Here is a 56641-nt window from a genome sequence, read left to right on the forward strand (position 1 = left end):
GCTCTCCCCGACGATGCCGAGCGTCTCGCCGCGCCTGAGCGAGAAGCTGACGCCGTTGACCGCCTGGATCGCAAGGTCGGTCCTCGACAGGAAGCCGCCGCGGATCGGATAGTGCTTTTCCAGGTCCTCGACGCGCAGAACCTCCTGCGCGGCCTCCTGGGAGTGTGTCCGGGGGATCATGTTCATTGGCCGTGACCTGCCTTTGAGGTGGCGCCGGGGAGGGCCGCAACGGTTTCGGCGAAATGGCAGGCGACCTGGTGCTCGGCCTTGCCGAAGGCACGCAAGGCCGGTGCCTCGGTGCGGCACTGGTCGCGGGCGAAACCGCATCGCGGATGAAACGGGCAGCCGGCGGGGAGATTGGCGAGATCGGGTGGCTGGCCGGGGATCGGCGTCAGCCGCTGGCCGGACATCTGGTGCGGGATCGAGTTGAGCAGGCCCTGGGTGTAGGGATGCGCCGCATTGCCGAAGATCGACCTGACATCGGCTGTTTCGACGACCTTCCCGGCATACATGACGCAGACTCGGTCCGCGACCTCGGCGGCGACCCCCATGGAATGGGTGATGATCACCAGGCCGACCCCGGTCTGCTCCCGGAGATCGCGCAGCAAGGCGAGGATCTGGGCCTCGACGGTAACGTCCAGCGCCGTCGTGGGCTCGTCGGCGATGATCAGCTCCGGGTTCACGGCAATGGCCATCGCGATCAGCAGCCGCTGGCGCATCCCCCCCGAAAACTCGTGCGGGTAGCTGTTGAACCGGCTTTCCGCATCCGGGATGCCGACCTTGCGCAGCATCTCGAGCGCGCGGGCATTGGCCGAGGCCTTGGACATGCCCATGTGAACCCGCGACATCTCGGCCAGCTGGAAGCCGACGGTGTAGACCGGGTTCAGCGCCGAGAGCGGATCCTGCATCACGATGCCGATATGGCGCCCGCAGATCTTTCGTCTTGCGCGGTCGGAGAGCTCGAAGAGGTTCTGATTGTCGAAGCGGGCCGACCCGCCGGTCACGTGGCCCGGCGGCGTATCGAGGATACCCGTCACCGCTTCGAAGGTGATGCTCTTGCCGGATCCGCTTTCGCCCAGAACCACCAGGGTCTCGCCGCGCTTCACCGTCAGGCTGACGCCATTGACGGCGTGGACGACGCGCGTGCCGAGCCGGAACTCCACACGCAGGTCGCGGATGTCGAGCAGGTCGCCGGCGGGCGCGCGGCGCTCGGGGGTGTTGCCCGGTTCGGTCACTGGTTGGCCCCTTTCGGCGCGAGGCCCGTGCGCCCTTGTCCGGTCTTCTTCCGCGAGCGGCGCTCAAGGCGCCAGCTGAGTTTCGGGTCCATCGCGATGCGCATCCAGCTCGACAGGAGGTTCGCCGAGAGGGCTGTCAGGAGGATGGCGAGCCCGGGCCAGAAGGCCAGCCACCAGGCCGAGGTCAGGTAGTTACGCCCGCTGGCGACCATCACCCCCCAGGTGTAGTCGGGCGGCTGAACGCCGATGCCGAGGAAGCTCAGGGACGATTCCGCGAGCATGACGTTGGCGAGGTCGAGCGACGCCACGGTAAAGAGCGTGGGCAGGATGATCGGCGTGACATGCTTGAACAGCAGCCTGAAGTCGCTCGCCCCGATCGAGCGCGCGGCCTCGACGAAGAGCCGCTCCTTGACCTCCAGCACCTCCGCCCGCGCGACACGGATGTAGACGGGTGTTCGGGTGATCGCGAGAACGATGACGACGTTGAGCACGTAGGGTTCGAGCACGTAGAGGACGATCATGGCGAGCAGCAGCGAGGGAAAGCTCATCACCAGATCGGCGCCCCGCATGATCACGCTGCCCACGCGCCCGCTGTAGTAGCCCGCGATGACCCCGAAGAGCGTGCCCACCACCAGCGAGAGCGCGACGACACACAGCGAGATTGTCAGCGTCGTCCGAGCCGCGATGAGGATGCGCGGAAGGATCGGCCGACCGAGGAGGTCACCGCCCAGGATGTACTCGATCCCGGCGCCGGTGGTGAAGGGTGGCGCGTTGCGCATCGACAGGTTCATGCCCGAGGACTGCGTGTCCATGAAGATCGGGCCGATGATGGCGGCCCCGATGAGGGTGACCAGGAAGGCGAAGGCGATCGACGCGAAGAGATCGCCGGAGAGCAGCCGGAAGAAGCCCGACACCGACCGCATCACGCCGAGGACGCGCGAGCGCTCGGCCTCCGCTGTCGGTTCCGCATTGGTGGATTGGTCGCTGCCGCTCATGGTGTGCCGATCTCTTGAGGGATTAAACTTTGATGCGCGGATCGAGGAGGGTGTAGATGATGTCGATCACGATATTCAGCAGGAAGATGCTTGCCGCGGTGACGATGACCGCGGCCTGGAGCACGGCGAAATCCCGCTGCACGATGGCGTCGATCATCAGCTTTCCGACGCCGGGCCAGCCGAAGATCGTTTCGACGATGACGGCCCCGTTGATGAGGCCCCTTGTCTGGTCTCCGGCAACCGTGACGGCCGAGATCACGGAGTTCCGGAGGGCATGGACGAAGATCACGCGCCCTTCCGGCATGCCCTTGGCGCGGGCGGCCTTCACATAGGGCGAGGCAAGGCTGGTGATCATCGCCCCCCGCACGACCTGGGTGGTCGTGCCGGTGATCTTGAACATCAGCACCCCGATGGGCAGGATCCAGTATTCGACCCCGCCGGTGCCGGATGTCGGAAGCAGCCCGAGCTGCACCGAGAAGAACAGGATCGCCATGATCGCCAGCCAGAAGTCGGGCGTGCTCGCGGCGGCCAGCGACAGGACGCTGGCGATACGATCGAACACCGAACTCGGCCGGTAGGCGGCGAGCGGACCGACCAGGAAGGCGACGATCATGGCGAGCACGACCGTGATGCCTGCCAGCCTGAGCGTCCAGGGAAAGGCCTGCATCACGGCTTCCATGGCAGGGATGTTGCGGCGCAGGGAGGTTCCGAAATCCAGCTGCAGGGAGTTGAGCAGGTAGTGGTAGAGCTGAACATGTATCGGGTCGTTCAGCCCGTGGACTTCGCGGAACTGCTGCCGCATCTCGGCGGAGGCCGTTTCCGGGAGATACAGAAGCGCCGGGTCGCCGGTCAGCCGCGCCATGACGAAAACGAGAACGAGCAGACCGAGCATCGCGATGAAGGCGAAGAACAGGCGGCGCAGCACGAAGTCTAGAAGCATCTGTCTCTCCAGTTTCGCCTCTCCGGCCCGGCCTCGAGCCGGAGAGGCGAGGTCGGCCGATTATTTCAGTTCGATCTTCGAGAGCGCGATCGAGCTGTTGGTGAACATCGTCGGCGTGAAGTCGATACGATCGCCGACGGCTGCGTAGCCGACCATATGGAACATCATCGCATCCGGCAGGATTTCATCAATCTTCCTGGCGACGGCCTTCCATTTCTCGACGCGGTCCGCGCCGGTGGCCTGGGATGCCTCGGACATCAGCCGGTCAAGATCTGCATCGCTCGTCTTGGACTGGCTGCCCTCGCTGCTCCACCGTGCCGGCAGCGAGAACACCGGGTCGCCCGAGGTGTTGTCATGCTGGTCGACGATGATCTGCGGCAGCCGGTCTTCGTCGAAGGGTTTCACCTGCATCCGGTTCTTGGCGGCCGCCTCGAACCATTGCAGGTTCACGTTGAGGCCGATGTCGTTGAGCATGATCTTGACGACCTCGTGGAACTCGGCCGCGTTGGGAAAGTGGCCGATCCGGCCGACGAGCTGGATCTCGGCGTCCACCGGCACGCCGTCGGCACGGGCCTCTTCGAGAAGCGCCCTGGCCCGCTCGGGGTCATACTCCCACTGGCGCACGTCCTCGCTCCAGCCGGGGATCGCCGGAATGATGATCTGCGTGGCCAGCGAGGCATCCTTGCTGATGACCGTGCCGAGCATCGCCTGGCGGTCGATGCCCAGGTTGATCGCCTCGCGCACGCGCCGGTCGTCGAGCGGGGGCTTCAGCTGGTCGAGGTTGAGCCGGATCGTCTCGGCATTGGGATAGGCAACGCCGAACTCGTCGGTCACGTCCTGCGAGGCGACCGAAGGTGCCAGGTCGGCTTCTCCCTGGGCGATCATCGCCGCCCGGACGGAGGATTCGGAACGCCAGATGAACGTGCCTTTCGCCACGCTCGGCGCGCCGCCCCAGTAGTCGGCGAAGGCAGACATCTCGACCGCCTGGCCCGCGGCCCAGTCATCCAGGCGGTAGGGGCCCGTGCCCGGAGCGCTGCGCACCTCGGCGTCCATCGGCACGTCGGCCGAGTGGACCATCAGGTTCGACAGCTTGAGCGGCAGTGTCGGGTCGCGCTCGGGGGTCCGGATGATGATGGTGGCCTCATCCACCACCTCGACATCGAGACTGGAGTCGCCAAAGAACTTTGTGCGGTTCTCGCAGGTCAGGTTGGCGTTCAGCGTCCGGTCGATGGAGTGCTTCACCGCCTGGGCGGTCATGGCGGTGCCATCGTGAAACGTCACGCCGGGGCGCAGCGTGAACTGCCAGCTGGTCTCGTCGAGGTCGGTCCAGGACACGGCAAGGCCCTCTCCGAGCGCGCCGGTATCGTGGTCGCGCGCCGTCAGCCCCTCGTAGAGATTGCCCAGGGCCACCAGCCCGTTGGAGCGGGCCGCCGTATAACAGGGGTCCAGGGTCGCGGGCTCGTCGCCGAGCACCACCGTCACCGCGGCCTCCTGCGCGAACGCCGGCATCGACATGCCGACCAGCACCGCAAGACCTGCGGTCAGGTTTCTTCCGATCATCTTCATGGTTTTCTCTCCTCCCAAAATTCTTGTGTCTATCGCACAGGCGTGATCGCGCCCCTCCCCGCGAACCAGCTGTCCAGGTTGTCGAACACCAGGTCGCCCATGTCCTGACGGGTCTTGATTGCCCCCGAGCCGACGTGTGGCAGCAGCACGACGTTGTCCAACTGCAGCAGGTCGTCGGGGACCTTGGGCTCCTTTGCGAAGACATCGAGACCGGCGGCGAGCAGCCTGCCGTTCTTGAGGGCCTCCACGAGTGCATCCTCGTCCACCACCGTGCCGCGCGCGATGTTCACCAGGGTGCCATGCTGCCCCAGCGCGGCGATGACCTCCCGCGAGATCAGCTTGTCGGTCTCGCCTCCGCCCGGCGTGGCGACGATCAACACCTGCACGTCGGCGGCCATCTGGGTGAGATCGGCATAATACTCGAGGTCGCACCCCGGCTTCTGGCGGCGGTTGCAATAGACCACCTCCATGTTCATGCCGCGCAGGCGCTGCGCGATGGCCTCGCCAATCCGCCCGAGGCCCACGATCCCGGCCTTCAACCCGCGCAGCGAGGGCGAGAGCGGAAAGGTCTCGCCGTTGCGCCAGCGACCTTCGCGCAGGAACCTCTCGGCCTGGGGTATCCGGCGCACGGCGGCGATCAGCAGCCCGAGGGCCAGATCGGCGACCTCGTCCGTCAGCACGTCAGGCGTGTTGGTGACCACGATATTCCGACGGGAGGCGGCATCGACATCCACCGAGTCATAGCCGACGCCGAACTTGGCGATCAGCTCGAGCTTGGGCATCAGCTCGAGTTCCGCCTCGCCAATCTTCTGCTGGCCGGCGAGCGCGATCGCGCGGACCTCGGACAGCCCGGGGACTCCCTCCTTGAGCACTTCCGCATAGACCGCGTCGTAGCCGTTGATCCGGTCACGCGACGTGGGAAAGATCTTGGGGATCAGGATCTTGGCTTTGCTCATTCTCGTCATTCTCGCTCTTGGATAACTTCTCTGGATCTGAACCGCTCAAGGGAGCCGAGGCCTGCCGGAACCAACCTTCAGGTCGCAGGCTATGGCAGCGATCAATGCCTGTCTAATGCGCACTTCGACTTGATCAATGCTGTATGCGCATCGAATGGATTTACACCCTTCGCTTGGCCGGAGCCGTGAGGGCCGATGCGAAATAGGTCTGGATCGCCTTGTGTTCGCTGCCCGCCGTGATGATCCGGGCTCCCCGCGCAAACCAGGCGCTGCACTCCGAAAGATCGCCGACGAACATCATCGGCGCCTTGCCGGCGGCCTTGCACATCTCGAACACGGCTTCGGTCGCGGCCTCGATTTCGGGCGCGTTCATGGGCAGTTCCCGGGAGACCGCGAGATCGGCGCGGCCGACGAAACAGGCATCCACCCCCGGAACGGCGGCGATCTCGCCCGCGTTCTCGACGCCTGTCGGGCTTTCGATCTGCACGACCACGACGATGTCACCGGTCCGTTCGATCAGCTCTCCTGCGGGGACCGTTCCGAAGCCGCCTGCTCGCGTGGTGCCGGCAAACCCCCGTCCCCCGGGGCCGTATCGCGTGGCCCGGACAATCGCCTCGGCCTCGGCAGCGGATTCGACATTGGGCACCACGATCCCCGCGACGCCCATATCCAGAACCCGCAGAATGGCCGCCGGCGTGCCCTCGACGAGGCGGACCAGGAGCGGCAGGCCGACCGACCGGGCGGCAAGGGCGCAGGTGTCGATCTGATCGACCGAGAAGGGCGCGTGCTCGGCGTCGAGCATGACGAAATCGAGCCCCGTTCCGCCCAGCACTTCGACGATCCCGTAGTGCGGTGTCTTCAGCACCGTGCCGACCAGCCGCTCCCCGGCTTCGAGTTTCTTTTTCAGCATCACATTCTCCGTTCTGTCCGATCGCATCTTCCGAGGGTTTCAGAAGATCTTGGGTTCCGGAACCGGATCACCTGCGGCGGTTTCGAGAAAGTCGAAATCGCAGCCGTCATGGGCCTGGGAGACGTGAGCGGCATACATGCGGCCAAAACCGCGCCCGAAGGGCTCGCCTCGCGGCGCCAACTCGGACTTCCGCCGCGCCAGCTCCTCGGGGGCAACCAGCATGTCGATGCTGCGCCCGGGGATGCTGACGCGGACGAGGTCGCCGGTCCTGAGCAGCGCCAAGGGCCCGCCGATATGCGCCTCGGGCGACACATGCAGCACGCAGGCGCCGTAGCTGGTGCCGCTCATCCGGCAATCCGACACCCTCAGCATGTCCCGCACGCCCTGCCGCAGCAGCTTTCTGGGGATCGGCAGCATCCCCCACTCCGGCATCCCGGGGCCGCCCACCGGGCCGGCATTGCGCAGCACGAGTACGGTGTCCCTGGTGACATCCAGATCGTCGTCGTCGATGCGGTCCTTCAGCTCTTCGTAGCTGTCGAAAACGAGCGCGGGGCCCGTGTGATCCTGAAATTCCGCGCTGCAGGCCGATGGTTTTATGACGCAGCCGTCCGGCGCGAGGTTGCCTTTGAGCACCGCCAGCGCGCCCTCCTTGTAGATCGGCTTGTCGAGCGGTCGGATCACGTCGTCATTGAAGACGCGGGCGGTTTCGATGTCCTGGCCTATCGCGTTGCCGCTGACGGATATCATGCCGAGATCGAGGTGTTGGCGGATCTGCTTCATCAGGCCGGGCAAGCCGCCGGCGTAGTAGAAATCTTCCATCAGATACTCGGCGCCGCTCGGGCGCACGTTGGCCACCACGGGGACCTTTCGGCTGGCGGCATCGAAGTCGTCCAGGGTGATGTCGACGCCCGCCCGTCGCGCGATTGCGATCAGGTGGATGATGGCGTTGGTCGAGCAGCCCATCGCCATGGCGACGGCGATGGCGTTCCGGAAGGAGCCGGGCTGCAGGATCTTCGAGGGCGTCAGCTCCTCGTGGACCATGTGAACGATCCGCCGGCCGGCTTCCTTGCTCATGGCAACATGATTGGAGTCCGCCGCAGGAATCGAGGAGGCGCCCGGCAAGGTCATGCCCAGCGCATCCGCGATGGCGGTCATGGTGGAGGCCGTGCCCATCGTCATGCAATGCCCGAAGCTGCGGGCAATCCCGCGCTCGACGCCCTCCCAATCGGCCTGGGTGATCTCCCCGGCGCGCAGCTCGTCCCAGTACTTCCAGCTGTCGGACCCTGATCCGAGGATCCTGCCCTGCCAGTTTCCGCGCAGCATCGGGCCAGCCGGAACGTAGATGGCCGGAACGTTCATGCTGATGGCGCCCATCAGCAGCGCGGGCGTGGTCTTGTCACATCCGCCCATCAGGACCACGCCGTCAATCGGGTGCGACCGGATCAGCTCTTCGACCTCCATCGCAAGGAGGTTGCGATACATCATCGCCGAAGGCTTCACGAATTGCTCGGCGAGCGAGAGCGCCGGCAGTTCAAGCGGAAACCCCCCGGACTGGTGGACGCCGGTCTTGACCGACTCGGCGCGGCTGCGGAAGTGGGCGTGGCATGGGTTGATATCGGACCAGGTGTTGACGATCGCAATGATGGGCCGGCCTTCCCAGTCTTGCGGGTCGTAGCCCATCTGGCGCATGCGCGAGCGATGCCCGAAGGTGCGCAGGCCCTTGTCGCCGAACCAGCGATGAGAGCGCAGGGTGCTCGGGTCCTTCCGGGTCACTGGGCAATCCTCTCACCGAAGCGCGCCAGTTCCTCCACGAAGCGGGTCGGGTTCTCGGTATGCAGGGCGTGGCCCTCGTCGGGAAACTCGACCGTCTCCGCCCTGGGAATGCTGGCGGTGAGCTCATCGACATCGGCCTGGACCCGGAACAGCCGGTCGTGAAGTCCGGTCAGGACCAGCACGGGCACGTCGATCGTCTCCCAGGGAAAGCCCCAGTCGACATGGCGCGACGCAGCGCTGATCCGGTTGCGGGGGTGGCCCTCGGGCAGCGGCGCATAGGGCTCCGGGGTCAGGAAACGGGGGCGGATGTTGCCCAGCTGTCTTGTGCTGACGGTGACCGGGCGAAAGGCATCATGCAGCAGGCGCTCGCCGCCGAGGTCCATCAGCCGGTGCTCAAGCTCGGCAATCCACTCGGTCAGCGGCCCCTTCTTGCGCAGGGTGTTGACCAGCACGAGGGCGTCGCAGGGACTCCCCGTCTGCCAGAGGCGCGCCGCATGCAGCCCGCCGATCGACAGGCCCACCAGGATGATCCGCTCGAGACCGAGGTGCTCGATCACCCGGCGCAGGTCGCTGACGATCTCGTCTTGTTCGAAGGTGGATTGGGCAGAGAATTCGGTGCGGCCCTGGCCCCGGAAATCCACGGTGACAACGCCATAGCCATGCGCGTGCAGGCCGGGTGCGATATCCTGCTCCCACACGGCGGCCTTGGCGCCGGAGGAGTTGACGAAAAGGAAGGTCTGGCGACCGTTCTCCGCCTCCAGATGCTGGTAGTAGATTCGGGATGTGTCGTCGATCTCGAGAAAACTCACTGCTTGTCCTTCTGCTCCTGAGGTCACCGATCCACGGGGGCCTTGCCGCCTGCGGTCATGCGAGCTGGTGCTCGCCGGTTCGCGGCCAAGCTAGGGGGAAAGTTCAATGCGCGTCCAATGCCCATTTTGGCACAATCAATGCCAAGCCCGCATCGTCGCGCCAAGGTCGGGGCAGCGCCGGGTCAGATCGTGCGGGCGATATCCAGCACGCGGTGCACCAGCGTGTTGTCGTTGTCGCGCCGCCACGCCATGTAGAGCTCGACGAAGATCGGATCGTCCTCGCTGATCGTGCGAAACACCACCGTCTCCCGCGCCAGGACTTCAGCCGATTGCGGCACGAGCGCGACCCCGATGCCCTTGCCCACCAGGGACACGATCGTGTGGATCTGGGAAAGCTCCTGCCGCACCACGGGCGTCACGTTGTGCTGAAGGAACTTGCGGTGCAGATGGTCCTGAAAATGCGGCGCGTCTTCCTTGGGATAATGAATGAAGTCGAGGCCGCTCAGGTCTGCCCAGGTCACCTCGGACTTCGTCGCAAGCGGGTGGCTGCTGGGGCAGACGAGCCGCATCGCCTCGCGCGAGATGCACTCGAAGTCGAAGACCCGGCGATCAATCGGAAGCCGCGTCATCGCGATCTCGATCTCGCCGATCTCGAGCGCCGCCATTTGCCGCTTGCTCAGCATTTCCTTCAGTTTCAGAACCACGCCCGGCATCGCCTCCCCCATGCGGCTCACCAGCGCGGGCATGAAGTGATAGGCAGAGGCCGCGGTGAACCCGAATCGCACGAGGCCGGTCTGGCCCGCGGCGACATCGCGCACGGAGGTGACCGAGGTTTCGAGCAGCCGCAGGATCCGGACGGCATCGGCATAGAGCGTCTTGCCGGCCTGGGTCAGCTCGACCGACCGGCTGTTGCGCTTGAACAGCTCGCAGCCGAGGCTCTGCTCGAGCGCCTGGATGCGCCGGCTCAACGGCGGCTGCGTCATGTGCAACCGGTCCGCGGCGCGCCCGAAATGCAGCTCTTCGGCGACGACAACAAAACACCTGAGATGGTTGATCTCTATCACTGGCCACCTCTCCGCGCTGATTGCCGGGCCATTCCGCAGCCGCCCTGCCCTAGCGGTATCGCCATATCAAACGCATGTCGATCACCGGGCCGCCAGGCCGCCGGGTTGGCCGATCATGCGTCGACCGAGGGTCAGCCGCGGCCGATGTAGGGCATCTTTGTCGCCATCAGGGTCATGAATTGCACATTCGCCTCCAGCGGCAGCCTGGCCATGTTCAGCACGGCCTCGGCCACGTGCTGCACGTCCATGGTCGGCGGCGGCGCCTCGCCGCGCTCGATCGAGCGCGAAATGATGCCTTCCAGGAGCTCGGTTCGCGCGTTGCCGATGTCGATCTGGCCGCAGGCGATGCCGAACGGCCGGCCATCGAGGCTGATGGACTTGGTAAGGCCGGTGATCGCGTGTTTCGTCGTGGTGTAGCAGCAGGCGCCTTCCCGCGGGGCATGGGCCGAGACGGAGCCGTTGTTGATGATCCGCCCGCCCGATGGCGTCTGCCGTCGCATCTGCCCGAAGGCCGCGCGCGCGGCGAGGAACATGCCGGTCAGGTTGACCGCGACGGACTGGTGCCAGCTCTCGACGCTGATCTCGTCGAGCGGGGCGGCGGGGGTGAAGACGCCGGCGTTGTTGAAGAGCACGTCAAGACGCCCTGTGCGTGCGACAAGGCTGGCGAAGGCTGCCTCGATCTCCTCGGCGCGGGTCACGTCGGCCGGGAGTGGCACCGCGTTGTCGAACCCCGCCGCCACCTCCTCGAGCCGCTCGGCGTTGCGCGCCACGAGCCCCACGGTCCAGCCATCGGCCAGAAATGCCTCGGCCGTCACGCGCCCGATGCCCGAGCTGGCGCCGGTGATCAGTATCGTCCCTGCCATGTCGTGATCCTCCCCTTCACTGTGTTTCGCCACACCCTAGCCCGGCGTTTCGGGCGATTGCCGTCGAAAACCGGCTGGTTCCCGACGCTGCGCGCAGGAAAAGCCCTCGTTTCGCCCGGTCCGCGCGCGGATCTGCCAAATGTCGTGGCGCCTCAGGCGATGCGCGCCGCGATGCCCTTTACCCGCCGGATCGGGATCGAGGACTCGAGCGAGGCCACGCCGGGGAGCTTGGTCAGGCGGCGGGTCAGGAAGTGTTCGAAGTCCTCCAGGTCGCGCACCGAAACCCGTAGCAGATAGTCGAAATCGCCCGTCATCAGCCAGCAGTCCACCACCTCGGGGCAGCGTCCGATTTCCTGCTCGAAGGCGACGATCCGCTCGTCGATCTGCCGGTCGAGCCGAACCGAGATGAAGACGTTGAACCCGAACCCCAGCTTGGCCTCGTCGATCTCGGCGGTATAGCCGGTGATGTATCCCGCCGCCTCGAGCTTGCGGACGCGTCGGGCGCATGGCGAGGCAGAGAGCCCGACAGCCTCGCCAAGCTCCTGATGCGAGAGCCGCCCCTCCTTCTGGAGACGACGCAGAATCTTGTGGTCCAGGCTGTCCATCCCTTTGGCTCCTCCGCGATCGTTTTCGCCACAAAAGATCAAAACCGCGACGGCTTCCAGCGCAATCGAAGGCCATCGCTGCACAATCCGATGCGAAATCGCCCGATCCTCGGTGTATTCAAGGTGGAAACAGGAGGTCCGAATGAGCACTACCCCGTCGCACCTGCGAACCGTCGAGCAGCGCCTGCTGTGGTTGTCGCATTGGATGATCCACAACGCCAACCACCTGCGCCCCAAGGTGGACGGGATCAAGGTTGGAGGGCATCAGGCGTCTTCGGCCTCGATGGTCTCGATCATGACGGCGCTCTACTTCACCGCGCTGCGGCCAGAGGACCGGGTGGCCGTGAAGCCGCACGCCTCGCCGATCTTTCACGCCATGCACTACCTGATGGGAAACCTTTCGCGCGAGAAGATGGAGAACTTCCGGGGGTTCGGCGGCGTGCAGTCCTATCCGTCGCGCACGAAGGACGTGGATGACGTGGATTTCTCCACCGGCTCGGTCGGGCTGGGCGTTGCGATCACCTCCTTCGCCGCGATGGTGCAGGATTACATCACCGCCAAGGACTGGGGCACGGGGGTGAAGCCGGGGCGGATGATCGCGCTGATGGGCGATGCCGAGCTGGATGAGGGCAACATCTACGAGTGCCTGCAGGAAGGCTGGAAGCACGACCTGCGCAATGCCTGGTGGGTGATCGACTACAACCGCCAGTCGCTCGACGGGGTCATCCGCGAAGGGCTCTGGCAGCGGATCGAGAAGATCTTCGAGGCCTTCGGCTGGGACGTGGTGAAGGTGAAGTACGGGCGGCTCCAGCGGGCGGCCTTCGACGAGCCCGGCGGCGATGCCCTGCGCGCATGGATCGACGCCTGCTCCAACACGGAATACTCGGCGCTCACCTACATGGGTGGCGCCGTCTGGCGGAAACGCCTGATGGACGATCTCGGCGACCAGGGCGAGGTGACCGCGCTGATCGAGCGGCGCAGTGACGAGGCGCTCGCGGAGCTGATGGAAAACCTCGGCGGCAATTGCGTGGAGACCATGGCCGAGACCTTCGCGGCCATCGACCACGACCGGCCGACCTGCTTTCTTGCCTATACCATCAAGGGTTGGGGCACACCGATCGCCGGGCACAAGGACAATCACGGCGGGCTGATGACCAAGGCCCAGATGGCGGACTGGCAGACGCACATGGGGGTGCCGGAGGGGCAGGAATGGGAGCCGATGGCCGCCGTCCCAGACCCTGCGGCCCTGCGTGAATTCCTGGCGGGGGTGCCGTTCTTCGGCGCAGGCTCCCGGCGGCACGGCGACGCCCGGCTGGCCGTGCCGGCGATCGAGACCGCGAGCGACCGCGAGATCTCGACCCAGGCAGCCTTCGGCAAGATCCTCGATCACCTTGCGCGGGGCGACAGCGACCTTGCGCAGCGGATCGTCACCTCCTCGCCCGACGTGACCGGGACAACCAGCCTGGGGCCCTGGGTCAACCGGCGCAAGCTCTTCGCCCGCAAGGCGGTGTCCGACACCTTCCGCGAGCACCGTATCCCCTCGACCGCCAAATGGGAGTTCGCGCCGGAGGGTCAGCACGTGGAACTGGGCATCGCCGAGATGAACCTGTTCCTGCTGCTGGCCGCGCAGGGGTTGTCGCACAGCCTGTGGGGCAAGCGCCTGATCCCCATCGGCACGGTCTACGACCCCTTCGTGCACCGCGGTCTCGATGCGCTCAATTACGCCTGCTACCAGGATGCCCGCTTCATGATCGTCGGCACACCCTCGGGGGCGACGCTGGCGCCCGAAGGCGGCGCCCACCAGTCGGTCGGCACACCGCTCACCGGCATGGCGCAGGACGGGCTTGCGGCCTTCGAGCCGGCCTTTGCCGACGAGCTGGCGGTGATCATGGAATGGGCCTTCGACTACATGCAGCGCGACGGCGAGGGCGACCCCGACGAGCGCACCTGGCTGCGCGACGAAACCGGCGGCTCGGTCTACCTGCGGCTCACCACCAAGCCGCTGGAACAGCCCGGCCGACGGGTCGACGACGCCTTTCGCCAGGGCGCGATCGACGGGGCCTACTGGTTTCGCAAGCCGGGGCCGAACTGCTCGGTGGTCATCGCCTACCAGGGGGCCGTGGCCGACGAGGCCATCGCCGCCGCCGGGATGATCGGCGAGCACCGGCGCGATGTCGGCGTTCTGGCGGTGACCTCCGCCGACCGGCTGAACGCCGGCTGGACGGCGGCCCAGCGCGAGCGCAAGCGCGGCAACCCGGCGGCGCGCTCCCATGTCGAGCACCTGCTGGGCGCGCTGCCGCCGCATTGCCGGATCGTCACGGTGATCGACGGGCACCCGGCCACGCTGTCGTGGCTCGGGTCGGTCGCCGGGCACCGCACCATCCCGCTGGGCGTCGAGCACTTCGGCCAGACCGGCACGATCGGCGACCTCTACCGGCACTACGGCATCGACGCCGCCTCGATCACCGCCGCCGTGAGCGCGATGACGGAGGGCTCTGCCATCGGCATACCTCCGCGACCATCGGCCAGCTGATCGGCCCGCCCAGGGTGCCCGGGCTGGGCCGGCCGCGCCGAAACGTCTGCAGCGGCAGGGGTGTCTTGGGCGGTCAGGCCCCCTGCCGGCGCTTCCGCCCGGCATCCGCCGTGAGCGCGGCCATGCGGTAGAAGCCGTGCGCCATCTTGGAGAAGGGCGTGAGCAGGAAGAAGGTCAGCACCGCGCCGAGATGAAGCGGCAGCAAAATGGAGACGGCGCCGGTGCCGGTGGCGGCATAGAGCACGAGGCCGGTGGCGCTGACGGTCAGCAGCAACAGGATGAAGGCCATTTCGCCGCCCCAAGCCGCGGGGGCACCCAGGTGCGGGTCGGCCCTGGTCTTCAGCCAGGCAAGCCCCGCGGTGCCCGCGCAGAGCAGCAGCCCGCCGGGCACGCCCAGGAGCTTGGGGAGGGAGAAGAGGCCATAGGGCGCTTCGAGTCCGAGAAGGTAGTGCATGAGCGTGGCGGCAGAGGTGGAGGCGAAGCACATCAGAAAGCCCCAGAGCGTCGCCTGGTGGAAGTGCCGCCGCGCATGGCTGAAGCGGTCTTCGTCCTCGAAGTTGCAGCCATCGCCGTGGCCGCCTTCGAGGTTCTTCATCCGGCCGGCGGAACCGGTCGCGGCCCACAGGTCGGCGAGGTGGAGCGGGCCTGCGCCGATCGTCCTCCAGTAGGCCCGAAGCGAGACGGCGAGGGCCGCCAGCGGCAGCAGGAAGGCCGGCGCGAAGACGGCCACCATCAGCCCGTGCGACATATAGGCATAAAAGCCCTCGCCGCTGTCGGGCCGCAGGGCTTGGGCCAGGGCAAAGATCAGCCCGAAGCCCAGTACCAGCCCGGCCGCCATGAGCACGCCCGACCGGTCGAAGAGCCGCGCCAGCCCGCCGGGCCAGGCGTGGGCCTTCCAGCTCTCCTGGCGCACCTCGGCCAGCGCCTTGGGCAGGTTGAGCGCAAACTCGTGCGGCGCGGTATACTGGCAGGCGTAGTAGCAGCCGCGGCAGTTGTGGCAGAGGTTGGCCAGCTGGGTGAGGTTTCCGTCGGAGAACGCCCGCTCGGCGTGGAGTGCGGGAAACACCGAGCAATAGCCCTCGCAGTAGCGGCAGGCGTTGCAGATCTCGGACTGGCGGCGGGCCTCGGCGATGTAGGTTTCAAGCTGCATGGGTCGCGGCCTCCTTGCCTGCGATGCGTCCGAAGACGGTGCCGATGGTCATGCCGAACCCGGCGAGGTAGCCCTGGCCCAGGATCGAGCCGGCCATGGTTTCGCCCGCCGCCCAGAGGTTGCGGACCGGGCGGTTGCCGATGGCGCATTGCGCCCGGTCGTCCACCTTCAGCCCGAGGTAGGTGAAGGTGACGCCGGTGCGCAGGCTGTAGCCATAGAACGGCGGTTCGGAGATTGGCCGCGCCCAGTTTGTCTTGGGCGGGGTGAGGCCGGTGGTGGCGACCCCGTCGAGCTCGGTGGGGTGAAACGCGCTGGTGTCGCCGCAGGCGGCGTTGAACCCGTCGACGGTCTCGCGCAGCCGGGCGGGCGGCAGGCCCATCCTCTCGGCCAGCTCCTCCAGCGTATCGGCCTTGATCGGCGGAAACACGGAGGGCATGAACAGCTCCAGCGACCTGGCGTCGATGATGACATAGCCCACCTGGTCGGGTTGGGCGGCGACGAGGCGCCCCCAGATGGCGTAGCGCTTGGGCCAGACATCCTCGCCCTCGTCGTAGAACCGCTCGCCGTCCTTGTTGACCACGATGGAGAACGGCACGCAATCGAGCCGGGTGACGATGCCGCCGTCGAACCTGGGCGCACGGCCGTCGATGGCGACGGCGTGGCACTGGGTCGGGTCGCCCACCTGCTCCACCCCCTGCCCCAGAAGGTCGGCCAGCACGACCCCCCGGTTGTAGGGCGTGCCGCGGATCAGGAAGTTTTTCGCCGCAGGCCCCCAGGCGCGGGCGAGCCAGTCGGTATCGGCCTGAAATCCGCCGGAGGCCACGACGACCGACTTGGGCGAGAGCCGGTGCTCGTGCCCGCCGTGGGTGTAGACGACCTCGGCCACGCGGTCCTGCTGCACGTCGAGGTGGGTCACGGCGGCCTCGTAGAGAACCTCCACGCCCAGCGCCTCGGCGGTGCGGTAGTAGGCATTCACCAGGCTCTTGCCGCCACCGAGGAAGAACGCGTTGGTGCGGGCAAGCGAGAGGGTTCCGGAGAGCGAGGGCTGAAAGCGGACGCCGCGGGCCTCCATCCAGGGCAGGCACTCTTCGGAGGTGCGGATCGCCAACCGGGCGAGCGCCTCGTCGGTCTTGCCGCCGGTGACTTTCATCAGGTCGGCGAGATACTCGTCTTCGCTGTAGCTCTCGACCAGCGGGCCCAGGGGGCCGTGATGCATGCAGCGGAAGTTGCGGGTGTGGCGCGAATTGCCGCCCCGGTAGGGCTTGGGCGCGGCCTCGAGGATCCGCACGCGCGCGCCCGCCTCGGCCGCGGTGATCGCCGCACAGAGCGCGGCATTTCCGCCGCCGATGACCAGAATGTCGGGGGTCTCGCTCACAGGGTATCTCCGTCGAAGAGGGGGCGGGCACGCAGGGCGCGCACGCGGACCCGCTGGGCCTTTTCGATGTGCGCGCGCATCGCGGCTTCGGCCAGCGCGCCGTCACGGGCCTTAAGGGCCTCGAGCACGCCGTAGTGCTCCTCCACCGCCTCGGCCGCGCGGTCGGGATGGGTGAGCGTCGTCGGGCCCAGGATCATCAGCGACTTGTGCAAGCCGGCGATGGAGCGGGCCAGGAACCGGTTCTTGGCGGCATCGAGCAGCGCCGCATGGAACTGGCGGTTCAGAACGAAGGCCTCGGGGCTGTTGCCCAGCTTCTCCAGCGCCCGGTTCATGTGAAGGAGCTCTTCGATCTCGATCTCCGAGGCCGCGCGGGCGGCGAGGCGGGCCGCCGTGCCCTCGAGCACCGTGCGCATCTCGTAGAGCTCCATCACCTCGGCATAATCCAGCGTGCGGATCGCGGCGCCCTGGCGCGGAACATGGGTGACGATGCCATCGGCCTCGAGCTGCCGGATCGCCTCGCGGACCGGCGTGCGCGAAACGCCCAGCCGCTCCGCCAGCTCGGTCTCGCGCAGGCGGTCGCCGGGGTTGAGCCGGCCTTCCCGGAGTTCGACGAGAAGCCGCTGGTAGGCGCCCTCGCCCTGCGAGCCGGGTTGGGGAAAGTCGTCGATCTCGTCCATCTCGGGTGCCACCAGAATCGGATTGCAGTTTTTGTATCCAATCGTATACACTCGCATCCATGGCAGATCAACTGCCCCATTCCGGAGCCTGCGCGTGACCTTCAGGGCCTTCTTCTCCTCTCCCTTGCGGCAACGGCTGCTGACCCTCGGCCTCGCGACGGCGGGCACGGCACTGTTCTGGCTCGCGGAGCTGCCGCTGCCCTTCCTGTTCGGGCCGATGACGGCCTGCCTGCTTGCGGCCCTGCTCGGCGCCCCGCTTAAGGGCTTTGGCCAGGTCTCGGTCGGGGCGCGCACGATACTGGGGGTCGCCGTTGGGGCCTCGATCACGCCGGCGCTCTTTGCCGAGCTTCCGACGATGGCGGCCTCGGTCGCGCTCATCCCCTTCTACATCGTATTGATCGGGCTCATCGGGGTGCCGTTCTTTCGCAGGGTCTGGGGATTCGACGCGCCAACCGCCTATTACGCGGCCATGCCGGGCGGCTTGCAGGACATGGTGATCTTCGGCACCGAAGCCGGCGGCAACCCGCGCGCCCTGGCGCTGGTGCATGGCACGCGGGTGCTCATCATCGTCACCCTGGCGCCGATCTTCCTCACGCTCGTTTACGGCGCGGCACTGACCAACCCGATCGGCGCGCCGGCGGCCGACATCGCGCTGCACGAACTGGGGCTGATGGTGGCCGCCGCCGTCATCGGCTGGAAGGGCGGAGAGCGGCTGGGCCTGTTCGGCGCCTCGATTCTCGGGCCGCTGATCGTGACAGCCCTGCTCTCGCTCACCGATCTCATCCACTCCCGCCCGCCGCGCGAGGCCATCCTCTTTGCGCAGTTCTTCATCGGCTGCGGGATCGGGGTGCAGTTCACCGGAGTGACCTGGGCCGAGCTGCGCAGGGTGGTGGCGGCGGGCGTGGCCTATGTCATGCTGCTGGCGGTGCTGGCGGCCGCCTTCACGCTGGTGGTGACAGGCCTCGGCCTGGGCGACCCGGTGGAGGCCTTTCTGGCCTTCGCGCCGGGCGGGCAGGCCGAGATGACGGTGCTGGCCATCGTCACCGGGGCGGACCTGGGCTTTGTCATCACCCACCACCTTACCCGGATCGTGCTGGTCATCCTCGGCGCACCGCTGGCGGCGCGGCTGATCCGCCGAGCCCGGTCGCGCGACTGAGCCTTCGGTGCGCGCCTCAGGCCTGACCGTTGAGCGCGGTCAGGGCCTTGCTGACACGGCGGTGCAGGTCGGTGAGCATGCGCGTGTCCCCGTTGCCCGACACAATGTCGCGGGAGAGCATTTCGCGCATCTTCTCGAGGTCGGTGATGAACTGACGGAGCTGGCTGTGATTGGCGGTCATGGCAGGGCCTCAGTGAGAGATGAGAACGGGAATTCGGATTTCGCGCAGCACGCTGGCGGTGACTCCGCCAAGGAAATCCTCGCGGAACTTGGAGTGCTCATAGGCGCCCATCACCAGCAGCGAGGGGTCATTCTCGGCGCAGAACCCGAGGATCGCCCTGGTGACCGGCTCGCTCTCGGGGAACGGCCGGTGCAGCGGCTCCACCCCGTGGCGGGTCAGATGGGTGAGCAGGTCTTCGATCGGGGGCCACTCCTTGCGCTGCCCGACGGTGAGCACGGTCACGCGGCCCTGGTCCTCGAGCAGGCGGAGGCTGTCGGAGAGCGCGCGCGCCGCCGAGCGCCCGCCGTCCCAGGCGAGCGCGGCATGGCTGTGGCGGGCGTCCACATCATGGCCCTCGGGCACCACGATCACCGGGCGCCCGGAAAGCAGGGCGATGCGGTCGGGATGATGCGAGACATGCGCGTCATCCTCCTCCATGTGCCGCCCCACGATGAGGGCGTCGTAGGCGCGGGCGGCCTCGGAAAGCACGGCATCCACGCGTCCGGCGTGGGTGCGGAAGGTGAGCGCCGCGCCGAGGTCCAGCTCGCCGCGCAGGGCCTCGAACCGGGCCTCGATGCCGGTGACGATGCCGCTGTTGGCCTCGGCCAGCAGCGCGCGGGCCTCCTTGGGAATCCAGCGCGAGGTGGTGTCGAAGACGGCATGCGTCGAATGGGCCAGCAAGGCGGTCACATGGGCGCCGCGGGCCCGCGCCAGCGCCGCGGCATAGCGCAGCGCGGCCACCGAGGCCTCGGAGCCATTGAAGGCGACGAGCAGGTTCATGATCGGCATGTCAGAGACCTTTCCAGATGCGGGAGGGCACGTAGATCCGGCCGTCGGCCAGCTTGCGGGCCGTGCGCAGCAGGCCCGCGGAGTTGAGCGAGAAGCCCGCCGCGCTGTCGAAGTCCACCAGCACCTCGATGGTGCCGGAGGGATGCTCGAGCACCACGTTGGCGGGGCTGGCGGTGGGCCTGTCGAGCAGGCCCTCGGCGATGGTGCCGGGCGTGAGGGCGCAGGAGGCCATGCACTGGCTGCCGGTCACCGCCATGCTGGGATGGGTGTTCCAGGGCATGAAGTAGCGGGCCGCGATGGTGCCGCCCTCGCGTGCGGGCGCGAAGAGGCCGAACTTGGGCGTGACCGACCTGGTCACGTCGCCCAGCCCCATCAGCGCGCCCGCCCGGATGCGGATCGCCTCCATGCGGGCGAAGAAATCCTTGTTGGCGTCCAGCTCGGCGGCGCTTTCGTAGCCGGTGAGGCCGAAGTCGGAGGCGCGGGCGATGGTCATGGGCATGGCCACGTCCATGCAGGTCACCTCGATCCCTTCGATCTCGTCGCGCAGGTTGCCGGTGGGCAGGAAGGCCCCGGTGGAGGAGCCGACGACGCCCATGAAGTTCAGCGCGATCGGCGCGGCGCTGCCCGGCACGCCGGCGATCTCGGCCTCGCCGTCATAGGTGAGCACGCCGCCCGGGGTCTGAACCTTCGCCAGCACCTTGGCCCCGGTGTTCACCGCGCGGATCTTCACCTCGGTCACATCGCCCGAGGGCCGCACCAGCCCCATCTCGATCGCCGCCGGGCCGACGCCCGAGAGGATGTTGCCGCAGGTGGGCTTGAAATCCACCAGCCGGTCCTCGACCGAAACCTGGGCAAAGAAGTAGTCGACCTCGGCCCAGTCGTCCTCGGAGGGCGAGAGCATGGCGACCTTGGTGGTCACCGCCGCACCCGCGCCGATGCCGTCGATATTGAGCGCGTGGCCAGAGCCCACCGCCGCCACCAGCACCGCCGCCAGCGTGTCGAGATCCTCGGGCAGGTCGGCGCGGTTGAAGTAGGGGCCCTTGGAGGTGCCGCCGCGCATGAAGACGTAGGGGATGCCGGTCTGGGTCATGTCCTGCGTCCTCACTTCAGCGGCCAGGGCAGGTCGACGGCGTCCTGCAACAGGCCCGGCGGGAAATCCCGGTTCAGCGCGCCGGCCATGAAGCAGATGAACCCGATGCCGCAGGCGGTGAGGATCAGGGTCTTGAGCCAGCCCGCCCCGGCCCGGATCCGCAGGAAGCCGACCATGAAGCCCACCAGAGCGAGGATGAAGCCGACCACCCAGGTGGCGGCGATCAGCCCGGCGAACCACGCGAGGGTCGACCACAGCCCGTAGGGCGCATCGGCATCCTCGCCCGCGATCTCCTTGTCGGCGAAGATCACGTCGGTCTCCGGGCGCATCATCATCTGCACCAGCATGACGAGGCAGCAGAACAGGGCGATCCCGCCCACCACCAGCGGCACGATCTTGTCGGTCATGGCGTAGTTGGGGATCATCCCTGCGTTCACCAGCGACACCACCAGGTAGGCCATGATGGCGAAGAGAAACACCAGCGGTGCGCGCTTGGAGCCCGACTTCACGTCGCCTTCGGCCATGATGGTCTTTGCCTGCCGGATGCCCAGCACCACCGACACCACGGTGATGATGATCAGGATGATCACGATGGGCGAGAACAGGTATTCGATGCCCTCGCCAAAGCTCTTGCGGAAGCGGAAGGAGGCGATCTGGAACGCCTGGTTGCAGAACTTCTCCACCGGCTCCGACAGCACGAAGCCGATCAGGAAGGCCGGACGGGACCAGTCGAACCGGCGCAGGAAGATGCCGATCAGGCCGATCACGAAGAGCGCCAGCAGATCCTCGAAGTTCTCGCCGGACTGGAACGCCGCGAAGCTGATCAGCATGAAGAGGAACGGCGCGAGGTAGGTGAACCGGATCGTCGTCAGCTTGGCGATGCCGCCGGATGCGGCGATGCAGAGCACCGTGCCCACGACATTGGCCAGCGCCAGAAGCCAGACGATGGAATAGGTGATATCCAGGTTGTCGCGCAGCATTGCCGGGCCGACCTCGATATCGCCCGACCCCAGTAGCGCGATGGCGCCGATGAAGATCGCCATGCTGCCCGAGCCGGGGATGCCGAAGAGCAGCGTGGGCACCAGCCCGCCGCCCTCCTTCGCGTTGTTCGAGCTTTCCGGCCCGATCACGCCGCGGATCTCGCCCTTGCCGAAGTTCGACTTGTCCTTGGTGGTCTGCACCGCGTGGCCGTAGGCGATCCAGTCCACGACCGAGCCGCCGAGGCCGGGGATGATGCCGACCAGCACGCCGATCAGCGAGCAGCGGACCGAGAGCCACTTGTTGGCCACCCAGTCGCGCACGCCCTGGGTCCAGCCCGCGCCCAGCCTGGCCTCGCCGGCAATGGCGCGATCCTGGCGCAGCAGGCTGACGATCTCGGGCACGGCGAAGATGCCGAGGCCCACGATCACCAGCTTCAGCCCGTCGGTGAGATAGGGAATGTCATAGCTCGCCATCCGCAGCGAGCCGCCCGCATCGGCGATACCGATGGTGCCCAGCATCATGCCGAGCCCGGCCGCGGCGAGGCCCTTCAGCGCCACGCGCCCCGCCAGCACGGCCACCATGGAGAGGCCGAGGATGGTGATCATCAGCATTTCCGGCAGGCCGAAGGCCAGCACGATCGGCCGGGCGATGAGGATGAAGACGGTCAGGAAGAGAGCGCCCACCAGCCCGCCGAAGAGCGAGGAGGTGAAGGCCGCCGACAGCGCCCGCGCGGCCTGGCCCTGCTTGGCGAGCGGGAAGCCGTCGAGCACCGTGGCCTGGCTCGCCGAGGAGCCGGGGATCCCCATGAGCACCGAGGCGAAGGTGTCGGAGGTGGGCACCACGGCCACCATGCCGATCATCAGCGCAAGGCCCAGGACCGGGTCCATGCCGAACATGAAGGGCAGCAGGAGCGAGAGGCCCGCGATGCCGCCGAGGCCGGGGAAGACGCCCACGGCGAGGCCCATCAGAACGCCGAGTACGAGGTAGCCCAGAACAACAGGTTGCAGGATGAGGGCCCAGGCCTCGCCAAGCGCAGGCAGGGCGGTCGCGAGAATGTCCATCGCACCGACTTTCGATCAGGAGTGGCAGTTGGGGAGTGGGGGCGGCCCCGGCCGAGGGTCGGCGGGGCCACAAAGTGTCGCCGGAGGCTTACTCGAGCGTGACGCCGTAGGCCGACTTCAGCCAGTCCACCACATGGGCGCGGGCCTCTTCGCTGACGGTCGTGGCCTGCTCGGCGGCGTTGGCCGCACCGGCGCCCACGAACATCGGGTAGTCACCCACCTCGTTCTTGGCGAGCTCCTTGAAGCCGGGGTCGGTCCGCACCGCCTCGAAGGCGGCGACATAGGCATCGACCATATCCTGCGGTGTGCCGGCGGGCAGGAAGGCGATCTTCTGGCTCGGGTAGCCGGAGATGAAGAAGGCCTTCCAGGCGTCCCAGGCAGTGCCCTCGGTCTCGCAGCCCTCGGTGGCTTCGCAGACTTCCTTGAAGCTCGGCATGTCGGGGAAGGTCGGGTCGCGGACGATCACGCCGTTCTCGTCGAGCGCGCCCCAGGTCATCATCGGCACGGCGGTGCCGGCGGCCACCAGGTCGGCCGCGCCGCCGAGGTAGCCCGAGGAGGTCTGGTAGTCGATCGTGGCTTCGCCGCGCTCGAACATCAGGCGGCCGTCACCGCGCCCCTTGATCCCGAAGACCGGCTCCACCTTCATGCCCAGCATCTGCCAGGCGAGCAGCGGCACGAGATCGAGGCCGGTGGCCCCCTGCGAGCCGAAGATGAAGTCGATGTCCTTGAGGTTGTTGGCCGAGCCGTCGAACTTGGCGCCATCCTCGGCGTTGATGTAGGCCACGCCGCCGGTGCCGGTGGCCATGACGGGGATCCAGTCCTTGTACTCGTAGCGCACGCGCGGGTCGTTCAGCAGGTAGGGAAACTGGGTCGAACCGGAGGTGCCGAACAGCAGCGTGCCATCCTCGTGCTCCTGCTCCTGGAACCAGTTGGCGCCCTTGGTCGAGCCGGCGCCGGGCATGAACTTGACCACCACGGTCGGATTGCCGGGCAGCTGTTCGGAGAGCAGCGGCGCGAAGAAGTTGGCCCATTTGGCGGAGCCGCCGGTTTCGGAGAACGGAATAACCCATTCGATCGTCTTGCCGGAAAAATCGACTTCGGCCAGCGCGGGGGCGGTCATCCCGGCAACGGCGAGCGTGGCAGCAGCCAGTCTGGATGCGAGCTTCATGGTCATAGGTGTCCTCCCAAGGACGTTCGTCGTGCCCGGTGCAGCGCACCGAACCCTTCAGTTTTGCATTTCAGGGAACGAATCCCTCCTCCAATGCGACTGAACCTGCCGGACCAACCTTGCGCCAAACTTGCGCAACATGACAAAACTTTGATCATGAGGATCGCCATCATCGAGGATAACACGGAGCTGGCACATGGAATTGCCTCGCGTCTGCGCGACCGGGGCCATTCGGTGGACGTGCTGCACGACGGCGAGGAGGGCGATGCCTTTCTGGCCCGGGATGGCGCCGACCTCGTGGTGCTCGACATCAACCTGCCCCTGATGAACGGGCTCGCCGTGCTGCGCGCCCTGCGCCGGCGCGGCGACGGGGTGCCGGTGATCCTGCTCACCGCGCGCGGCGAGACGGAGGAGCGCGTGGCGGGTCTCGATGCGGGTGCCGACGACTATCTGACCAAGCCCTTCGAAATGGACGAACTGGAGGCGCGGCTGCGCGCGCTGGCGCGGCGCAAGAACCTCGTCTTTGCCGCCATCGACCGGATCGGGCAGCTCGTCTTCGACCGGACCAGCCGCCAGCTGCTGGACGGCGACGAGCCGCTCGACGTGCCGCGCCGCGAGATCGCCACGCTGGAGTGCCTGCTCGAGCGGCGCGGGCGGATCGTGGCGAAGGCGCAACTCACCGCCCATGTCTACGGGACCGGGGCAGAGGTGGACGACAGCGCGATCGAGCCCCATGTCTCCCGGTTACGGCGCCGGCTGGAGGGCTACGGCATCAGGATCAAGACAGCACGCGGCCTGGGCTACATGCTGGAAGCCGAGACCCCATGAGCGCCGGGTCATGGTCGCTGCGGGCGCGACTGCTTCTGCTGATCCTCTGCCCGCTCCTGGTGGTCGGCTCGGCGCTGGGGTTCTGGCGGTTCCAGTCGGCGCAGAGCACGGCCCAGGAGCTGTTCGACCGGGGCCTTCTGGCCACCGCGCTGGCCATTGCACGGGACGTGACGATCTCGGAGGGCGATGCGCTCTCGCCCCGGACCCGCGACCTGATTTCCGACGCAGGCGGCGGCGAGGTGTTCTATCACGTCACCGGGCCGGGGGGATATTACGTGACCGGCTATGCCTACCCGCCGAGCGTCGGCGTGCGCCCGTCGGGCGATGACCTGCACTACCTGGTGGCGGAGTATCGTGGCGAGCCGGTGCGGGTGCTGCGCCTGACCGAGACCACCACGCTGGGAAACCTCACCGGCGAGACCATCGTGACCGTCTGGCAACGCGTCGCCGACCGGCAGCGGTTTGCCCATGCGCTGGCCTGGAGAGCCGCGGCGGTGATCACGGCGCTGCTGGCCACGCTGGTCGTGGTGGTGTGGTTCGGCGTCAACATCGGCCTGCGGCCGCTTGCAAACCTGCGCGCGGCCATCGAGCGCCGCTCGCCCGACGACCTGAGCCGGATCCAGCGCGCCGTGCCGGTGGAGGTCAGCGGCATCGTCAGCACGCTGAACCGCCTGCTCGGGCAGGTGGAAAACGACATCAAGGCGCATCAGGCCTTCATCTCCGACGCGGCGCATCAGCTGCGCAATCCGGCCTCCGGCATCCTCTCGCTGGCCGAGACGATGCCGGCGGTCACCGACCCCTCCGAGAGGGCGGCGCATGAGCAGAAGCTGATCGCCGCTGCCCGCAAGTCGGCCCGGCTCGCGGAACGGCTGCTCTCGCTCGAGCGCCTGCGCTACAGTACTGCCACGGCCCAGGAGGCCTTCGACCTGAGCGACTGCGCGGCGGCGGCCTGCGGCGATATCGCCTCGCAAGCCCTGGCGCGTGACATCGAATTCACCTTCGAGCGATGCCGCGAACCCCTGCCGGTCATCGCGGACCAGACCCTGGTGGCCGAGGCGATCGGCAATCTCGTCGACAATGCGCTGACCCATGGCGGGTCCGGGTTGCGCATGGTCCGCGTCAGCACCAGGACGGATGGCGCCGTCGCCGAGGTGGAGGTCGAGGATGACGGGGCCGGGCTTCCGGCCGGGGCGGACGCGGTGGTGTTTCGCAGGTTCAGCCAGCTCGACGGTGGCAAGGGCAGCGGCCTCGGCCTGTCGATCGTGCAGGAGGTCGCCCGCGCCCATGGCGGGGAGGCTGCGCTGCGGAGCCGCACCGGCGGCGCGACCTTCGTGCTGTCCTTCCCGCTTGCAAGGCCCGGCTCACCGGCGGCGCCGGCGCAGAGCGGCTGAGCCGCGCCGGGCGCCCGGTCAGCCGGAGGCGCGCCGACAATGGTGCCCCAGATCCGTCCGCGCCCGCCCGACTATCAGCAGCGCGGCGCCGCGGGCGATCTAGAGCATGCCCAGCGTTGCGATGAAGGGCGCCACGTTGAGCCGGGTGATCAGCAGCCCGTTCACCCAGCCCACGAAGACGCCGACGAGGCAAACCATCCCCACGATCTCGAGCGTGTCGAACTGGATCGACCAACCAAGGCCGAGGTCGATGCCGTTGAGCAGCAGGAAGCCCGCGATCATCGACGTGAGGCCCACGACCGAGCCGACCGACAGGTCGATGCCGCCGGTGAAGATGACATAGGTCATGCCGATGGCGAGGAAGGCGTTGATCGCCACATGCTTGGAGATCAGCACCGCCTTGGCAACGCTCAGAAAGTTGGGCGCGGCCATGGCGAAACAGGTCAAGACGAGGATCAGCGCCGCGAAGGTCCGGGCCTTCAGCAGCAGCAGGAGCCAGTTCACCTGCGCGGCGGGTTGCGGTTGGGCGGTGACGCTCATGCGGCGCTCTCCTGTCTGTGCTCATGGGGGTGGCCGCGGCGAGCACCTCGGCGGCCTCGGTAGTGCGGGAGAATTCGCCGGTGATCCGGCCATCGGCCATCGCCAGGATACGGTCGCTGAGCGCCATGCACTCCTCGATCTCGGAGGTGCGGACCAGCACCCCCAGCCCCTCGGCGGCGAGCTGCCGCATGACCCTGTAGATCTCGGCCTTGGCGCCCACGTCGACGCCGCGCCTGGGCTCGTCCATCAGCAAGATCTTCGGGCCGGTCATCAGCGCCTTGCCGATGATGACCTTCTGCTGGTTGCCGCCGGAGCGCGACGACACCGGGTTCTCGGCGCTGGAGACCTTGATGGTGAGCCGCCGCCGGAGCCCGCCGCGCTACGCGCCAATGGTTATATTATGTTTCGATGCAATCAGGCCGTCGCTTCGATGGCATCCAGGTTCCGCTCCAGCACGGCCATGACCGCCTCGCGCAGTGGATCGCGTGCCCCGCGCCCAGGCCGCGGCGAGGATCAGCTTGGAGCGCGTCGTGCCCGCCGGCACCGAGAGGCCCACGAAGGTGACGCCCGGCACCTGCAGGCGCGCGGTCCTGCGCGGCACGATGGCCAGCCCGGTGCCGGCCGCGACGAGGTTGACGATGGTCTGCCTTTCCTCCGCAACCTGCGCGATGCGGGCCGTCAGCCCGGCCGCCGCGTTGTCGATGGCACCGACCTTCAGGACCGGAGCCTCCGACTTGCGGACAAAGCGCACCTTGGCCTCGAAGGCGTCGGCCGAGGCCACCAGCGCGCGGGTGCCCTCGATCAGCGCCGCACCGGCCTCGGTGATTGAAACCGCCCGCGTGGTCCGCAGGAAGAGGCGGGTTTTCTCCGCGACGGCGAGAAAACACTTGGGCCGCTTGATGTCTATCGGGCGGCCTCTCTCTTTTGCAAATCTGAATAAAGTCATTTGACGATTGAGAAGCCGCATCCCTTCCAGATACCTTCCCGCAAAACCCCGAGGAGAGGCGTTGGAGGATTTCCCGCCATGTCTGTCAGCCAACTGGACCCCGCCGGGGGCTCCGGGTCACAAGCCGAACGGCAAGGGAGCAACCCATTGAGAACCTACAAGATCGCTTCCATTCCGGCCGATGGCATCGGCCCCGAGGTCATCGCCGCCGGCCTGCAGGCGCTCGAAGCCCTGGCCCGGCGCGACGGCGGCTTCGAGCTCGACGTGACCGAGTTCGACTGGTCGTCGGAGCGCTACCGCAAGACCGGCGCGCTGATGCCCGAAGACGGCCGGGACCAGATCAAGGATTTCGACGCCATCTTCTTCGGAGCCGTCGGCGCCCCCGACATACCGGATCACGTCACCCTCTGGGGCCTGCGCCTGCCGCTCTGCCAGGGTTTCGACCAATACGCCAACGTGCGCCCCACCAAGATCCTGCCCGGCATCACCTCGCCGCTGGCAGGTGTCGGCCCCGGCGACCTGGACTGGGTAATCGTCCGCGAGAACTCCGAAGGCGAGTATTCCGGCATCGGCGGCCGGGCCCACAGGGGTCTGCCCGAGGAGGTGGCGACCGAAGTGTCGATCTTCACCCGCGTCGGCGTGGAGCGGATCATGCGCTACGCCTTCAAGCCCGCCCAGTCCCGCCCGCGCAAGCTGCTGACGGTGGTGACCAAGTCCAACGCCCAGCGCCACGGCATGGTGATGTGGGACGAGATCGCTGCCGAGGTCGGCAAGGATTTCCCCGATGTGACCTGGGACAAGATGCTGGTCGACGCGATGACCGTGCGGATGGTCAAGAGCCCCCGCTCGCTCGACACCATCGTGGCCACCAACCTGCACGCCGACATCCTGAGCGACCTCGCCGGTGCGCTGGCCGGGTCTCTCGGCGTGGCGCCCACCGGCAACATCGACCCCGAGCGCCGCTACCCCTCGATGTTCGAGCCGATCCACGGCTCGGCCTTCGACATCACCGGCAAGGGCATCGCCAACCCCGTGGCCACGTTCTGGACCGCAAGCCAGATGCTCGAGCACCTGGGCGAGGCCGATGCCGCCCGCCGCCTGATGCGGGCGGTGGAGAAGGTCTGCGCCGATGGCATCCTCACGCCCGACGTGGGCGGCGATGCGACCACCCGGCAGGTGACCGACGCGGTCTGCGAAGCGATCCGCGGCGAGAACATCTGAGGCAGGCCATGGGCGCCGCTGAGGCATCGGCGCCGGTGTGCTGGCCGGCCCGCATGTCTTGCCGGCCGCCTTGGGCAGGCACACCCGCAGCATGGCGCCCACGCGCCCCCCTCACTGCCTCTGTCCGGGTCGTCGCACTCTGCGCCGCGCCGCGCCTGCCGCCCCTTCGCCGCCCCGTGCAAAAAGTTTCAAAAACCCGTCTTGCCATCCTCCGACATTGCTCCTAGAAACGCGCGACCCTGGGAGCAGGCAACCGCTCCCCCCGTGCCCGGGTAGCTCAGGGGTAGAGCAGTGGATTGAAAATCCTCGTGTCGGTGGTTCGATTCCGCCCCCGGGCACCATAAAAATCAAATACTTAGAGCCAATCCAGCGTATGGCATGAGGGCGCGCGTGTAATTTATGTGTAATCAGGCCGAACTTTTCGGCTTTAACTTGCGGATGTTGTCGTCGTAGGTGCCGCTGACCCGCCCTTCCAACCGATCCATGGCCGCCTCGATGTGGGACCCGCTTTGATGCGCGTAGCGGGCAACCATGGACAAGGTCTTGTGACCAGATATGCGCTGCACAGTGGGTAGATCGACCCCGGCCTGCACCAAATGCGTCACCGCCGTATGGCGAAGTGTGTGAGGGGTGATCTGGTCGGGATCGAGGCCAGCTCGCTCAGCGGAGCGGCGAAACGCCTTGCGGATCGTGTGGACGTGGCCGGTTGCGCTTCCCAGAGAAGGGAACAGCCATTCGCAGCCAGGCGGCAACATCTCCATGCGTTTTCTAAGATAGTCGGCCAATTCACGCGTGATCGGCTGCTCACGAGACCCCGCTTTGGCCCGCGGAACCCAGATCACCCGCTTCCCGACGTCGACGTCTTCGCGACGGATCTTGAGAATTTCCGCGTGGCGCATCCCAGTGTGAAGTCCAACCATGACGAAGGCGTGGACGTTTTCGTTGTGATCTGAAGCTGCGGCGTCCAACAACGCAACGCACTGATCATCCGTCAGGTACACGATCCGCTGGTTATCTTCTTTGAAGCGATTGATCCTGACCGACTTGCTTTTTATCCACTTCCACTCGACCGCCTGGTTCAGCAGGTGTGAAAGTGTGGCCAAGTCTCGGTTCACGGTAGCCTTTGCTGCGCCCGCGGAGCGGCGGGCCTTCTTGTAGCGTTCAACGTCGAAGGACTCGATGGCACTCAAGGGCTTGGCGGCAAGAAACGGCACCAAGTGCTGCCTTAACTGACGCTCTTTGATGTCTATGTTCTTTCCGTCGCTATCCCGAAGCCTCTGTACGTAGCGGTCTGCTGCCTCTTCGAAGCTCAGAGGAGTTTTGCGCCCCTCGGGCAACTCCAATCGCTGACGCCTTGCATCAGTTCTGGCTTGGGCGATGAAATCTTCCGCCTGCTGCCTCGTCACACCCTCGGACTCTCTCCCGATCACGCGGTGAATGCGCCGACGGTCGACCATGATGTTGACGGAATAGACTCCGTCGCCGTTTCCATCCCGTCGAAATGTGATCCCGTGCTCCGAAATGGAAGCCCCTCGCTGGAGAGAACGGATCGCAGGACGTGTGAGCTTTGAGAAGCGAATAGGCATTCCAATGAACCTCTAGAACGGAATCTCGTCGTCGATGTCTCTACTGGGTGGCGGCTCACCAACATCGGGAAGAACGTCCTGTTTCTTCTCGCCCATCGCGACCGCAACTAGGTCCTCCCAATGTTCGTCAACTCGCTCCCTCACGATGGCGTCCAAACTGATGCTGAAATCCCAATCGTTCCCCCGCCAACGACCGCGCCAGAAATGCCCATTCTCTTCGATCAGCGCCCAAATGTGTTGCTCTTCGAAGGTCAACAACTCAGGAGCAACAATTCCGAGCGATACCAAACGCTGGCTCTCGCGGACGTGCCAAAGTACATCGGCGCGTTCTCCGAACGTATTCGGCTCATCAAAATCAGAGTTGCGCCACTTGTTGATGACCTGCGTCTGAATGTGTTCGGCCAAAGTCGCTTCAATGAATGATGACTTGGTTCGTCGCTGGGAGCGAGCCGCCAACTCGCACAAGTAGTTCAGGCGCGGATCGAGCCGAATCGAGACCGTCTCGGTCCTGCCCAGCTTGGAACCTGCCCCCTTCGGAACCTTGATCGCCATGATGTCCTCGTGTCGAAACGTTCTGTAATGATCCATTTTGCACGGTTCGTATTGAGTTTCAATACATGTCTTGCCCTTCTTGTCGTGTGCTGACCGAAGAACCCTGTTGAGCAAGGAACCAGGCCATGAAAATCGACACTGACACGCAGCGGGTTTTCATCCACCCGGACGGACGCATGGATCGCAAGAACGCGGCCCGCTACCTTGGCTGCTCGCCGAAAACGCTCGCTGATTGGGCGATGAAGGGCCAAGGACCGCAGTACGTTCTGTTGGGCGGACGCGCTTTCTACTTCCTCGAAGACCTGCAATCCTGGATCGCCGCCGCCCCTCGCCTCGCCGGAACCGGCGGGCGGGATGCGCGGTCGAGCGACTAGGGCTGAGAGGATGCCGGGAGCAAAGAACCCGGACCGCAGGCGTATCCGCATCAGGCGTACCTACTCGGTGCCTGAAGTCGCGGCGCTTCTCGACGTTCACGTTCACACCGTTCGCCGGTGGCTCAAGGACGGGTTGGGTGCGATTGATGGCCGGAGCCCAACCCTGATCCACGGCGCGGAACTTCGCGGGTTTCTGGATGCCCGCGCCGAAGGCAGGAAGCAAAAGTGCGGCCCCGACGAGATGTTCTGCCTTTCATGCCGTGCACCGCGCCTGCCAATCCTGGGCTCCGTCTACATTGCCGACCTCAACGAGAAAACGGTTCGCCTGGCTGGGGTGTGCTGCACATGTGACAGGAAAATCTGCCGCGCAGGGAGCGCTTCACGACTGCAAGAATACACCGCGTCATTCGGGCCACTCCAGAGGCGGAACCCAAGCCTAAAGGGGAGCAGCATTCCCCTCTTGGATCGTGACTCAAAGGAGCAAGACGAAAATGGAAAAGTTCAACGCGGAAAACGAACGGATCAAGCGTGACTACGCTGAGTTCCTGCGCGAAGCGGATCAGAAGTCTGAATCGACCGTGCGCGGGATCGAAAAGGCGATCCTGCGCTTCGAGGAGTACACGAGTTACTGCGACTTTGGACGCTTCAATCGCGATCAGGCAAGAGGTTTCAGGGCGTCGCTGTCCGCCCCTTCCGACGAAAGCAAACGCTTAGGAAACTTGACCATTCTTTCGACCTTGAAAGCGGTGCAACGGTTCTTCCGGTGGCTGTCAGTGCAGCCCGGCTTCAAATCCAAAATCGACACCAACTCTATCGCCTACTTCAACCTCTCCGAAAAAGACATCCGCGCGGCGACTTCTTCGCCTTCGAAGCCCTCGCCGACCATGGATCAATTGAAGCGCGCATTGGCTTCGATGCCTTCTGAGACCATTTTGCATAGGCGTGATCGTGCTGTCTTTGCCCTTCTCATGATGACCGGCATCCGTGACAATGCAGCCGCGTCCTTGCTGCTAGGCCATGTCGACATCGACCGGCAGATGATCGTCCAAGACCCCAAAACCGTCCGCACTAAGAACAGCAAGCTGATCGAGTCCGTGCTGTTGCCGCTTGGGCCCGAGATTGAAGGCGTTCTGTTCTCTTGGGTTCGATACCTTCGCGGCGAACTTCGGTGGCAGCCTGACGATCCCCTCTTCCCTCAATCCCGGCATCGGATCGACCCTCAAAGAGGACCGGTAGTGGACGGCATAAAGCGTCAGGTCTGGTCAAACTCCCAGCCTATTCGGCAAATATTCATGCGTGCATTTGCGAGTGCTGACTTGCCTTACTTCACACCGCACCGTGTACGGAATACCGTCGTCGAGTATGCGTACCTCACTTGCCGGACGCCCGAGGAGTTCAAAGCGTTCAGCCAGAACCTCGGTCATGAGAGCGTCGTCACGACCCTGTCGAGTTACGGGCAGATCCCCTTGGCGAGGCAACGGGAGCTGATACGCAACGCGGGGAAAAGTAAGGACCTGGACGCAAAGCTGGAACTCTTACTGGAGAAACTGGAACGAGACGAAAGATAGAAATCCGTCCGATGCGCTACCTTGGATAGAAGGAAATCATCATGCTAGCGTGCGCCCCAAGCGCTGGCGGGTAGAATCTCGCAGAAATTAGAGAAAGTCGGGGCAGAGCAGTTTCCATGAGCACGGATATCAAGTCACTCGAGTCGTTCGTCTGGTCCATCGCTGAACTTCTTCGCGGCGACTTCAAGCAGTCCGAGTATGGCAAGGTCATCCTGCCCTTTGTCGTGCTGCGCCGACTCGACTGCATCCTTGAAGAGACCCAACCCGCCGTCCTCGACATGGCAGGCAACCTGCCCGACGACATGGACGACGATGCCCGCGACTCCCTGCTCTCAGGTGTCGTCGGTCAAGACATCCGCCTCTACAACCTGTCCCGCTTCACCTTCGCATCGCTCAAGGGGCAGGACGCCAAGGACATCCACAAGAACCTGATCGACTACATCACCAAGTTCTCGGGCAACGTCCGCGACATCTTCCTCGACAAATTCCTGTTCACCGACCAACTCAAGCGGCTGAACGACGCCGGTCTGCTCTATCAAGTGTTCGACAAGTTCACCCAGATCGACCTGCACCCGAACGCCATCTCGAACCTTGAGATGGGGTATCTGTTCGAAGACCTGATCCGCCGGTTCTCGGAAATCTCGAACGAGACCGCGGGCGAACACTACACCCCGCGCGAGGTCATTCGCCTGATCGTCTCGCTGCTGCTGATCAACGATAAGGACGCGTTGACCGGGTCGGGTGTCATCCGCCAAGTCTATGACCCCGCCGCGGGCACGGGCGGGATGCTGTCCATCGCCGAGATGGAGATGAAGGCGCTGAACGACCGCATCCGCGTCGAACTCTTCGGGCAGGAACTCAACCCGGAGTCTTTCGCAATCTGTAAGTCCGACATGCTGGTGACCGGGCATAACCCCGAGAACATCGCCTTCGGAAACACGCTGACCCAAGACGCCCACGCCAACAAACGCTTCCACTACATGCTGTCCAATCCTCCCTACGGCGTGGACTGGAAGAAATACGCCGACCCGATCAAGGACGAGGCAGCAGAGCAGGGCATGTCCGGTCGTTTCGGCGCGGGTCTGCCCCGCATCTCTGACGGGCAGCTCCTGTTCCTGCAACACATGATCTCCAAGATGCGCAATGACGAACAAGGCTCGCGCATTGGCATTGTCATGAACGGCTCGCCGCTGTTCACCGGCGGGGCCGGGTCAGGCGAAAGCGAGATCCGGCGCTGGATGCTGGAAAACGACTGGGTCGAGGCGATTATCGCGCTGCCGACCGACCTTTTCTACAACACCGGCATTCAGACCTATGTCTGGCTGCTTACCAACCGCAAGGACACGGCGCGGCGTGGCAAGGTGCAACTGATCGATGCCAGTGGGGAACGCTTCTGGAAATCCATGCGGAAATCCCTTGGGTCCAAGCGTCGGGAAATCCCCGAAGATGGCACCGAAGAGATCGCGCGCATCTACCACGACATGCTGAACGGCAATTCGGGCTGGGAGGATGTGTCGAAAATCTTCAACACGACCGGCTTCGGCTACCGCGAAATCCGCGTCGAACGCCCGCTGAAACTCGCCTTTGCGGTGACGCCCGAGGCGTTGGAAGCGCTGCGCGAGGCGAAACCGTTCCAGAAACTTGACGCAGACGACCAGACCCGCGTTCTGGACGCCTTGCAGGATCACTTGCCCGGCGATGAGCGCTGGGCCTGTCGCGACGACTTCGACAAGGCGTTCTCCGCCGCCCTTCGCAGCAGCGGCGTCAAGATCGGTGCGCCGGTGCGCAAGGCAATCCTGTCCGCATTGTCGGAACGCGACGAAGATGCCGAGGTCTGCACCGACAAAAAGGGCAATCCCGAACCCGACACCGATCTGCGCGATCACGAACTGGTGCCCTTGGGCGAGGACTGGCGCGCCTATGTGCAGCGCGAGGTTTTGCCCTTTGTTCCTGACGCTTGGGTGGATGAAACCCACACCGACGCGACGGACGGCGGTGTGGGGCGTGTGGGCTATGAAATCAACTTCAACCGCTACTTCTACAAATACGTGCCCCCAAGACAGCTCGAAGAAATCGACGCCGAGTTGAAGGCGCTGGAAGCCGAGATCGCAGGTCTGTTGCAGGAGGTGGTCGAGTGATTTTTTGCCTGTTCCTCGCGGTTCCTTCTTGTTTCTCTATGTTCCTTGGCATACCTACTGGGTCAACAAGACCCGCCACGCCTCGGGCAGAGCTTCGGCTTTGTACTGCGCACCCCGGCGGGTTACTTGTTTTTGGGGTGGGCAAAATATGAAGTTTGCCAAACCCGCTATATCCGTAGATGACCAGCTCGACCTGTTGAAACAGCGCGGCATGACCGTGCCGGACGAGGTGCGCGCGCGGCATTACCTCCAACATATCTCCTACTACCGGCTGCGCGCCTACTGGCTTCCGTTTGAGGGCGCAAAGCAAGGCGATGCGCATTGCTTCAAGGATGACACGTCATTTGACGATGTGCTGTCGCTCTATGTCTTCGACCGACAGCTCCGCCTTTTGGTCATGGACGCTGTTGAGCGGGTCGAGGTGGCGATCCGTGCCTCCTGGGCGCATCACATGGCCATGTCGCACGGGCCGCACGGATACTTGGACCAGCAGCACTATTCGAAAGTGCGCCACCATGCGTCGATGGTGGACAGTCTGACCAAAGAGTTCGACCGCTCGCGGGACACCTTTGCAGAGCATTACCGCACGAAATACACCGACCCCACCTTGCCGCCCGTCTGGATGGCGGCAGAGCTTATGTCCTTTGGTTTGCTGTCCAAGTTCTACGGCGGGCTGAAATCCCGGGCGGAGCGTCAGGCCATCGCCAAGCCGCTAGGGCTGGACGAAAAGGTGCTGACCTCTTTCGCGCACCACATGAGCCATGTCCGCAACATCTGCGCCCACCACGGGCGGCTGTGGAACCGACGGTTTACGATTCAGATGATCGTCCCGCGCTACCCGGCGCGGCTGGCCATCGCGATGAAGGGGGCGGACTCCCGAAACATCCACAACACCTTGGTGACACTGGATCAGATGCTGCGGATCGTTGCACCGGGGACAACGTGGTGCGACCGGGTCCTCCTGCTGATGGCAGAGTGTGCTTTTGCCAATCCGCAAGCGATGGGGTTCCCCGAAGGTTGGGAACAACAGCCGATTTGGAAAGCAGGACAAGTTCAGGAGGTGGGCCAGTGAGTACCGACAGTTCGCGGTTCGCCAAACCAGCTTGGGCATCGGGTCTTCCAAGCGACTGGCAGGTACTGCCGATCAAAAAGATCGTCTCAACGCCGATCACAGATGGTCCCCACGAGACACCCGACTTTCTTGATGAAGGCGTCATATTCATCTCCGCTGAGGCGATACAGGATGGTAAGATCGACTTTGCCCGGCGGCGGGGGTTCATCTCTGAGGCAGACAATCGCCGTTACTCGCGCAAGTATTCCCCTGAGACTGGCGACATTTATGTTGTGAAATCTGGTGCGACGACCGGCAAGTCAGCGATGGTTGGCGAAAATGCAGACTTTAATATTTGGTCGCCGCTTGCAGTTATCCGCTCGAAATCGTCGATGGACAGTCGCTTTGTGCTGCACACGATCCGCAGTCAGATCGTTCAATACGCGATTGCTATAAATTGGTCGTGGGGAACTCAGCAGAACATCGGAATGGGTGCTCTTGGAAGGATCCAAGTGCCTATCCCCGACCTCGCGACCCAACGCCAGATTGCCAACTTTCTGGACCGTGAGACCGCAAGAATAGGCCTGCTGATCGAGAAACGTGAGAAGTTCGCCTCCCTCGTTGCAGAAGCACGGGACTCGCTGGTGGCGACGATGATCTGCGGCGAAAGTTCCGAGAAGTTGGATACGACACGGAACGACTGGACCGACGCGCGCCCTGAGAATTGGAAAAGCGAAAGGGCAAAGATTTATTTCCGCGAACGGATCGAAAAAAGCGTGGATGGGTCTGAGGAACTCCTAACCGTGTCGCACATTACAGGCGTCACAACGCGTGCCGAAAAAGACGTGAACATGTTTCTCGCCGAGAGCAATAAGGGATACAAGATCGTTCATCCCGGCGACATTGTGATCAACACGATGTGGGGTTGGATGGGCGCTATGGGCGTCAGTTCCCATCACGGCATCATCAGTCCATCATATGGTGTCTACCGCCCAACTTCGGATGCATTTGATCGCGACTATCTGGATTTGATGCTGCGTTCAAAACCGTTCGTCGCCGAAGTAACGAGGCGTAGCAAGGGCATCCATTCCTCGCGTCTTCGTATCTATCCCGATGCCTTTTTGGATATGCGGCTACCCGTGCCGCCGCGCGATGAACAATTCGCCATCCTCGCAGAACTTCGTCGTCGAACAGAACGTGAGAACGCGCTTCTGGCGAAGAATGAACAGGCGTCAGCGTTGCTCAAAGAATACCGCTCCGCCCTGATCACCGCCGCTGTCACGGGTCAGATCGACGTGACGACCTACACCAAATCCGGCACCCCCGACCGCCGCCTCGACGCCATCCAAGAGGAGATGGGCGCGTGATTTCCATTCTGTATTGCAACGAGTTGACCTCATGAGAGACGCCCAAAAACCCAACCAGTTCACCCTGAACAACTTGCTGTCGCGTCTCAAAGAGGGTCGTTTTGTCGTCCCAGACTTTCAGCGTGAGTTCGAGTGGAAACCTTGGGATATCTCGGATCTGATGCGGTCAATCTTCCTCGACTACTACGTCGGCAGTCTGCTGCTGTGGAAAGGCAAGGAAGAGAACTTCGACGCCCTCGCTTGCGAACCGATCTATGGTCACACCGGCGCTGGATCATCCGAACACATCGTTCTCGACGGACAGCAGCGCCTGACCGCTCTCTACTATGCCTGTGTCGCGCCTGATGTGCCTCTGCCAGACCGTGCCAACCGCGCGATCTACTTCATCCGCGTCGACCGGTTCATGCGTGAAGAATACGACGACGCGTTCAGTTACGACTGGAAGACCAAACGTCTTGAGAAACTGACCCAAGATCCATCGATCCAGTACGAAGAGCACATCTTTCCGCTTTCTGTGATCGGCGCTGGCGGGTGGGCGATGCCGACTTGGGTTCAGGGATATATGAAGCATTGGCAGGAAAAGACTGCCGAGGCGCGAGAACTGGGCAACGATGAAGACGCCGAGCTGTTCCAAGTTCATGCCGACAACGCCGAGAAGTTTGGCGAAGAACTCAAAAGTCTGACCGAGCAATACCAGTTGTCCTACATCGAACTCGACAAGGATCTGGGGTTGGACAAAATCTGCGATATCTTCACCCAGATCAACAGCAAGGGCGTGCGGTTGGACGTGTTCGACCTGCTCAACGCCTTGCTGAAACCTCGCGACCTGCAACTCAAGTTCATGTGGCGCAAGGCGCGCGGGCGTCTGGAGTTCGTCGATAGTTCGAAACTGAACGTCTACATCTTGCAGGTCATGTCGATCCTGAAGCAGGCATACTGCTCACCCAAGTATCTGTATTATCTCATGCCGGGGCACCAAAAGACGATCCGCACCCCAGATGGGAAGACCGAGAAAGAGGTGCTGGTTCACACTACCGATGAGTTCGTCGCGCTGTGGGACACGTCCGTGACGGCGTTGGAGCGCGCGATCAAGATGCTGCGCCATCCGCAAGAGTTTGGTGTCACATCGTCAAAGTATCTGCCCTACGTGTCGATCCTTCCCGCGTTCTCGTCGTTGCAGGAACATGTCCGCACATTGCCGGCAGACAGACGCCTCGACGGTCAACGCAAGGTCCGGTTTTGGTATTGGGCGGCGATCTTCACGTCACGATATTCTGGATCAGTCGAGTCAACGGCAGCGCGTGACTTCCAGAACGTGAAATCGTGGATCGATGACGACAGCAAGGAACCGCCACTGATTCAAGAGTTCAAGACCCGGTTCAAGAACCTCGAACTGCGTCGTGAGACCAAATACGGGTCGTCGATCTACAACGGCATCTTCAACCTGCTTGTGTTGAACGGTGCGCGCGACTGGATCACGGGCAACATCCCTGAGAACGAACTGCTGGATGATCATCACATCGTTCCAGCGTCTTGGGGCGATGCCAATCTGCAAGATCGATCGGTGCATTCGATCCTAAACCGAACGCCCTTGCTCGATGAGACGAACCGACATGTGATCCGGGATAAATTGCCTAACGCCTACTTGCCGGAACTGATCGCCAAGAACGGGGAAAGTCGTGTTCGTGCGATCTTGGAGAGTCACCTGATTTCGCCTGCTGCCTTCGACATTCTAATGAGAGAGGGCTTTTCGGCGTCGGACTTCGAAGAGTTCATCAACGAACGCCAAAGAACCTGCGTCGAGGCGATTGAGTCTCTGCTGATCAAAGAACGACTCGACCTATCCCCAGACCTCCGCGATCTGGACGAACGTATCGAGATTGCCGAACTGTCACTGCGCGCGAAGATCGAAACCGCCCTGTCCGCGCAGGAGGACGTGTTCCCGCAACATGTGATGGAGAAGGTTCGGCAAAGACTGAACCGAGCGCAGCGCAAGAACCCCGCGTTCGACAAAGACTACTATGCGACCATGGGCGGGATGCTTGAGTTCTGCGACCTGCAAGAACTCAAGGATATCATCCTTGCGAAGGCGAACTGGCAAGAATTCGTCGGCATCTACAATTCGAAAGAAGATCTATCAAAACGGGTCGATCAACTTGCAGAAATCCGAAACGGAATCCGACACAGCAGGACAATCGATGCGGTTTCAAGAAAAGACGGTGAGGCGGCACTGACGTGGTTTGAGGCCGTGAACAAAAATGTCTGATCACAACCCCACCATCGCCGACCTCAAAGCGTTCATCCGCGCCCAACTCAACGCCAACTGCGATCCCGTGCCGCCAAAGACCGCGACCAGCCAGCAAAAGCACCTCACTGTCTGGACAACGCGCGACAAACGCCGCCCCATAGGTCTCGAATTCGGTCACGATGAAATCGTGAACCTCTGGATCGTCAGCATGAATGCACCTCCAAAACTTCCTGACACGGTCAAGGTCACGAAGAAGGTGTGGAAGGGATCTGGGTGGCGAGACAAGGACCCCTCACCCGGCGAGAAGTCAAAAGGCGCGAACAGTAATCTCAAACCCTTTGAAGTTTTCAACACCCGCCCGATCACCCGTCTCGGTATTCAATCCATCGACGACGCGCGGGCGATCTTGGAGCATCTGTTCGCATGACCGACACCCACACCATTGCCGACATTCATCAGGAAAAGGTCTTTGAGGCGCATATCGTCGCCTGCCTGACCGGCGAACAGGGATACATCGAGCGCGACCGCCCGTCCCATTATGACGTGGCCCATGCGCTCGACCCCGAACTGCTGTTCCGCTTTCTGAAAGACACGCAACCCGAGGCGTGGCAGGTGCTGGAAGATCATTACAGCGCGCAGGCCGAAGCGGAGGTTTTGAAACGTCTCGACAAGGCGCTGAAAGACAACCCGACCCATGTCGTGCTGCGCGAGGGCATCAAACTGGTGCCGAACATCCGCTTCGCACTGTGCTTCTTCAAACCTGCGTCGAACCTGAACCCCGATCTAACACGCCTCTACGAAGCGAACATCCTGTCCGTGATGCGCCAGGTGACCTATTCGGCAAAGAACAAAAACGCGATCGATCTGGTGACCTTCATCAACGGCATCCCGGTTGCGACGCTTGAAGTGAAGAACTTGCTGACCGGGCAGAACGTCAAACACGCCGAGCAGCAGTATCGGCAAGACCGATCTCCCGCTGGCGAACCGCTGCTGACCTTCAAACGCGGTGCCATCGTCCATTTCGCGGTGGATCAGGACAATGTGTCGATGACGACGCGCCTGATGAACGGCAAGACGCGGTTCCTGCCCTTCAACCGTGGACGCGACGGCGGTGCCGGAAACCCCGATGTGACGGGCGAGAACCGTGTCGCCTATCTCTACAAAGATCTGCCCGAGGCGAAGGCGGTGTTCTCGCGCGAGGTGCTCTTAGATCTGATCGGACGGTTCATCCACCTTGAACGCTCAGGCGGCAAAGAGGTGCTGATCTTCCCTCGGTTTCAGCAGTTCGACGCCGTGCGCAAACTGCTGTCGGATGCGCGATCCAAGGGCGCGGGACAGAACTACCTGATCCAGCACAGTGCCGGGTCGGGCAAGTCGAACACAATCGCCTGGACCGCCCACCAGATCATCAACCTGCATGACGAGAACGACCAACCGCTCTTCGACACGGCGATCATCGTGACCGATCGCTTGGTGCTGGACCGGCAGTTGCAGAACACCATCGGCGGGTTCGCCCAAACCGAGGGCGTGGTGAAGAAGATCGATGGCACGTCCCGCGATCTGAAAGACGCGATCCTGAAAGGCGCGCGGATCATCATCACAACGATCCAGAAGTTCGGCACCGAGCATCTTGCGACGATCTCGGGTCAGGGAGGCAGGAACTTCGCGGTGATCATCGACGAGGCGCATTCGTCCCAATCCGGCAAGGCGGCACAGGCGATGAGCGATGCGCTGACCCGCGATGCCACCAGTTCCGATGATATTGAGGACATGGTTCTCGCGTTTCAGAAGGCGCGTGGACCGCAGAAGAACATCTCGTTCCTCGCCTTCACTGCGACACCGCGAAACGTGACGCTGGAAAGGTTCGGTCGCATCGGGGCAGACGGCAAACCGCACCCGTTCCACCTCTATTCGATGCGTCAGGCAATCGAGGAAGGGTTCATTCTGGACGTGCTCCAGAACTACATGACCTACAAGGCATATTACCAACTTGAAAAGACCATCGAAGACGACCCTGCCTTCAAGGGACGCAAGGCACAGTCGCGTGTCGCGCGTTATGCCTCGCTGCATCCGACCGCCATCGATCAGAAGGTTGAGGTGATCGTCGAACACTTCCGCCGTCACGTTGCCGAGGAACTGGGCGGCAAGGCGAAGGCGATGATCGTGACCCAGAGTCGCGAACATGCCCTGCGTTACTGGCAACAACTGACCCGCTACATCGCAGACAAGGGATACACCGATCTGAAGGCTTTGGTGGCGTTCTCTGGCGATTTGAACATCGATGGCAATGTCTGGACCGAGGCGACCGCAAACGGGTTCGCCGAAACCGAACTGCCGAAGAAGTTCGACACCGACGAGTTCCAGATCCTTGTCGTCGCCGAGAAATACCAGACCGGTTTCGACCAACCGAAACTCGTCGCGATGTATGTGGACAAGAAACTTGCCGGGTTGCAGGCAGTGCAGACGCTCGCTCGGTTGAACCGGACGCATCCCGGCAAGATCCGAACCTGCGTTCTCGACTTCCAGAATACGATGGAAGACGTGAAAGAGGCGTTCGCGCCCTTCTTCGAGGCGACCGCACTCGAAGAACGCACCGATCTGAACCAAATCTATGATCTAGAACAGCGCATTTCGTCTTCGACCTACATCCACAAAGACGAAGTCGAACGGTTCGCCGCCCAGTTCTTCAAGGGCGATCTGACGACGCAAGACCGCCTCAAGTTGGAGGGTATTGTCCGCGAGGCGGTGGAGCGGTTTGTCCTGGACGAAGACGAGGCACAGCAGGAAGAGTTCCGGCAACTCCTGAAGAGTTTCCAGCGGTTCTACGCCTTCGTGGCGCAGGTGTTGTCGCTCAACGATACGTGGTTAGAGAAACTCTACGCCTACACATCGTGGTTGTCACGCCTGCTGCCGTCGCGCGATGTGCCTGCCGATATCAAGATCACCGACGACATGTTGAACCTGTCCGCGTTCAAGCTGCAGAAGGGCGAGGAAGGCAGCGCTTCGTTGAACGCGGGCGAGACCCGAACGCTCGACCCGATCACCGAGTTCGGCGCAAACCCATACACCGAGGAGGAAGAGAGATCGCTGTCCGAGATCATCGACTCGTTCAATGAACGGCATGGCACCCAGTTCTCGCGTGAAGACTTCCTGCGCTTCGAACGGGTCACTCGCGATATCATGGACGAAGAGATGACCGAGATGGTCAAAAACAACCCGGCAGATGTGGTCTACAACGCGTTCTCGCAGGCGTTCTTCCAAGGCATGGTCAGGGCGTTCCAGCAAGACAACGAGATGCGCAACATCGTCATGACAGACAAGGACGCGCGAGACCAAGCGACGCGGCACTTCTTCAAGCGAGCGCAGAGGCAGGCACGCGATGGGTGACGCTGCTGCAATCCGGGACAGAACAAGTCCGTGGAGAACGACCGAGTGTAATTTGTGTGTAATGCTTACCGGAAAGTTCCGGGATTGTTCAGACGCAGATCGATGATTGGCACACCAGAAGGCCCGAAAATTTGGCGACTTTCCAATCCGTTCCGAGTTGCCTAGACCAGCCCTCACAAACCAGTACGAAAATTGAAAATCCTCGTGTCGGTGGTTCGATTCCGCCCCCGGGCACCATCCTTCTCCCCGGCATCTCCCACCCCTTGACGGCAAGGCTTTGAGAAGACCCTGGCCGTCGGATTGCCTGGCGGTCGTCGACGGCCTCTTCACCTGTCCGGCCCTGTGGTGCGCGGATCCTTGCCTTGCGGGCAGAGGATTGCACTTGGCAAGCGCTGCAATGCAGCAATACTACTTGTGATTGAGTCCCGGTTCACCCCGAAGGCACGCCGCAGAGCGCGGAGGTTGCCGGGGGCGACCCCTGGTCCGGGCAATGTGCGATGAGGCTGTGGTGAAGATTCTGGTGGTGGGCATCAATTACGACCCGGAGATCATATCGACCGGCGTCTACACCACCGGCATGGCCGAGCAGATGGCGCGATTCGGGGCCGAGGTGCGGGTGGTCACGGCCAAGCCGCACTATCCGGCCTGGCGCGTGTTCGAAGGCTGGCGCGGCCCGACGTGGCGCCGTCGCCTGTCGCCGGACGGGGTGCGCATCGTCCACTGCCCGCTCTACGTGCCCCGCAGGCCCACGGGCGCGCGGCGGATCCTGCATCACCTCAGCTTCGCCCTCACAGCGCTGCCCGTTGCGGCCTGGCACGGCCTGGTCTGGCGGCCCGACGTCACGTTTGTTGCCGTGCCATCCATGCTCTCGGCGCCCGTGGCCTGGATCGCGGCCCGCGCGGCGGGCGGCAAGGCCTGGATGCACATCCAGGACTTCGAGGTCGAGGCCGCCTTCGCCACCGGCCTCCTGCGCGAGGGCAGCCGGGCCGGCCGCGCCGCCCTGGCCTTCGAGCGCTGGGTGCTGCGCCGGTTCGACAGGATCAGTTCGATCTCGCGGCCGATGCTGGCCAGGCTGCGCGACAAGCAGGTCGACGCGGCACGGGTGTACGAGCTGCGCAACTGGGCCAATATCGAGAAGGTCACCCCGCTCGAGCCGCCCTCTCCGATGAAGGCCGACCTCGGCATCGGCACCCGCCACGTGGCGCTCTATTCGGGCAACCTCGCCAACAAGCAGGGGCTCGACATCATTCCCCGGATCGCGCGGCAGCTCGCGGACCGCAGCGACCTGACCTTCGTCGTCTGTGGCGACGGCCCGATGCGGGCAACGCTGGTGGAGCAGTCGCAAGGTCTGACGAACATCCGCTTCCTGCCGCTTCAGCCCCTCGACCGTCTGAGCGATCTGCTGGGCATGGCAGATGTCCACCTGCTGCCGCAGATCGCCGGGGCGGCCGACCTGGTGCTGCCCTCCAAGCTGACCAACATGCTGGCCTCCGGGCGCCCGGTGCTGGCCACGGCAGAGCCCGGAACCGCATTGGCCGAGGAGGTCGAAGGCGCGGGCGTGCTCGTGCCGCCCGGCGATGCAGAGGCCGCCGCAAAGGCGCTCTCCGCCCTGCTCGATGACCCCGCCCGGCGCGCGCGGCTGGGCCGCGAGGCGCGCACCCGCGCGCTCCAGAGGTGGGACATGCAGGCCATCCTCGCCCGCCTGCGAGACGCCTTCCACGACCTGTCAGACAGCGCCCCCCTGCCGAGCCCCGAGACGAGGAGAATTGGCGAATGAAGAAAGCCCTCATCACCGGGATCACCGGCCAGGACGGCTCCTACCTGGCCGAGTTCCTGCTCGAAAAAGGCTACGAGGTGCATGGCATCAAGCGCCGTGCATCGCTCTTCAACACCCAGCGGGTCGATCACATCTACCAGGATCCCCATGTCGAGCATCAGCGGCTGAAGCTGCACTACGGCGACCTGACCGACACCTCCAACCTCACCCGCCTGCTGGCCGATATCGAGCCCGACGAGGTCTACAACCTCGGCGCCCAGTCCCACGTGGCGGTGAGCTTCGAAGCGCCGGAATACACCGCCGATGTGGATGCCATGGGCACGCTGCGCCTTCTGGAGGCGATCCGCTTCCTGGGCCTGGAAAGGAAGGCCCGCTTCTACCAGGCCTCCACCTCCGAGCTCTACGGGCTGGTGCAGGAAACGCCCCAGCGCGAGACCACGCCCTTCTACCCCCGCTCGCCCTACGCGGTGGCCAAGCTCTATGCCTACTGGATCACGGTGAACTACCGCGAGAGCTACGGGATCTATGCCTGCAACGGCATCCTCTTCAATCACGAGAGCCCGCGCCGCGGCGAAACCTTCGTGACCCGCAAGATCACCCGAGGCCTTGCCAACATCGCCATGGGCCTCGAGCCCTGCCTCTACATGGGCAACATCGACGCCCTGCGCGACTGGGGCCATGCAAAGGACTACGTGCGGATGCAGTGGATGATGCTGCAGCAGGATGAGGCCGAGGATTTCGTGATCGCCACCGGCAAGCAGTATTCGGTGCGCGAGTTCATCCGGTGGACGGCGGCGGAGCTGTCGATGGAGCTGGAGTTCTCCGGTGAGGGCGTCGAAGAGAGGGCGACGGTGGTGAAGGTCGACAACAACATGGCCCCGGCCGTGAAGCCCGGCGACGTGGTGATGCGCATCGACCCGCGCTACTTCCGCCCCGCCGAGGTGGAAACGCTCTTGGGCGCGCCGGAGAAGGCCCGGGAGAAACTCGGCTGGGTGCCGGAGATCACGGCGCAGGAGATGTGCACCGAGATGGTCTCCGAAGACCTGAAATCCGCCCGTCGAACCGCCCTGCTGAAGGCCCACGGGCTGGAACTGCCGGTCAGCCTGGAGGGGTGAGGAGATGGCGCTTCCACACGGTCTGACCTGCCCCTCACCGGCAGCGGGCGCTTCTGCGAAAGCCCGGTCCACCCCCCGCACCGCCCAAGGAGTTCGCACGCGATGACTGACCTCAAGGCCCCACCCCGTGTTGCCCTCGTCGGCGGGCAATGGGCCCAGAACGTTGGCAACGCCTTCTTCAATCTCGGCGGCAAATACGTGCTGGATCGGGTATTCGGAGATGGCGCCGTGGGCTTCTACCAGGACCAGCCGAACTACCGGACGCTGCACAACAAGTTCAAGGGCAACCCCAAGACCTACGTCGACTTCGTGAGCTCTCTCGACATCGACTACCTCGTTCTGCAAGGCCCCGTGCTCAATGGCTGGCTGCGACAGAGCTGGGAGAACGCCTTTCGCGCCCTGCGCGACCGTGGCACAAAGGTAATCTTTCTCTCCTCGGCCTTCTTCAAGTTCCGCGACAGTGAGATCCAGGCCGTTAAGGCCTTTCTGGAAGAATACCCGCCTGCCCTGATCTCCACACGCGACGGGCGGAGTTACGACATCCTGAAGGATTGGCTGCCGGCCGTCCCCAAATACAACGGTATCGACAGCGGCTTCTTCCTCAACCGCTGCGTAGCGCCCTTCGCCGTGCGCAAGGACGTTCGCTACATCACCAAGAACTTCGACCGCTACCCCGAACCGGAGATCCTGACCGAGGACCCCGGACCGAAGTTCAACACCCGGCAGGTCGAGATCGCTGGGCGGACCCTGTTTCTCGCGGTGCCCAAGTTCCTCGACAGGCATGCGCACAAGGGCAAGATCAGGGGTTATCTCGCCGATGTCTTCGACCGCCGACGGCTGCCTGCGGAATTCGACGGGATGAGGATCATCCGTCCCGAACACCGCTTCTTTCCGCACATGACTCACAAGATCTACCGGCAGCCCAATGCCACTGCATCCGACGAACCCTGGACCTATATCAATCTCTACGGCAATGCCGAGTTCACGCTGTCCGACCGGGTTCATGCCTGTGTGGCAACACTGGCCTACGGGCATCCGGCCATGCTGTTCACCCCCTCGCCCCGCTCGGCGCTCTTCGATCGCCTGCGCGTCGGAGACCTGCGGGAGCGACTGGTATCGCTGAACCTCGATCTGCTTCGCTCCGAGCAGGAGGCGGAGATCGAATGGTTGAGATCGCAAATCTGACATCGGCGCGTGACATGGGGCAGCACCGCGTGAACTGCATCGTCATCCTCCCGCCGCCCGTCACCGGCCAGACCCTCGTCTCCCGCGCGACGAGCGAGGCCGTGGTGCGGGCCGGGCGGGGGCGGATCTGGGGGGTGACGAACGACCGGGGGCTGACAGGGTGGCGCTGGACGTTGGCCAAGCACTGGCGGCTGCTGGGGGCGCTGGTTCGGGCCGGTGCGCTGTCGCGCGGGCGGCAGCGCTGCTATTTCGTGCCGGACGCGGGCAAGGGGCTCTGGCTCAACCTCATCGAGGCCCCGCTGATGCGCCTCGGGTTTCGGGAGGTCTGGCTGCATCACCATGTCTTCAGCTATGTCCGCAGGCGCGACTGGAAGATGGCGCTGTTGCTGAAGATCCTCGGTACGGGGGTGCGGCACGTGGTGCTGGGCCGTCCCATGTCCGACGGGCTGGCCGCCCGCTATGGCGCGGCGCGGTTTCACGTGCTGGGCAACGCCGCCTTCGTGGCCGAGGCGCCACCGGGCCGGACCCGCGACAGACTGCGGACCATCGGCTTTCTGGGCAACATCACCCGCGACAAGGGCATCGGCCTGTTCATCGACACGCTGCGCGCCCTGGAGGCCGAGGGCGAGGCGGTGAAGGCGGTGATCGCCGGGCCCATCGCCGACCCGGCCCTTCGCGCCGAGATCGCGGCCTTCGTGGCCGAGGCGCCCGACCGGCGGCGGGCCCCCGGCGCGGTTGGCGGCGCCGCCAAGCGGGCATTCTTCGACGAGATCGACCTGCTGCTCTTCCCCTCGCTCTACGCCAACGAGGCCCTCCCGCTGACGATCTACGAGGCGCTCGCCGCAGGGGTTCCGGTGCTGGCCACCCGGCGCGGCTGCATCCCCGACCAGCTGGAGGGCACCGGATGGACTTTCGACGAGGCTGGCTTCGTGGCTGCCGCGGAGGCACAGGCGGCAGCCTGGCGGGCCGACCCGGCCCGCTTTGCCGAGGCCTCCCGCACGGCCCGCGCGCTCTATTCCCGCCGCCGCGCCGAGGACGACCGCAGCCTCGCCGCCCTTGTCGCAAAGGTCACGGCGCCATGACGACGACCCGCGGCACCGGACCGAACACCTGGCGCCCCACCCGCCTGCTCCGACGGCGACTGTCTCTCCACCCCTCGCTCTACGTCCCGCTCCGCCGGTTCACCAGGCCGGGCACGGTGGTGACCGCAGAGACCGACCTCGTCATCGAAGGGTTTCCGCGCAGCGGCAATACCTGGATGGAAGCGCTGGCGCACCACTGCGCGACCCGCCCCCTTCGCCTGGCGCATCACAGCCACGCGGCGGCCCATGTGCGCCACGCCCATGCGCTCGGGGTTCCGACCGTCGTGCTCTTCCGCGACCCCGACAGCGCGGTCCGCTCGTACCTGACGCTCTATGCCAACAACCTCGACGTCCGCGACGCCTTCCGGGACTACATCACCTTCTACAACGCCATCCGCCCGCTCTGTGGCAAGGCCATCGCGCTGGTCAGCTTCACCACCGTGACGGAACGACCGGCCGAGGTGATCGAGCGGCTCGCACGGCAACACGGGTTGCCTGTCGATCCGGCGCGGATCGCTTCCGGTGACGACCGAGCAGCGGTTTTCGCGCGGATGGACGAAAAGGCGGCCCGGCTCAAGCGCGACGGCGGCCGGTCCGACAGCCACCCGGGGCACGGGCCGCGTGGCGCCGAAGCGGTGCGCGCGGCAGCCGCCCGTGCACTGGATCGCCCCGAGGTACAGGCGCTCCGCCAGAAGGCCAGGACCCTGCACGACGCGATGACCGCACAGGTGCGCCACTCGGAGGGCAGCGCATGAAGCGGGTCTTGCACCTGGCCGCAACAACCACCGGCAAGATGGCGCTCCAATCGCTTGCCATCTCGCTGACCTCCCGCATCGGTCAGCTTGCCATGACGGTTCTGGCGGCGCGGATGCTGGCGCCGGAGGGCTTCGGCGTTTTCACCTTCGCACTCGGTGTCGGCCTGGTGGGAGGGCGCCTCTTTGGCCTCGGTTGGCCGATCCTGATGAATCGCTTCGTGCCGAAGTATCGGCTGGCGGAAGATTGGCCCCTGTTGCGCGGCCTGGTGCGGGCCGCAGGCGGCGTGACGCTGCTTGCAGGGCTCACGGGAGGGCTGCTCTGTGCCGCACTCGCCCTGGTTCTGGGGCCTGAGAGCACGCTGCACACCGGCCTTCTGCTCGGCGGGCTCCTGCTGCCGGTGATGGCCTTCCGCAGCCTCTTCCGCAACCTGCTTGCGGCCCTGCGTACGCCCCAGCGCGGGATCGTGGTCGACGAGCTGCTGCCTGCCGGCCTGATGACCCTGATGCTGCTGGCCTTTCTGGGCGGCCAGATCGACGCCGAGGATGCGACCTTGCTCTACGTTCTGGCGAGCCTCGTCGCGGTCGGTGCGGGCGGATGGTGGGTGCTGCACCGCTTGCCCCCCCAAACCGGCCGCGCCGCGCCGCGCTACACCCTAGGACGTTGGATGCGCACCGCCCTGCCCGCACTCGTCGGCAGCTCCGCCCGGCTGTTGATGAACCGCACCGACATTCTGATGATCGCCCCCCTGGCGACGATGGCGGCCGTGGGCCACTACGGGGCCGCGATGCGGATCACCTACCTGCAGGCGGCGCCCGTCATCGTCCTGTCCACCGTCATCACGGCGCGTCTGAGCGAGGCCTTCGCCGCCGGCCAGGTGGACCGTGGCAAGCGCCTCTTCTTCGGCTCCCTCGCCTTCGCCGCGGCCTGGACCCTGCCCTGCGCCCTGGCCTTCGTGGTCTTCGACGGCGAGATCATGCGGCTGGTGTTCGGTGCGGCCTATGTCGAGGCCGCGCCGATCCTGTCGGTGCTCGCCATCGCCCAGGTCGGCGCGGCGCTGAACATCCCGGCAACCTCGCTGATGCTGATGACCGGCCGCCAGGCGGCCTTCGGCAAGATGACCCTTGCCGCCCTGCTGCTGAACATCGGCGGAAACCTTGCCCTCATCCCGCCCTACGGCGGACTCGGCGCCGCCATCGCCACCGCCGTCTCGATCATCGCCCTGACCCTGATGCAGCTGACGAGCTGCGCGGTGATCCTCCGGAGCGGCAGATATGCTGAGAGGGATGGTCAGTGACTCTACAGGTGCTTATTCATATCGGTCTCCACAAGACAGCGTCCTCGCTCCTTCAAGAAAGGCTGTTCTGCCGGAAAGATCACGGCTTCGAACGGCCCACGCGCGACAGGCGGCTCATTCACGATGCCTTTGTTCTGCCGGGTCCTCTGGAGCTTACGCCCGGTGATGCGCTTGACGACTTGCGCCGCGCCCGCGACGCCGCAACAGCGGCTGGACGAGTTCTGGTCATTTCGCACGAGCGCCTTTCGGGCTATCCGTCGTCTGGCGGTTTTGACCGTCGCAGCATTGCAAGTCGGCTCCGCGCGGCCTTTCCGGATGCCAGAATCCTGATGGTAGTGCGCGAGCAGCGCGCAATGATCGCCTCAATGTACCTGCAGACCGTCAGCGACGGCAGTTCTCTCCCGATCGGACGGTTCTTGTCCCCAAGTGAGCCACGACTTCTGCGCATGCCCGGTTTTCGGCCCGACTATCTCGAGTATGACAGCCTGTTGGCGCTTTATCGTGAGCTCTTCGGCGAACGCAATGTTCTGCTCCTGCCTTTTGAACAGCTCAAATCAGACCCCGCCACCGCCTTGGCGCGGATTTACGACCATGTTCATTCTGAGCGTAGTCACGTCGCTCCTTTCGACCCGGATCTGTTGCGTACACACGTCAACCGAAGCCGCCCGATGGCCTACCAAGCACTGCGGCGTTACTTCAACGTGGCCACCAGGAACCAGATCTCTGACAGCGGCCTGTTCGAGTTCGAAACCGCCAAGGCTGAGGCAATCTTTCGAGCGTTGCGACCCGTCGCAGAGGTGCTGCGTCCCTTGGACAGCTGGCTAAAAAAACGGCTGGCTGCGAAAGTGGCACATTTCTGTGAAGGCAGATACGGCGCATCCAATGCCCGTCTGGAAGCGGCGACGGGATTGCAGCTCGCACCCTTGGGCTACGATGTCACCGCACCTTCGGTGCGTCCATGAGGCTCCCTGGCTTCCTAATCATCGGCGCGATGAAGGCCGGCACGACCTCGCTCTACGATGATCTGAGCCGGGTGCCCGGCCTCTACCTGCCGCCCGAGAAGGAACCCGAAGACCTGGCGGATCCGGATGTCGAAACGCCCGCGGGACGCGCCGCCTATGCCGCCAGGTTCGCAGCGGCGCCTGCGGGGGCGCTCTGCGGCGAGGCCTCCACCGCCTATGCCAAGCGGCCGACCCACGAGGGCGTGGCGGAGCGGGCGGCGCGGGTGCTGGGGCCGGGGCTGCGCATCATCTACCTCACCCGCGACCCGGTCCGCCGGATCGTCAGCCAGTATCACCACCTGCACGGTCTGGGGCTCGAGACCCGGCCGCTCAACGATGCCGTTCTGGCAGACGAAACCTACGTGGCCTACAGCCGCTACGACTGGCAGCTCGCGCCCTGGCGCGCCAGCTTCGGGCCCGCGCAGGTGCTGGTGATCCGCTTCGAGGAGTATATCGCCCGCCGTGCCGAGACCCTGCAGACGGTCTGCGGCTTTCTCGGTGTCGCCGCGCCCCGGGCCACCCCGGCCAGCCACCGCAACGCCTCCGCCGGAAAGCGCATCGTCCGGCCCGGATCGCCCTGGTCGAGGATCGCCCACTCGCATCTCTATCTCTACCGGATCAAACCCCACCTGCCGACCGGGCTGAGAGACCGCCTGAAAACCCTCCTGCTCCCGGCCACCGCCCCCCTGACCGAACCCCTCACCCCGGCCACCCGTGCCGAGCTGGAGCGGCGGTTGGGAACGGAGGCGCCCCGCGCTCATGCCGCGACGGCAGATGTGAACGGCGCACCAATGCCGGGAAAGCGCGCGCCATGATACGGGTCCTGATCGTTCTGACCTTGGCGCTCGGGCCTCTGCAGTGGATCACGCTTGCGGACGTTGGCCTCACGCTGAAACCCGTCCACATTCCGTTCTTTGCCCTTGCGATTATCGGCTGGCTCCACGCCGGCTCCCGAAGAGTGGAGCGGGCCGAAATACGATCCGTGGCGCCCTTCGCGATGTTTTACTCGTGCTATATCGCACTGATGCTGCTCTCGGCGTTCTACAACGGCACCGGATTCATCTATGTAATGAAATTGCTGGTGTACTTTCTGGCATCGGCAGGGTTCTTCTTTGCCCTGTTGAGGATCGGCCGCCAGCAGGCGTTGTCCGCAGTGATGACAGGTGGCCTGCTTTCTGCGGTCCTTTTCTTTGCGGTCGCCAGCATCACGCTTCAACTGCGCGGCATCAACATCTTTGCTGTGGTCGGGTCAGCGGTTCAATCCGGCAACCCCTCGTTTCTTCAATTCATGATATTTCGAAATGTGTTCAATGCGCCGGGTGTCTCGTCAGAGGACGCCGTGGGCGTTGCATTGCGGCACACGTCCCTCGGGTTCATCTTCATTGGCGGAGTTGTGGCACTGGCCGCGTCCCGTGGCTCAAGACTTGCCGCTGCCGGAGCCATGTTCTCAATCCTGATCATCCTCGTCAGTGTCAGCCGGTCGCTCATCCTTGCCTATGCGATCGCACTGATCCCGGCCGGGCTTGCCCTGCTCAGGGGGCACCCAAGAGGCTTTGCGGCACTTACTCTCGGTGCGGGTCTAATACTGATTACACTGTTCATTGTTCTGCAACCCGATCTGGGGGGTATTGGCACCATCCTGTCGGAGCGCTTTGGCAGTTTCGATGAAGACGGCCGGGTCGGCATGTATGGGTACGCACTCAATGAGATCAACAACCGGGCATTTCTCGGCTATGGGCCGGGGTATGAATTCGAGCACGGCTCCGCAAAAACACACCAGGCCCACAATATCTTTCTGGGTGCGTGGATGCAGGGCGGATACCTTTGCCTGCTGACAGCAATCGGATTTATGGCGAGCCTCATGTTCATGTATTTCCGGTCCATGCTTCTGACCTTCGGATCTGTGCAGAACGTTCTCTTGCTGGGCCTCCTGGTCTTGCCGCTCTTTCGCTCACAACTGAGTGGAGGGGGAGGCAACTTCACCCTTGCGGAGTGGATATGCATCGCTGTCGCGGTGGCAATTGCCGTCCCCTCGGCGCATAGGCCCAAGCACTTGCAAGACAGGGTTTCCGGCACCGGGCGGCAGCCGCCCCTCGGGGCCTTGCACGATGTGACCTCACCACACCTTCGATGATCACCCCCCGAGGCGGGAGGATCCCCAGGTCTCCAGGGAGTCGAGGGTTGCGGGGTCGGGGAGGCTGTTGGCCAGGACGCCGCCGTGGAACCGGCCGAGAAACGGCAGGCTGCTGTTGTTCCTCCGTCCCAGGAAGATCTCGTGGGCGCCCAGGGTTCCGCCCGAGGGCACGGCGGCGCTTGCGGCCGTCGTCGCGCCATCGACCCGCAGGCTCGCGGTCTGCGCGGCGAGGTCGGCGAGGCCGGTGAGCAGGAAGGCGCCGGGCACCGGGTGTCCGAGCGACTTCAGCGTTTCGCCCGCGCCGCTGCCGCGCACCCGGAACTCCAGCACACCGGCGCCGTGCTGGGCGCTCGGGGCAAAGACGGCCAGGGTGCCCGCGTGGCTGTTGGAGTTGGCCGAGGTTTCCAGCACGCAGCAGGTGCTGGTGTCGGTGAGCTTGGTGATCGCAAGCATGACCAGCGCCTGGGCGCCGCCCCAGTCGAAGGCCGCCGCCGAGAGGCTTGCGTTGCTGCCATTGAAGGCCAGCCAGTGCAGCGTGCCGTCGGTCTGGTAGAGAGGCCGCGCCACGGCACTGGCCTGGCTCATGTGCCGGCCGTTGCCGCTCTTGTCCTGCATCAGCCCCACCGGGTCGCCCGCCGAGGTCACAGGAAGGGTGCCTGCCGCATCCTGAAACAGCGTCGACAGGTCGGAGGGGTCGTACCAGGCGAGCAGGCCGGAAAGCTCGGCCGGAGAGGCCGTGGCATCGGTGCGGCCAAGGGCGAGGCGGGTGAGGCTGAGGTCGAACCCGATCATGGCTCAAAGGCCCTCGGCGGCGTGCTGCGGCGCGGGCGGGCGGGGGGTGGTCGGTGCGGTCATGGCGACGTCCTCTTCTGGCCTGGGTCGCCCTGGGGCACGGTTGCGCCGGGCGGTCTGGGGCACACCCTAGGCGGGGGCCGTTAACACCGTGCCATGGCACCGTGCGCTCCGCCGCCGAAACCCGGTTTGGCGGTTGCCTGCGCGATGCTGCGGCTGCAAAATCGCGCCGAACGCAAGAACCACGGACCCGTGCCCATGACCTACGATCTGACCGGAAAGCGCATCTGGGTGGCGGGCCACCGGGGCATGGTCGGCGGCGCCGTGGTGCGGCGCCTGGCGCAGGAGGACTGCGAGGTGATCCGCGCCGGCCGCGAGGTGGTGGACCTGCTCGACCAGCGCGCCGTCGGCGACTGGATGCAGGCCACCCGGCCCGATGCCATCGTGCTGGCCGCCGCCAAGGTCGGCGGGATCCACGCCAACGACACCCGGCCGGTGGAATTTCTTTACGAGAACCTGATGATCGAGGCCAATATCCTGCACGCCGCCCATGCCGCCGACGTGGGTCGGCTGCTCTTTCTCGGCTCGTCCTGCATCTATCCGCGGATGGCGCCGCAGCCGATCACCGAAGACAGCCTGCTCACCGGGCCGCTCGAGGCCACCAACGAATGGTATGCCATCGCCAAGATCGCGGGCATCAAGCTGGTTCAGGCCCATCGCAAGCAGTTCGGCCGCGCGTGGATCTCGGCGATGCCGACCAATCTCTACGGTCCGGGCGACAACTACGATCTGCACTCGAGCCACGTTCTGCCCGCCCTGTTGCGCAAGTTTCACGAGGCACGGGCGCGCGGCGAGGGGCAGGTCGTGGTCTGGGGGTCGGGCAAGCCGCTGCGCGAATTCCTGCACTGTGACGACCTCGCCGATGCGCTGGTGTTCCTGCTCCGGCACTACGACGGCTACGAGCACATCAACGTGGGCTCGGGCGCCGAGGTGTCGATCCGCGAGCTGGCCGAAACCATCGCCGAGGTGGTGGGCTTCGAGGCAGATCTCGTGTTCGACGCCTCCCGGCCCGACGGCACGCCGCGCAAGCTGATGGACAGCAGCCGCCTGCACGCGTTGGGCTGGAACAGGGCCCGCGGCCTGAAAGACGGCATCCGCTCGACCTATGCGGCGTTCCTGGCGGAGGGCCTCTGAAGGCCGCGCCGCCGCGCCGTCCGCTTGCGGCAGCGGGCCGCGGAAGACCGCAACCCTCCGCGCCGCCGGGCCAGCGCCGCTCAGGCCACCACGAAGCCGTGGATGCCGCTCGCGGTGGTTCCGGTCGCCCGCACCCGGCGCACTCCGACGGGCAGGATCGTCCTGTCGCCCACGCTCACGCTGCGCGTCTGCCCGCCCTGGGTGACGATCGAAAGGCTGCCGCCGGTCTCCACGTAGAGCGACACGCAGACGGCAGCGAGGTCGGTGCCATCGGACGGGGTGATCGGCAGGATATCGGTTGCCGGGCCCGCAAGGCTCGGCGTGCGGTTCTTGAACGGGTCATTCATGGTCGGTCCCTCTGTTTGGCTGAACGACAAGAGCCGGCGGGGCGTCGCGGCCCGCCGGTTCGCTTGCCGGGTGAGGCTAGGGCAAGGCCGATAACACTCTGCCACACCACCGCGCGGTGCACCCTCCCCTTGCAACCCGGCCCCCAGCGGTTACACCAAGGCAGGCACCAAAGAGGCGAGGAGAGCGGATATGGCCAAGCAACTGTTGTTCTATGAGACCCCGGTCGCGGTGAACCCGGCGAAACACGGCAAGACCTGCATCAACTTCGGCGGGGATTTCAGCTATGCCGCCGGGGTCAATTCGGTGCCCATCGCCGCCTCCGAATTCGCCCTCTGCGCCGCCGAATACCCCATCGTCTTCGCGGGCACGCTTGAGGCCCCGGTGCCCTCGGTCATCCTCGGCCTCGACGGCGCCCGCAACGCGATGGTGGGCAAGAAGGGCGCCTGGCTTGGTGCCTATGTCCCCGCCTACATCCGCCGCTACCCCTTCGTGCTGTCGCAGCAGGACGAGGCCGGCAACCAGACCCTGCACCTCGACGAGACGGCGGATTGCCTCAACACCAAGGGCAGGGGCGAGGCCCTGTTCGACGGTGAGGGCCAGCCTTCGGACTACCTGAAGGACGTGCTGAAATTCCAGCAGGAGTACCAGTCGCAGCACCAGCGCACCCAGGCCTATGCCCGGCGGCTGGCCGAGCTGGAGCTGCTCAAGCCCATGCGCGCCGATTACACCACGCCCAAGGGCGAGAAGCGCACGCTTCAGGGTTTCTTCAGCGTCGACCGCGACAAGCTGAAGGCACTCGACGACGCGGCGGTGATGCAGATGTTCCGCAACGACGAGCTGGAGTGCACCT

At 64.7% G+C, this 56641-nt stretch carries 51 protein-coding genes, 1 tRNA gene and 1 pseudogene (2 of these 53 only partly in view); 26 read left to right on the top strand and 27 right to left on the bottom strand.

All coding sequences use genetic code 11. The features are described from left to right. The 12 genes from BUR94_RS13800 to BUR94_RS13855 form a co-directional block, all read right to left on the bottom strand. Positions 1-180, bottom strand: the beginning of a protein-coding gene (locus BUR94_RS13800) for an ABC transporter ATP-binding protein (RefSeq protein WP_074257732.1). Its footprint begins 846 nt before the window's first position; the window shows 180 of its 1026 coding nt (coding positions 1-180); its start codon is at positions 178-180; its stop codon lies off the left edge, out of view. 2 nt (positions 181-182) lie between these two features. Then, positions 183-1235 (bottom strand): ABC transporter ATP-binding protein, encoded by a 1053-nt coding sequence (locus tag BUR94_RS13805; protein ID WP_074256779.1) that lies wholly within the window; start codon positions 1233-1235, stop codon positions 183-185. Then, the gene (locus BUR94_RS13810) at positions 1232-2230 is read right to left on the bottom strand and encodes an ABC transporter permease (protein ID WP_084193040.1); all 999 of its coding nucleotides are present in this window, start codon (positions 2228-2230) and stop codon (positions 1232-1234) included. Before BUR94_RS13810 ends, BUR94_RS13805 begins: the two co-directional genes overlap by 4 nt. Before the next feature lie 22 nt (positions 2231-2252). Next, positions 2253-3170 (bottom strand): ABC transporter permease, encoded by a 918-nt coding sequence (locus BUR94_RS13815; protein WP_074256780.1) that lies wholly within the window; start codon positions 3168-3170, stop codon positions 2253-2255. A gap of 60 nt (positions 3171-3230) precedes the next feature. Continuing rightward, complete coding sequence (locus BUR94_RS13820) at positions 3231-4736, bottom strand: ABC transporter substrate-binding protein (protein ID WP_074256781.1); 1506 nt, start codon at positions 4734-4736, stop codon at positions 3231-3233. A gap of 29 nt (positions 4737-4765) precedes the next feature. Then, positions 4766-5692 (bottom strand): 2-hydroxyacid dehydrogenase, encoded by a 927-nt coding sequence (locus tag BUR94_RS13825; RefSeq protein ID WP_074256782.1) that lies wholly within the window; start codon positions 5690-5692, stop codon positions 4766-4768. 160 nt (positions 5693-5852) lie between these two features. Continuing rightward, positions 5853-6602 carry an HpcH/HpaI aldolase family protein gene (locus BUR94_RS13830; protein WP_074256783.1) on the bottom strand — a complete coding sequence of 250 codons (750 nt, stop codon included), beginning with the start codon at positions 6600-6602 and terminating at the stop codon, positions 5853-5855. A gap of 39 nt (positions 6603-6641) precedes the next feature. After that, a complete protein-coding gene (araD, locus tag BUR94_RS13835; RefSeq protein ID WP_074256784.1) occupies positions 6642-8375 on the bottom strand; it encodes an L-arabinonate dehydratase in 1734 nt (577 codons plus the stop codon). After that, positions 8372-9184 (bottom strand): alpha/beta fold hydrolase, encoded by an 813-nt coding sequence (locus tag BUR94_RS13840; RefSeq protein ID WP_074256785.1) that lies wholly within the window; start codon positions 9182-9184, stop codon positions 8372-8374. Before BUR94_RS13840 ends, araD begins: the two co-directional genes overlap by 4 nt. A gap of 182 nt (positions 9185-9366) precedes the next feature. Beyond that, on the bottom strand, positions 9367-10248 hold the full coding sequence (locus BUR94_RS13845; RefSeq protein ID WP_074256786.1) for a LysR family transcriptional regulator: 882 nt from the start codon (positions 10246-10248) through the stop codon (positions 9367-9369). Positions 10249-10379: 131 nt separating this feature from the next. Beyond that, positions 10380-11111: an SDR family oxidoreductase gene (locus tag BUR94_RS13850; RefSeq protein WP_074256787.1), complete on the bottom strand. Its 732-nt coding sequence runs from the start codon at positions 11109-11111 to the stop codon at positions 10380-10382. 152 nt (positions 11112-11263) lie between these two features. Beyond that, positions 11264-11716, bottom strand: coding sequence for an Lrp/AsnC family transcriptional regulator (locus tag BUR94_RS13855; RefSeq protein ID WP_074256788.1), 453 nt, complete (start codon positions 11714-11716; stop codon positions 11264-11266). Between the two features lie 142 nt (positions 11717-11858). Here BUR94_RS13855 and BUR94_RS13860 point away from each other — a divergent pair, with 142 nt between their 5' ends. Then, entirely contained in the window at positions 11859-14249 is a 2391-nt protein-coding gene (locus BUR94_RS13860) for a hypothetical protein (protein WP_074256789.1), read from the top strand. 73 nt (positions 14250-14322) lie between these two features. Here BUR94_RS13860 and tcuB read toward each other — a convergent pair whose 3' ends face one another. The 3 genes from tcuB to BUR94_RS13875 are packed head-to-tail and all read right to left on the bottom strand — an operon-like array spanning position 14323 to position 17451. Next, on the bottom strand, positions 14323-15399 hold the full coding sequence (gene tcuB / locus BUR94_RS13865; protein WP_074256790.1) for a tricarballylate utilization 4Fe-4S protein TcuB: 1077 nt from the start codon (positions 15397-15399) through the stop codon (positions 14323-14325). Next, positions 15389-16774 (bottom strand): FAD-dependent tricarballylate dehydrogenase TcuA, encoded by a 1386-nt coding sequence (tcuA, locus tag BUR94_RS13870; protein WP_074256791.1) that lies wholly within the window; start codon positions 16772-16774, stop codon positions 15389-15391. Before tcuA ends, tcuB begins: the two co-directional genes overlap by 11 nt. Next, entirely contained in the window at positions 16771-17451 is a 681-nt protein-coding gene (locus tag BUR94_RS13875; protein ID WP_074257734.1) for a GntR family transcriptional regulator, read from the bottom strand. Before BUR94_RS13875 ends, tcuA begins: the two co-directional genes overlap by 4 nt. A gap of 94 nt (positions 17452-17545) precedes the next feature. On the opposite strand from BUR94_RS13875, the gene BUR94_RS13880 reads away from it, so the two are divergent. Next, positions 17546-18607 (top strand): AbrB family transcriptional regulator, encoded by a 1062-nt coding sequence (locus BUR94_RS13880; RefSeq protein ID WP_074256792.1) that lies wholly within the window; start codon positions 17546-17548, stop codon positions 18605-18607. 16 nt (positions 18608-18623) lie between these two features. Here BUR94_RS13880 and BUR94_RS20750 read toward each other — a convergent pair whose 3' ends face one another. The 5 genes from BUR94_RS20750 to BUR94_RS13900 all read right to left on the bottom strand — a co-directional run bounded on the left by BUR94_RS20750 (position 18624) and on the right by BUR94_RS13900 (position 23916). Beyond that, positions 18624-18788 (bottom strand): hypothetical protein, encoded by a 165-nt coding sequence (locus BUR94_RS20750; RefSeq protein WP_175570478.1) that lies wholly within the window; start codon positions 18786-18788, stop codon positions 18624-18626. 9 nt (positions 18789-18797) lie between these two features. After that, a complete protein-coding gene (locus BUR94_RS13885; RefSeq protein ID WP_074256793.1) occupies positions 18798-19616 on the bottom strand; it encodes a universal stress protein in 819 nt (272 codons plus the stop codon). A 1-nt stretch (position 19617) separates the two neighbouring features. Further along, complete coding sequence (locus BUR94_RS13890; protein ID WP_074256794.1) at positions 19618-20706, bottom strand: 4-oxalomesaconate tautomerase; 1089 nt, start codon at positions 20704-20706, stop codon at positions 19618-19620. An 11-nt stretch (positions 20707-20717) separates the two neighbouring features. Beyond that, positions 20718-22748, bottom strand: a complete 2031-nt coding sequence (locus BUR94_RS13895) for a tripartite tricarboxylate transporter permease (protein WP_074256795.1) — start codon at positions 22746-22748, stop codon at positions 20718-20720. Between the two features lie 88 nt (positions 22749-22836). Further along, on the bottom strand, positions 22837-23916 hold the full coding sequence (locus BUR94_RS13900; RefSeq protein ID WP_425445238.1) for a tricarboxylate transporter: 1080 nt from the start codon (positions 23914-23916) through the stop codon (positions 22837-22839). A gap of 156 nt (positions 23917-24072) precedes the next feature. Here BUR94_RS13900 and BUR94_RS13905 point away from each other — a divergent pair, with 156 nt between their 5' ends. After that, positions 24073-24744, top strand: a complete 672-nt coding sequence (locus BUR94_RS13905; protein WP_074257735.1) for a response regulator transcription factor — start codon at positions 24073-24075, stop codon at positions 24742-24744. After that, entirely contained in the window at positions 24741-26135 is a 1395-nt protein-coding gene (locus BUR94_RS13910; RefSeq protein ID WP_074256797.1) for a sensor histidine kinase, read from the top strand. The genes BUR94_RS13905 and BUR94_RS13910 overlap by 4 nt, the downstream gene beginning before the upstream one ends. Positions 26136-26234: 99 nt before the next feature. Here the strand turns inward: BUR94_RS13910 and BUR94_RS13915 are convergent, their stop codons facing one another. The 3 genes and pseudogenes from BUR94_RS13915 to BUR94_RS20755 all read right to left on the bottom strand — a co-directional run bounded on the left by BUR94_RS13915 (position 26235) and on the right by BUR94_RS20755 (position 27621). Beyond that, a complete protein-coding gene (locus BUR94_RS13915) occupies positions 26235-26675 on the bottom strand; it encodes an ABC transporter permease (RefSeq protein ID WP_084193043.1) in 441 nt (146 codons plus the stop codon). Positions 26676-26922: 247 nt separating this feature from the next. Beyond that, a pseudogene (locus tag BUR94_RS21105) lies at positions 26923-27000 on the bottom strand (hypothetical protein); the annotation flags it as partial. 54 nt (positions 27001-27054) lie between these two features. After that, positions 27055-27621 (bottom strand): hypothetical protein, encoded by a 567-nt coding sequence (locus BUR94_RS20755; protein WP_074256798.1) that lies wholly within the window; start codon positions 27619-27621, stop codon positions 27055-27057. A gap of 147 nt (positions 27622-27768) precedes the next feature. Between BUR94_RS20755 and BUR94_RS13930 the strand changes: the two genes are divergently transcribed. Both BUR94_RS13930 and BUR94_RS13935 read left to right on the top strand, forming a co-directional pair. Continuing rightward, positions 27769-28842 carry a tartrate dehydrogenase gene (locus BUR94_RS13930; protein ID WP_074256799.1) on the top strand — a complete coding sequence of 358 codons (1074 nt, stop codon included), beginning with the start codon at positions 27769-27771 and terminating at the stop codon, positions 28840-28842. 266 nt (positions 28843-29108) lie between these two features. Continuing rightward, positions 29109-29183: transfer RNA gene (locus tag BUR94_RS13935), tRNA-Phe, on the top strand. A 66-nt stretch (positions 29184-29249) separates the two neighbouring features. Here BUR94_RS13935 and BUR94_RS13940 read toward each other — a convergent pair. Beyond that, a complete protein-coding gene (locus BUR94_RS13940; protein WP_217694051.1) occupies positions 29250-30299 on the bottom strand; it encodes a tyrosine-type recombinase/integrase in 1050 nt (349 codons plus the stop codon). A gap of 141 nt (positions 30300-30440) precedes the next feature. Beyond that, entirely contained in the window at positions 30441-30980 is a 540-nt protein-coding gene (locus BUR94_RS13945) for a hypothetical protein (protein WP_139301285.1), read from the bottom strand. A gap of 125 nt (positions 30981-31105) precedes the next feature. On the opposite strand from BUR94_RS13945, the gene BUR94_RS13950 reads away from it, so the two are divergent. The 18 genes from BUR94_RS13950 to BUR94_RS14035 all read left to right on the top strand — a co-directional run bounded on the left by BUR94_RS13950 (position 31106) and on the right by BUR94_RS14035 (position 53457). Further along, complete coding sequence (locus BUR94_RS13950) at positions 31106-31354, top strand: helix-turn-helix transcriptional regulator (RefSeq protein WP_074256802.1); 249 nt, start codon at positions 31106-31108, stop codon at positions 31352-31354. 10 nt (positions 31355-31364) lie between these two features. Continuing rightward, on the top strand, positions 31365-31886 hold the full coding sequence (locus BUR94_RS21120; protein WP_074256803.1) for a helix-turn-helix domain-containing protein: 522 nt from the start codon (positions 31365-31367) through the stop codon (positions 31884-31886). Continuing rightward, positions 31846-32922, top strand: a complete 1077-nt coding sequence (locus BUR94_RS13960) for a tyrosine-type recombinase/integrase (protein ID WP_074256804.1) — start codon at positions 31846-31848, stop codon at positions 32920-32922. Before BUR94_RS21120 ends, BUR94_RS13960 begins: the two co-directional genes overlap by 41 nt. Positions 32923-33038: 116 nt before the next feature. After that, positions 33039-35060, top strand: a complete 2022-nt coding sequence (locus BUR94_RS13965; RefSeq protein WP_074256805.1) for a type I restriction-modification system subunit M — start codon at positions 33039-33041, stop codon at positions 35058-35060. 148 nt (positions 35061-35208) lie between these two features. After that, entirely contained in the window at positions 35209-36132 is a 924-nt protein-coding gene (locus BUR94_RS13970) for an Abi family protein (protein WP_074256806.1), read from the top strand. Next, positions 36129-37478: a restriction endonuclease subunit S gene (locus BUR94_RS13975; RefSeq protein ID WP_074256807.1), complete on the top strand. Its 1350-nt coding sequence runs from the start codon at positions 36129-36131 to the stop codon at positions 37476-37478. Before BUR94_RS13970 ends, BUR94_RS13975 begins: the two co-directional genes overlap by 4 nt. A gap of 31 nt (positions 37479-37509) precedes the next feature. Further along, positions 37510-39744 (top strand): GmrSD restriction endonuclease domain-containing protein, encoded by a 2235-nt coding sequence (locus BUR94_RS13980; RefSeq protein WP_074257736.1) that lies wholly within the window; start codon positions 37510-37512, stop codon positions 39742-39744. Next, positions 39737-40153 carry a hypothetical protein gene (locus BUR94_RS13985; protein ID WP_074256808.1) on the top strand — a complete coding sequence of 139 codons (417 nt, stop codon included), beginning with the start codon at positions 39737-39739 and terminating at the stop codon, positions 40151-40153. The genes BUR94_RS13980 and BUR94_RS13985 overlap by 8 nt, the downstream gene beginning before the upstream one ends. Further along, on the top strand, positions 40150-43113 hold the full coding sequence (locus tag BUR94_RS13990) for a type I restriction endonuclease subunit R (RefSeq protein ID WP_074256809.1): 2964 nt from the start codon (positions 40150-40152) through the stop codon (positions 43111-43113). Before BUR94_RS13985 ends, BUR94_RS13990 begins: the two co-directional genes overlap by 4 nt. A gap of 508 nt (positions 43114-43621) precedes the next feature. Continuing rightward, entirely contained in the window at positions 43622-44890 is a 1269-nt protein-coding gene (locus BUR94_RS13995) for a WcaI family glycosyltransferase (RefSeq protein ID WP_245794470.1), read from the top strand. Then, positions 44887-46005, top strand: coding sequence for a GDP-mannose 4,6-dehydratase (gene gmd, locus BUR94_RS14000; protein ID WP_074256811.1), 1119 nt, complete (start codon positions 44887-44889; stop codon positions 46003-46005). Before BUR94_RS13995 ends, gmd begins: the two co-directional genes overlap by 4 nt. A gap of 102 nt (positions 46006-46107) precedes the next feature. Next, complete coding sequence (locus BUR94_RS14005; RefSeq protein WP_074256812.1) at positions 46108-47190, top strand: polysaccharide pyruvyl transferase family protein; 1083 nt, start codon at positions 46108-46110, stop codon at positions 47188-47190. Beyond that, on the top strand, positions 47169-48272 hold the full coding sequence (locus BUR94_RS14010; RefSeq protein WP_084193045.1) for a glycosyltransferase family 4 protein: 1104 nt from the start codon (positions 47169-47171) through the stop codon (positions 48270-48272). Before BUR94_RS14005 ends, BUR94_RS14010 begins: the two co-directional genes overlap by 22 nt. Next, entirely contained in the window at positions 48269-49027 is a 759-nt protein-coding gene (locus BUR94_RS14015; RefSeq protein ID WP_074256814.1) for a hypothetical protein, read from the top strand. The genes BUR94_RS14010 and BUR94_RS14015 overlap by 4 nt, the downstream gene beginning before the upstream one ends. Then, entirely contained in the window at positions 49024-50322 is a 1299-nt protein-coding gene (locus BUR94_RS14020; protein WP_074256815.1) for an oligosaccharide flippase family protein, read from the top strand. Before BUR94_RS14015 ends, BUR94_RS14020 begins: the two co-directional genes overlap by 4 nt. A gap of 8 nt (positions 50323-50330) precedes the next feature. Further along, positions 50331-51284 (top strand): sulfotransferase, encoded by a 954-nt coding sequence (locus BUR94_RS14025; RefSeq protein ID WP_139301287.1) that lies wholly within the window; start codon positions 50331-50333, stop codon positions 51282-51284. Further along, positions 51281-52138, top strand: a complete 858-nt coding sequence (locus tag BUR94_RS14030) for a sulfotransferase family protein (protein ID WP_084193047.1) — start codon at positions 51281-51283, stop codon at positions 52136-52138. The genes BUR94_RS14025 and BUR94_RS14030 overlap by 4 nt, the downstream gene beginning before the upstream one ends. Further along, positions 52135-53457, top strand: a complete 1323-nt coding sequence (locus BUR94_RS14035) for an O-antigen ligase family protein (protein ID WP_074256818.1) — start codon at positions 52135-52137, stop codon at positions 53455-53457. The genes BUR94_RS14030 and BUR94_RS14035 overlap by 4 nt, the downstream gene beginning before the upstream one ends. Here the strand turns inward: BUR94_RS14035 and BUR94_RS14040 are convergent, their stop codons facing one another. Beyond that, positions 53458-54249, bottom strand: a complete 792-nt coding sequence (locus tag BUR94_RS14040; protein WP_074256819.1) for a hypothetical protein — start codon at positions 54247-54249, stop codon at positions 53458-53460. It abuts the gene before it with no gap. A 258-nt stretch (positions 54250-54507) separates the two neighbouring features. Here BUR94_RS14040 and fcl point away from each other — a divergent pair, with 258 nt between their 5' ends. Next, on the top strand, positions 54508-55443 hold the full coding sequence (fcl, locus tag BUR94_RS14045) for a GDP-L-fucose synthase (protein WP_074257737.1): 936 nt from the start codon (positions 54508-54510) through the stop codon (positions 55441-55443). Positions 55444-55523: 80 nt separating this feature from the next. On the opposite strand, the gene BUR94_RS14050 is transcribed toward fcl, so the two are convergent. Next, a complete protein-coding gene (locus tag BUR94_RS14050; RefSeq protein ID WP_074256820.1) occupies positions 55524-55790 on the bottom strand; it encodes a spike base protein, RCAP_Rcc01079 family in 267 nt (88 codons plus the stop codon). 190 nt (positions 55791-55980) lie between these two features. Between BUR94_RS14050 and BUR94_RS14055 the strand changes: the two genes are divergently transcribed. Continuing rightward, positions 55981-56641 carry the 5' portion of a SapC family protein gene (locus tag BUR94_RS14055; protein ID WP_074256821.1) on the top strand. It continues 74 nt past the right edge of the window, so the window shows 661 of its 735 coding nt (coding positions 1-661); it begins with the start codon at positions 55981-55983; its stop codon lies beyond the right edge, outside the window.

This window comes from Vannielia litorea, assembly GCF_900142295.1.
Classification (GTDB): Bacteria; Pseudomonadota; Alphaproteobacteria; order Rhodobacterales; family Rhodobacteraceae; genus Vannielia; species Vannielia litorea.

Excerpts from the sequence above, each read along its gene's own strand:
- BUR94_RS13810 (WP_084193040.1), bottom strand. The coding sequence starts at position 2,230 with ATGAGCGGCAGCGACCAATCCACCAATGCGGAACCGACAGCGGAGGCC.
- BUR94_RS13815 (WP_074256780.1), bottom strand. The coding sequence starts at position 3,170 with ATGCTTCTAGACTTCGTGCTGCGCCGCCTGTTCTTCGCCTTCATCGCG.
- BUR94_RS13820 (WP_074256781.1), bottom strand. The coding sequence starts at position 4,736 with ATGAAGATGATCGGAAGAAACCTGACCGCAGGTCTTGCGGTGCTGGTC.
- BUR94_RS13825 (WP_074256782.1), bottom strand. The coding sequence starts at position 5,692 with ATGAGCAAAGCCAAGATCCTGATCCCCAAGATCTTTCCCACGTCGCGT.
- BUR94_RS13830 (WP_074256783.1), bottom strand. The coding sequence starts at position 6,602 with ATGCTGAAAAAGAAACTCGAAGCCGGGGAGCGGCTGGTCGGCACGGTG.
- BUR94_RS13850 (WP_074256787.1), bottom strand. The coding sequence starts at position 11,111 with ATGGCAGGGACGATACTGATCACCGGCGCCAGCTCGGGCATCGGGCGC.
- BUR94_RS13855 (WP_074256788.1), bottom strand. The coding sequence starts at position 11,716 with ATGGACAGCCTGGACCACAAGATTCTGCGTCGTCTCCAGAAGGAGGGG.
- BUR94_RS13860 (WP_074256789.1), top strand. The coding sequence starts at position 11,859 with ATGAGCACTACCCCGTCGCACCTGCGAACCGTCGAGCAGCGCCTGCTG.
- tcuB (WP_074256790.1), bottom strand. The coding sequence starts at position 15,399 with ATGCAGCTTGAAACCTACATCGCCGAGGCCCGCCGCCAGTCCGAGATC.
- BUR94_RS13875 (WP_074257734.1), bottom strand. The coding sequence starts at position 17,451 with ATGGACGAGATCGACGACTTTCCCCAACCCGGCTCGCAGGGCGAGGGC.
- BUR94_RS20750 (WP_175570478.1), bottom strand. The coding sequence starts at position 18,788 with ATGACCGCCAATCACAGCCAGCTCCGTCAGTTCATCACCGACCTCGAG.
- BUR94_RS13885 (WP_074256793.1), bottom strand. The coding sequence starts at position 19,616 with ATGCCGATCATGAACCTGCTCGTCGCCTTCAATGGCTCCGAGGCCTCG.
- BUR94_RS13890 (WP_074256794.1), bottom strand. The coding sequence starts at position 20,706 with ATGACCCAGACCGGCATCCCCTACGTCTTCATGCGCGGCGGCACCTCC.
- BUR94_RS13895 (WP_074256795.1), bottom strand. The coding sequence starts at position 22,748 with ATGGACATTCTCGCGACCGCCCTGCCTGCGCTTGGCGAGGCCTGGGCC.
- BUR94_RS13900 (WP_425445238.1), bottom strand. The coding sequence starts at position 23,916 with ATGAAGCTCGCATCCAGACTGGCTGCTGCCACGCTCGCCGTTGCCGGG.
- BUR94_RS13905 (WP_074257735.1), top strand. The coding sequence starts at position 24,073 with ATGAGGATCGCCATCATCGAGGATAACACGGAGCTGGCACATGGAATT.
- BUR94_RS13910 (WP_074256797.1), top strand. The coding sequence starts at position 24,741 with ATGAGCGCCGGGTCATGGTCGCTGCGGGCGCGACTGCTTCTGCTGATC.
- BUR94_RS13915 (WP_084193043.1), bottom strand. The coding sequence starts at position 26,675 with ATGAGCGTCACCGCCCAACCGCAACCCGCCGCGCAGGTGAACTGGCTC.
- BUR94_RS20755 (WP_074256798.1), bottom strand. The coding sequence starts at position 27,621 with ATGACTTTATTCAGATTTGCAAAAGAGAGAGGCCGCCCGATAGACATC.
- BUR94_RS13940 (WP_217694051.1), bottom strand. The coding sequence starts at position 30,299 with ATGGTCGACCGTCGGCGCATTCACCGCGTGATCGGGAGAGAGTCCGAG.
- BUR94_RS13945 (WP_139301285.1), bottom strand. The coding sequence starts at position 30,980 with ATGGCGATCAAGGTTCCGAAGGGGGCAGGTTCCAAGCTGGGCAGGACC.
- BUR94_RS13950 (WP_074256802.1), top strand. The coding sequence starts at position 31,106 with ATGAAAATCGACACTGACACGCAGCGGGTTTTCATCCACCCGGACGGA.
- BUR94_RS21120 (WP_074256803.1), top strand. The coding sequence starts at position 31,365 with ATGCCGGGAGCAAAGAACCCGGACCGCAGGCGTATCCGCATCAGGCGT.
- BUR94_RS13960 (WP_074256804.1), top strand. The coding sequence starts at position 31,846 with ATGGAAAAGTTCAACGCGGAAAACGAACGGATCAAGCGTGACTACGCT.
- BUR94_RS13965 (WP_074256805.1), top strand. The coding sequence starts at position 33,039 with ATGAGCACGGATATCAAGTCACTCGAGTCGTTCGTCTGGTCCATCGCT.
- BUR94_RS13970 (WP_074256806.1), top strand. The coding sequence starts at position 35,209 with ATGAAGTTTGCCAAACCCGCTATATCCGTAGATGACCAGCTCGACCTG.
- BUR94_RS13980 (WP_074257736.1), top strand. The coding sequence starts at position 37,510 with ATGAGAGACGCCCAAAAACCCAACCAGTTCACCCTGAACAACTTGCTG.
- BUR94_RS13985 (WP_074256808.1), top strand. The coding sequence starts at position 39,737 with ATGTCTGATCACAACCCCACCATCGCCGACCTCAAAGCGTTCATCCGC.
- BUR94_RS13990 (WP_074256809.1), top strand. The coding sequence starts at position 40,150 with ATGACCGACACCCACACCATTGCCGACATTCATCAGGAAAAGGTCTTT.
- gmd (WP_074256811.1), top strand. The coding sequence starts at position 44,887 with ATGAAGAAAGCCCTCATCACCGGGATCACCGGCCAGGACGGCTCCTAC.
- BUR94_RS14005 (WP_074256812.1), top strand. The coding sequence starts at position 46,108 with ATGACTGACCTCAAGGCCCCACCCCGTGTTGCCCTCGTCGGCGGGCAA.
- BUR94_RS14010 (WP_084193045.1), top strand. The coding sequence starts at position 47,169 with ATGGTTGAGATCGCAAATCTGACATCGGCGCGTGACATGGGGCAGCAC.
- BUR94_RS14015 (WP_074256814.1), top strand. The coding sequence starts at position 48,269 with ATGACGACGACCCGCGGCACCGGACCGAACACCTGGCGCCCCACCCGC.
- BUR94_RS14020 (WP_074256815.1), top strand. The coding sequence starts at position 49,024 with ATGAAGCGGGTCTTGCACCTGGCCGCAACAACCACCGGCAAGATGGCG.
- BUR94_RS14030 (WP_084193047.1), top strand. The coding sequence starts at position 51,281 with ATGAGGCTCCCTGGCTTCCTAATCATCGGCGCGATGAAGGCCGGCACG.
- BUR94_RS14035 (WP_074256818.1), top strand. The coding sequence starts at position 52,135 with ATGATACGGGTCCTGATCGTTCTGACCTTGGCGCTCGGGCCTCTGCAG.
- BUR94_RS14040 (WP_074256819.1), bottom strand. The coding sequence starts at position 54,249 with ATGATCGGGTTCGACCTCAGCCTCACCCGCCTCGCCCTTGGCCGCACC.
- fcl (WP_074257737.1), top strand. The coding sequence starts at position 54,508 with ATGACCTACGATCTGACCGGAAAGCGCATCTGGGTGGCGGGCCACCGG.
- BUR94_RS14050 (WP_074256820.1), bottom strand. The coding sequence starts at position 55,790 with ATGAATGACCCGTTCAAGAACCGCACGCCGAGCCTTGCGGGCCCGGCA.